We start from the raw sequence: 56,870 nt of genomic DNA, 5'->3' as shown, positions 1-56,870 counted from the left end.
GCACGCGAGCGCGCCCGCCATCCAGAACGCGCATGCCACGAAGGTGCCCTCCTCCTCCGGCATGCCGGAGTAGCGGTACAGCAGCGGCCCGCGGCCGAGCTCGGAGCGCAGCGCGTCGAGGGTGCGGGACATGCGCTCGCCGCGGTCGAAGCCGGAGACGGCGTGCAGCAGGATGCTCGCGTCGAGCCGCTGGCTGCCCGGGTGCATCACGTAGGCGCCGCGCCCCTCGTCCCAGCACTCCTCCTCGACCCAGGTGCGGATCCGGTCGCGCTCGGCCCGCCACCGGTCCGGCACGCCGGGGATCTGGCCCAGCTCCGCGAGCTCGACGGCGCAGTCGAGCGCCTGCCAGCAGCCGAGCTTCGAGGTCGTGTAGTGCTGCTCGTCCTCGAGCTCCCACATGCCGGCGTCGCGCTTCTGCCACATGTCGCAGGTGCGGTCGGCGAACGTCGCGAGGAGCCGGCCGGTGTCGGCGTCGAGCACGTTGCCGTCGCGGACGTAGGTGCGCACCACGTCGAACAGGTCGCCGAAGACGCCCAGCTGCAGCTGCGACTGCGCGTCGTTGCCGTCGACGACGGGCCCGACGCCGCGCCAGCCCGGCACCTCGGGGTTCGAGCTGCCCTGGGGCACGCCGCCCTCGAGGGAGTAGAAGACGTGGAGGTCCGGGCCGTTGTCGCGGATCGTGCGGAGCATCCACGACACCGCCGCGTGCGTCTCCTCGCGCAGGCCGAACCGCACGAGCGCGTTCACCGTGTACGCGAGGTCGCGCACCCAGGCGAAGCGGTAGTCCCAGTTCTTGCCGCCGTCCATCCGCTCGGGCAGCGAGGTCGTCGCGGCCGCGGCGATGGATCCGGTGGGCGCGTGCACGAGCAGCTTCAGCGCGAGGGCGCTGCGCTGCACGGCCTCGGCCCACTCGCCCTCGTACCGGAACTCGGCGCTCCAGTACTCCCAGTTGCGGATGGTGCGGTCGATGCCCTCGTCCACGATCTCCGGGTTCGGGATCCGCACGGGCTCCCGCTCGGTGCCCACCATCGTGATGACGTGGCGCGACCCCTCCCTCGTCGTGAACGCGCCGGACAGCGACTGCGTCCCGGGCTCGGCGGGACCGTGGTCGAGGCCGACGACCGCGAGGGTGACGCCGTCCACGCGGATGACGTGCCCGTTGTGCGTCGACTGCACCCACGGCGACGACGTGCCCAGCGCGGTGCCGGGCGCGACGAGCCAGCTCATCGCGACCGCGCCCGCGAGCCCCTCGACCCGACGCCCGAGCTCCGACCACGGCAGGCGACCGGCGACGCCCGTGACGAGCGCGTCGGTCACGCGCACCGTGCCGGACGCCGTGGTGAAGGTGGTGGTGAGCACGTTGGTGCCGGGCACGTAGGCCCGCGTCACCTCGAAGTCCTCGTCGGGCCGCAGCGTGATCCGGCCGCCGTGCGGGGCGTCGAGCATCGCGGCGAACGCGGGCGCCGTGTGCAGGTTCGGCAGCGGCAGCCAGTCGATGTCGCCGTCCTCCGCGATGAGCGCGACGGTGCGCCCGTCCCCGATGGCGGCGTAGCTGCGGAGGGCGACGTAGCCGTCGGTGCGCTCGGGGGCGGGGCGGGATGCGGGCTTGGCCATGGGACTCCTGTCGACGCCGGCAGGAGGTCACCGACCCCTCCAGTATCCCCGCGTCGCCTCCGCACGACCGGGCCGCCGGCCGGTCGCGGTCATGACGGCCCGCCGGGAGCGCCCCGTCGGGGACGCGCACGGCGGGCCGCCCAATCCGTTCTTCCCCGGGTTCCGAATAATCCCGATGTGCCCGGAGCCCACCCGAACGGTTCCGGTCGCCGCCCGTCGGACAGCGTCGTCCGCGCGGGTCTCCCTCCCCGTGCCGATCCGGGCCAGGCTGGATCCATGACCGAGCTCGAGGCCGTGCGCGGCGACATCACCCGGCAGGACCTCGACGCGATCGTGAACGCGGCGAACTCGTCGCTCCTCGGCGGCGGGGGAGTGGACGGCGCGATCCACCGCGCGGCCGGCCCCGAGCTGCTCGCCGCCTGCCGCCGCATCCGCGCGGAGCGGCTGCCCGACGGCCTGCCCGCGGGCGACGCGGTCGCGACGCCCGGCTTCCGCCTCGCGGCGCGCCACGTGATCCACACGGTCGGTCCCGTCTGGTCGGCGTCCGACGACCGCACCCCGGTCCTCGCGAGCGCCTACCGCCGGTCGATCGAGGAGGCCGCGGCCCTCGGGATCCGCAGCGTCGCCTTCCCCGCGGTCTCGGCCGGCGTCTACGGCTGGCCGGTCGACGACGCGGCGCGCGTGGCGGTCGCGTCGGCGCGCGAGGCGATCGCGGACGGCGCGGCGGACGGGATCGAGCTGGTGCGCTTCGTCCTGTTCTCGGACGCGGTGCTGGCGGCCTTCGCGGCGGCGCTCGCGTCCGGCGCCTGAGGCGGGCCGCCGGTAACGGGCCGAGAAGAAGGACTCCGGCCCTGCCGTCGAGGACGGGGACCGGCGAGATGGTGCCTGGACGCGGCGTCGATCCGCGGACCTTTCGATTTTCAGTCGAACGCTCTACCAACTGAGCTACCCAGGCGAGCGGGCGGCTTGCGAGAAGACGCCCACATCGGACAGAAGCCCTCTCGTGAGAGAGGGCTCGCCGTCCGTGGCGACCCTGACGGGACTTGAACCCGCGACCTCCGCCGTGACAGGGCGGCACGCTAACCAGCTGCGCTACAGGGCCTTGCTTGTCGGTCATTGCCTGGTGACCCCAACGGGATTCGAACCCGTGTTAACGCCGTGAAAGGGCGCCGTCCTAGGCCACTAAACGATAGGGCCGCTCGTCCTGGTCTCCCAGATCTCGCAGCAACCGACACGTCAGCATAACCGCACTCCGGGCGAGGACTCAAATCGACCCTCCTCGAGAGGGCGACCGCCCCGCCATCATGCGGATCGGACGGCGTGTCGGCTCCGCGCGCACGGGCTCCGCGCGCGGATCGGCAGGGTCCTCCACCGCCTCCTGCCAGGTTCGCGACACGGCCAGCGCGCTGCTGCGGCGGCACCCTGCCGCGGGGTTAGCCTTCGGTCGACCCTCCCGGGGAGGGATCCCCAGCGTGGATCCCCGCATCGGCGCGCTGTGCGCCGCGCACCCCCGTTGCTACTGTGAGAGCCGGTGAAGGCGTGACGGATGTGATCCGCGCTCCCCGCCGGCCCTGCAGGGAGGCACAGCCGGCCAGCCGGGCGACACGATGATCGGGATCACCATGCACCAGGACCTCCTCCGGAGACCGCGCAGCCAGGGCGCCACGCGGTCGCGCCCGCGCGGACGCCGCAGCCTCCAGGCCATCGTCGCGATCGCGGCCGTCCTCCTCACCGGGTCGATCGCCGCCCCCGCCCACGCCGAGACCTTCGCCTCGTGGGACGACGTGCAGAAGGCGCGCGGCGACGAGCAGGCGCAGCAGGCGCTCGTGCAGCGGATCAACGACGAGATCGCGTCCCTCCAGCAGAAGGTCACCGACGCGCAGGACCTCGTGACGAAGCGCGGCGAGGAGCACGACGCGGCGCAGCAGGCGGCCGACGACAAGTACGAGGACACCGTCCAGCTGCAGCAGAAGGTCGACGCGGCCGACGCCAAGGCCACGAAGTCGCAGGAGCAGGCCGCCGGCCTCGCCAAGCAGCTGATGCGCTCCGGCGGACAGAACCTCTCCGGCACCCTCCTCCTCAGCGAGGGCGACGGCACCGACGACCTCCTCGACAAGCTCGGCACCATGAGCAAGGTCGCCGAGAAGTCCGACCAGATCTACGCGATCGCCCTGCAGGACCGCAACGCCGCGAAGTCCCTCAGCGACCAGGCGCAGGTCGCCCTCACGGAGCTCGACGCGCTCAAGGCGAAGGCCGAGCAGCTGCTGGCCGACGCCGCGCAGGCGCAGGCCGACCTCGAGCAGGCGCTCGAGGACCAGAACGCGCAGAAGGCCGACGCCGACGCGAAGCTCGCGGTCATGGCGGAGGACCGCGAGGCCACCGAGGACGACTACCAGGCCGGCGTCCGCAAGCGCCAGGCCGACGCCGACGCCCTGGCCGCCAGCCAGGGCCGCGCGGGCGGCGACGTCTCGCCCGGCGCGATCAGCGCATCCGGCTGGACCGCGCCGCTTCCCGGCGCGAACACGAGCGGCTACTACGGCCCCCGCTTCCACCCCATCCAGCACCGCATGATCTTCCACGCCGGCGAGGACCTCGTGCGCGGCTACAGCTGCGGCGAGACGCAGTACGCCGTGCACGCCGGCACCGTCGTGTTCGCGGGTTGGAACGGCGGCTACGGCAACTACATCCGCATCGACCACGGCGGCGGCGTCTCCTCCGCCTACGGGCACATCGCCAACGGCGGCACGCTCGTGCGCAACGGGCAGCAGGTCGTCGCGGGCCAGCCCATCGCGATCACCGGCACCACCGGCGGCTCGACCGGCTGCCACTCCCACTTCGAGATACGCCTCAACGGGAACCCCACCGATCCGGTGGCGTTCATGCACGGCCAGGGCGTCTCCATCACCAGCACGCACTGACATGAGGAACGACATGAGCCACCTCCGCCCGACCACGGTCGTCATCTCCACGATCGCCGTGGGGGTGATCGCGGTGTCCAGCGGCGTCGCCGCCCAGACCGCGTTCGCCGCGACCGACTACCCCTCGTGGGCCGACGTGCAGGCGGCGAAGGCGAACCAGGCCGACACGCAGGCGGCCATCGACCGCGTGACCGAGCTCGTGACGGGCCTCCAGGAGTCGGCGGACCAGTCGAACAAGGCCGCCCTGATCGCCGGCGAGAAGTACGCCGAGGCGCAGGCCGCGCGCGACGCGAAGGCCGACGAGCTCGCGCGCCTGCAGAAGAAGGCGGACGAGGCGCAGGCCACGGCCCTCACCAGCCGGATGCGGGCGGGGCTCCTCGCGAGCCACCTCGCCCGGGCGGGCGGGCAGGACATCACCGCGAGCCTCTTCGCGTCCGACGGCGACGACGCGGAGGAGCTGCTGCGCTCGCTCGGCACCATGACGAAGCTGTCCGAGAGCACGCAGTCCGTGTACCAGCAGGCGCTCGCGGACCGCAACAGCGCCGCGTCGCTGAGCGACCAGGCGCAGGTCGCGAAGGACGAGCTCGCCCGGCTCGCGGACGAGGCGCAGCAGGCGCTCGACGACGCGAACTCCGCCGCCGCGACCGCGCAGGCCGCGGTCACCGAGCAGACGCGCAACAGCGACCAGCTCATCGCGCAGCTGGCGCTCCTCAAGGACTCCACCGCGGAGATCGAGGCGCAGTACATCCAGAGCATCACGCAGCCGCCGATCCCCGCGGCGGCCTCGGCGGCAGCGCCGTCCAGCGGAACCGGTGGCGGCTCCTCCTCCGGCGGCGGATCGTCGTCCGGCGGCGGCGGATCCTCCTCCGGCGGCGGCGGCTCGTCGTCCGGTGGCGGCGGATCCTCGTCCGGCGGCGGGTCGAGCGCCCCCGCTCCCGCGCCGCAGCAGCCGGCCCCGCAGCAGCCGTCGCGTCCGGCGCCCGCGCCGGCGCCCGCTCCCGCGCCGGCTCCCGCCCCGTCCGGCAACGCCGCCCAGGTCGCCATCGCGTTCGCGAAGGCCCAGCTCGGCGAGCCCTACGTCCTCGGCGGCGCGGGCCCGAACCAGTGGGACTGCTCGGGCCTCGTGATGATGGCGTACCGCGCGGCGGGGATCGACGTCGGCAGCCACTCGGTCAGCAGCCAGTACGCCAAGATGCAGGCGCAGGGACGCCTCGTCCCGTTCTCGCAGCGCCAGGCGGGCGACATCATCTTCTGGAACAGCGGCGGCGGCTTCTACCACGACGCCATCTCGCTCGGCGGGAACACGATCATCGCGGCGCCGAAGCCCGGCGACGTGGTGAAGATCCAGGGACTCTGGGGCGGCAGCGACCTCATGCCCTACGTCGGCCGCCCGGGCTGATCCCCGACCCGTCACACGACGACGCCCGCCTCACCGCATCAGCTGCGGGGGCGGGCGTCGTCGTGTCCGGCGCGCGGACTCAGGCGGTGACGCGGATCAGGCGTCCTCCTCCGGCTCCCCGCCGTGGCCGTCGCCCTCGGCCTGGAGCTTCTCGAAGCCGGCCTGCACGATGCGCTCGGCCTCGGCCGCGTCGCCCCAGCCCTCGGTCTTGACCCACTTGCCGGGCTCGAGGTCCTTGTAGTGCTCGAAGAAGTGCTCGATCTCGTTGCGCGTCTGCTGCGGCACGTCGTCGATGTCCTGGATGTGGGCCCAGCGCGGGTCCTTCGCGGGGACGCCGACGACCTTGGAGTCGATGCCGGCCTCGTCGCTCATGTTGAACACGCCCACGGGGCGGATGGAGACGCCGACGCCCGGGAAGACGGGGTACTCGAGGAGCACGAGCACGTCGACGGGGTCGCCGTCGAGGCCGAGCGTGTTCTCGAAGAAGCCGTAGTCGGTGGGGTAGACGAACGACGTGAAGAGCACGCGGTCGAGGTACACGCGGCCCGTCTCGTGGTCGACCTCGTACTTGTTGCGGGACCCCTTGGGGATTTCGACGACGACGTCGTAGCTGGCCATGCGCGTGCTCCTCGTGGTTCTGACGTGGGCGGGATGCTGCCATAACGTTAGTGGATGCCCTCCGAGCGCCCCCGTCTGACCCCCGCCGTCGCGGACCTCCGGCGGGCGGTCCGCGAGGCGCTCGCGGCGATCCCCGGGAGCCCGGCCGGCCCCGCCCTCGTCGCCCTCTCCGGCGGCGCCGACTCGCTCGCGCTGGCCGCGGCGGCCGCCTTCGAGGGCCCGCGCGCGGGCGTCGCCGTGGGCGCCGTCGTCGTCGACCACGGGCTGCAGGACGGGTCCGCCGGCGTCGCCGCCCGGGCAGCGGACGCCGCGCGCGCCCTCGGCCTCGCGCCGGTCGTCGTGACGCGCGTGCGGGTGGATCCGGGCGCGTCCGGTCCCGAGGCCGCCGCCCGCGCCGCGCGGTACGCGGCGTTCGACGCGGCCCTCCGGGAGACCGGATCCCGCGCGCTGCTCCTCGCCCACACCCTCGACGACCAGGCCGAGACCGTGCTGCTCGGGCTCGCACGGGGATCCGGCGCGACGAGCCTGCACGGCATGGCCCGCTCCGCGCCCGCCCGCGACGCCGACGCCGTGTACCTGCGGCCGCTGCTCGGGATCCGCGCGGCCGTCACCCGCGCCGCGTGCGCCGACCAGGGCCTCGACGCATGGCAGGACCCGCACAACGCGGATCCCGCCTACGCCCGCGTCCGCGTCCGCCACGACGTGCTCCCCGTGCTCGAGCGGGAGCTCGGCCCCGGCATCGCCGAGGCGCTCGCCCGCACGGCCGACCAGCTGCGCGAGGACGACGACGCGCTCGAGCACTTCGCCGCCGAGATGGTCGAGGAGATCGCCGACCACGCCGAGGCGGGCATCTCCCTGGAGGTCGCCTCGCTGCTCGCCGCGCCGCCGGCGCTGCGGCACCGGCTGATCCGGCTCGCCGCGCGCGAGGAGTTCGCGGCCCACCTCTCGCGCACGCACGTCCTGGAGGTCGCGCGGCTGGTCACCGACTGGCACGGGCAGGGGCCGGTCGACCTGCCGGGCGTTAGGGTCGTACGCAAGGACGAGCTCATCGTCCTCAGCGCCAGGACGACGGAAGAGTGACATGAGATCCACCGACATCGCCGACGACCTGACCGAGGTCCTCCACACCGAGGACGAGATCCACGGCCGCATCGCCGGCATGTGCCGCGAGATCGAGCGCGACTACGCGGGGGAGGAGCTGCTCCTCGTCGGCGTCCTCAAGGGCGCGGTCATGGTCATGGCCGACCTCGCGCGCGAGCTCGCGCTGCCGATCCACATGGACTGGATGGCGGTCAGCTCCTACGGCTCCGGCACCAAGTCGAGCGGCGTCGTCCGCATCCTCAAGGACCTCGACGCCGACCTCACCGGCCGGCGCGTGCTCATCGTCGAGGACATCATCGACTCCGGCCTCACGCTCTCCTGGCTGCTGGCGAACCTGCGCTCGCGCGGCGCCGCGAGCGTGGAGGTGTGCGCCCTGCTGCGCAAGCCCGAGGCCGCGAAGATCGCGGTCGACGTCAAGTACGTGGGCTTCGAGATCCCGGACGACTTCGTGGTCGGCTACGGCCTCGACTACGCGGAGCGGTACCGCAACCTCCGCGACGTGGCGGTCCTCGCGCCGCACGTCTACAGCTGACGCGTCCCGCTCCTCTTACCCGCCTCCATGCCGGCGCACGTTCGGCTGGCGGCGAACACCGCGGCCACGCCCAGACGGCCGCTTGTATCCTCGAGACATCTCGTCGCCGTACGGCGCGGCACGGGCAGAAAGGTGTCGGGCCCGCGCCCCTACGCTCATGAACTTCAAGAAACTCCTCCGCAGCCCGATCCTGATCGTCGTCCTCGCCATCGTCGTGGTGTCGGTGGGCTTCAGCCTCATCACCGGGTCCGGCTACAAGACCATCACCACGCAGCACGGCCTCGAGCTGATCCAGGACGGCAAGGTCGCCTCCGCCAAGATCATCGACGGCGAGCAGCGCGTGGACCTCACGCTCGCGAGCGCCGACGGCGACAACGGCACCATGGTGCAGTTCAACTACGTCGCGCAGCGCGGCGGCGAGATCGTCTCCGCCATCACGACCGCGAACCCCGCCGAGGGCTTCGACGACCAGGTGCCGCAGCCGAGCTGGCTCCTGTCGGCGTTCAGCATCCTGCTGCCGCTCCTGCTCATCGGCTTCTTCATCTGGATCATGTTCTCCGGCATGCAGGGCGGCGGGAACCGCGTCATGCAGTTCGGCAAGTCGAAGGCGAAGCTCGCCTCGAAGGACTCCCCGAAGGTGACGTTCGCCGACGTCGCCGGGTCGGACGAGGCCATCGAGGAGCTCGAGGAGATCAAGGACTTCCTCAAGGAGCCCGCCAAGTTCCAGGCCGTCGGCGCCCGCATCCCCAAGGGCGTGCTGCTCTACGGCCCTCCCGGCACCGGCAAGACCCTGCTCGCGCGCGCCGTCGCGGGCGAGGCGGGCGTGCCCTTCTACTCGATCTCCGGATCCGACTTCGTCGAGATGTTCGTGGGCGTCGGCGCGAGCCGCGTGCGTGACCTGTTCGAGCAGGCCAAGCAGAACGCGCCGGCCATCATCTTCGTCGACGAGATCGACGCGGTCGGCCGCCACCGCGGTGCCGGCGTCGGCGGCGGCAACGACGAGCGCGAGCAGACCCTCAACCAGCTCCTGGTGGAGATGGACGGCTTCGACGTCAAGACCAACGTGATCCTCATCGCGGCCACCAACCGGCCGGACGTGCTCGACCCCGCGCTCCTCCGTCCCGGCCGCTTCGACCGCCAGATCGGCGTCGACGCCCCCGACCTGCAGGGCCGCAAGCAGATCCTCGAGGTGCACGGGCGCGGCAAGCCGCTCGCCGCGGGCGTCGACCTCGAGGTCCTCGCGCGGAAGACGCCCGGCTTCACGGGCGCCGACCTCGCCAACGTCCTCAACGAGGCCGCGCTCCTGACGGCGCGCTCCAACGCGCAGCTCATCGACGACCGCGCGCTCGACGAGGCCGTCGACCGCGTCATGGCCGGGCCCCAGCGCCGCAGCCGCATCATGCGCGACCACGAGAAGCTCATCACCGCGTACCACGAGGGCGGCCACGCGCTCGCGGCGGCGGCGATGAACAACACGGACCCCGTCACCAAGGTCACGATCCTGCCGCGCGGCCGCGCCCTCGGCTACACGATGGTGCTGCCGCTGGAGGACAAGTACTCCGTCACCCGCAACGAGCTGCTCGACCAGCTCACGTACGCCATGGGCGGCCGCGTCGCGGAGGAGATCGTGTTCCACGACCCCACCACGGGCGCGTCGAACGACATCGAGAAGGCCACGTCGACCGCGCGTCGCATGGTCACCGAGTACGGCATGAGCGCCAAGGTCGGATCCGTGAAGCTCGGCTCCAGCTCGGGCGAGCCCTTCCTCGGGCGCGAGCTCGGCGGCGGCCGCGACTACTCGGAGGACATGGCCCTGACGGTCGACGCCGAGGTGCGCGCGCTCCTCGACGGCGCGCACGACGAGGCGTGGCAGGTCATCAACGACAACCGCGACGTGCTCGACCACCTGGCCACCGAGCTCCTCGAGAAGGAGACGCTCGACCACGACCAGCTCGCGGCGATCTTCGCGGACGTCAAGAAGCTGCCCCCGCGCCCGCAGTGGCTCTCGAGCGACAAGCGCCCGCTGTCCGACCTGCCCCCCGTGGCCATGCCGCAGAAGGCGCCCATCGACCAGGGCGTCGTCGACGGCGCGGTCGACTCGGAGCCGCCGGCCGGCAAGCCGAAGCGCTCGCCCTTCCCGCGCCCCGCGACGGCCTGAGCCGGTGGGCGTCGACCGGGCGCGCATCGAGGCGGCCGTGGCCGAGCTGATCCTGGCCATCGGCGAGGACCCGCACCGGGAGGGCCTCGCGACCACCCCGGCGCGGGTCGCCGAAGCGTACGGCGAGTTCTTCGCGGGCGTCGGCGCGGATCCGCTCCGGCACCTGCGCGAGACATTCCCGCTCCCGAAGACGGACGCCGCGCCGCAGCCCGTGATCGTGACGGGCATCGCGTTCCGCTCCATCTGCGAGCACCACCTGCTGCCGTTCACGGGCGTCGCGCACCTGGCCTACGTGCCGGGGGAGCGGATCGTGGGCCTCGGCCGCCTGCCGCGGGTCGTCGACGACCTCGCGTCGCGGCCGCAGATGCAGGAGCGGCTGGGCGAGCAGATCGCCGATGCGCTCGAGCGGGGGCTCGGCGCGCGCGGCGTGGCCGTGATCCTCGACGCGACCCACGGCTGCGTCACCGCGCGCGGCACCCGCCAGGCCGGCAGCACGACCATCACCATCGCGGCGCGCGGATCGCTCGCCGAGCCCGCGGCGCGCGCCGAGGTGCTCGCTCTGCTGCCCGCGGCGGGCTCCCGGGGCCGGCCGTGACCACGCCGTCGTCGCCCGCCGGGCAGACGCTCGTGATGGGGATCCTCAACGCGACGCCCGACTCCTTCAGCGACGGCGGCCACCACCTCGCCCTCGACGACGCGCTCGCGCACGCCCGGCGGATGGTCGCCGCGGGCGCGGATCTCGTGGACGTGGGCGGCGAGTCCACCCGCCCGGGCGCGCTCCGCGTCGACGCCGACGAGGAGCTCCGGCGCGTGCTGCCCGTGGTCCGGGAGCTCGCCGCGGAGGGGATCGCCGTGAGCGTCGACACCATGCGCGCCGCGACCGCCGAGGCGTGCGTCGCCGCGGGGGCGCTGGTCGTCAACGACGTGTCGGGGGGCCTCGCGGATCCGCGGATGGCCGCGGTCGTCGCGGGCGCCGACGTCGACTACGTGGCCATGCACTGGCGCGGGCACAGCGACGCCATGGCGGCACGCGCGAGGTACGCGGACACGGTGGGCGAGGTGCGGGACGAGCTGCGCGCCCGCGTCGACGCGCTCGTCGCCGCGGGGCTCGATCCCGCCCGGATCGCCGTCGACCCCGGCCTCGGCTTCGCGAAGGAGGCCGCGCACGACTGGCAGCTGCTCGGATCCCTCGACGCGTTCGTCGGCCTCGGCCACCGCGTGCTCGTGGGCGCCTCCCGCAAGCGCTTCCTCGGGCGGCTGCTGCCGGAGGGCGCGGGCGTCGAGGAGCGCGACGTGCCGACCGCGGTCGTCAGCGCCCTCTCCGCGCGCGCCGGGGCGTGGGCCGTCCGCGTGCACGACGTCGCCTCCACCCGGGCCGCGCTCGCGGTCGAGGAGGCGTGGTCGCGCGGGCGTGCCGAGGCCCTCGCCGCCGCATCCGCCGGGCCGTCGGCCGTCGCCGGTCTGTCAGAGTAGGAGCATGAGCGCCGTGAGCCAGGACCGTGTCGTCGTCTCCCCGCAGGCGGTGCTCGTGCGCATCGCGATCGCCGCGCTCATCGCGTCCGTGATCCTCGGCGTCGGCCTGACCTTCCCCGCCGACCTCGCCGCCGGCGCGGGAGCGGCCGTCGTGGTCGCGAAGGTCGTCGCGGTCGTGCTCGGGCTCCTCGGATCCCTCGGCGCCGCCTACGCGTCCGTCGTGCTGCTGTCGCCCGTCCTCACCACCGTGGGCGCCGCGCTGTGGCCGGCCGCGGTCGTGCTGCTCGGCACCGCGCTCGGGATCGTGGGGGCTCTGCCGTTCTCGTCCGCCGCGGTCGAGGGCGACGCGTCGCACGCCGTCCTCGGGCTCGTCGCCGCCGTGCTCGCCGTCCTCGGGATCGCCGCCGCCGTCGCGTGGGCCGTCGTCCAGCGCCGCGTCGCGCGCCTCGCGGCCACCGCCCGCCGCGTCACCGAGACCGGCCGCCGCACCTCGGCGATCGTCACGGCCGTGCAGCGCCTCGACGGATCCGGCGAGGCGGTGCGCGCGCGCCTCACGGTGGCCTTCACCGACGGCGACGGGCGCGACCACCACGTCACGCGCACCGTGACGACCGCCGACCGGCTGCTCCCCGCCGTCGGCGGCAAGCTGCCGCTCTGGTACGACCCGGCCGACCCTGCCGACCTCCCCTCCATCGTCGTGGGCCGCTCATGGTGACGCCCCTCCCCGCCGACCGCATCCTCCTCACCGGCCTCCGCGTGCACGCCCACCACGGCGTGTTCGCGGAGGAACGCCGCGACGGCCAGCCGTTCGTGATCGACCTCGAGGTCGCGCTCGACCTGGCGCCCGCCGGCGGCACCGACGAGCTGGCGCGCACGCTGCACTACGGCGAGCTCGCCGAGGAGGTCGCCGCGGCGGCCGAGCGGGATCCCGTCGACCTCATCGAGACGCTCGCCGAGCGCGTCGCGGGCGTCGTGCTCGCGCATCCCGTCGCCCGGTCGGTGCGCGTCACCGTGCACAAGCCGGACGCGCCCATCTCTGTCCCCTTCGACGACGTGGCCGTCGTGATCGAGCGCGCGTCCGCCCTGCCGGCGCCGGGGGAGACCGTGCGCGCGGTCGTGGCCGTGGGATCCAACCTCGGCGACCGGCGCGCGGCCGTCGAGCGCGCGCTGGCCCGCATAGACGCGGTGCCCGGCCTCCGCGTCGTGCGGTCCTCCGACCTCGTGGAGTCCGTCGCCGTGACCGCCGACGGGGAGGACCCGACGAAGCCCGGCTACCTCAACGGCGTCGCGCTGGTGGACTCCGGCCTCGGGCCGCACGCGCTGCTGGACGCGCTGGCCGCGATCGAGCGCGACCTCGGCCGCGTGCGCGCGGAGCGCTGGGGCGACCGCACGATCGACCTCGACGTGGTCGCGTACGGCGACGCGCGGATCCACGACGACCGCCTCACGGTCCCGCACCCGCGCGCCGCCGAGCGCGCCTTCGTGCTCGGGCCCTGGCTGCAGGCGGATCCCGACGCCGAGCTGCCCGGCCGAGGCCGCGTCGCCGCGCTGCTCGCCGCCCTCGAGCCGGCCGCCGGACCCACCGCCGACGCCGACCCCGCGGAGGCGACCCGATGACCCGCACGCGCTCCACCACCCTCATCGCCCTGCTCATCGCGGGCGCGGCCGTCGGCTGGTTCGCCGAGAACGCGCTCCTCATGAGCGGGCGCGCGCTCCTCATCCCGCCGCTCACTCTCGGCGCGACGCTCCTCATCGTCGGGATCGTGCTGCTCGCGCTCGCCCGCCCCATCCGCCGCTCGACGCTCGGCCGCACGCCCGGCCGCGTCGACCCGTTCCGCGCCACGCGCGTGGTGCTGCTCGCGAAGGCGTCGGCGCTCGCGGGCGCGCTGCTCACCGGGATCACCGGGGGAGTGCTGGCCTTCGTGCTGGCCCGGCCGGTGCTGCCCGGCGCGTCCTCCGTCGGGCTGGCGGTGGCCGGTACGGTGGGAGCCGTCGTCCTCCTCGTCGCCGGGCTGGTCGCCGAGCACTGGTGCACGGTCCCGCCCGACGACCGGGACGACTCGCGCCCCGGGGACCCGGCGCGCGAGCTCTCGTAGGACCCCGCAGCGCCACCGCTCGCATGCCCCACCGCACCCCGCTCAGAGGCTCCGCGGCACCACCGCTCGCGGGCCCGACCGCACCACCGAGGAGCACCGTGACCCCGAACGTCGACCCGCACGGCGTCTCGTGGCGCCGCGTCTCCCCCCGCCTCGTCGGCGTCGAGCTGGTGGGCGGCGTGATCACCGCCCTCGTGCTCGGCGGCATCGCCGTGTTCCTGTCCGTCGTCGGCGCGCCGGGCTGGCTCCGCATCGTCCTCGGCGCCGCCGCGGTGATCGAGCTGGTCGTGACGCTCGTGATCGTCCCGCGTCGCGTGCGGGCGATGGGCTACCAGCTGCGCGAGGACGACCTCGTCTTCCGCCGCGGCATCATGTGGACGCGCGTCGTCGCCGTGCCGTACGGCCGGATGCAGCTCGTCGACATCACGCGCGGCCCCGTCGGCCGCGTGCTCGGCCTCGCCGACCTCAAGCTCGTCACGGCGGCGGCCGCGGCGGCCATCCAGATCCCGGGGCTCACGAACGCGGACGCCGAGGAGCTGCGCGACCGGCTGGTCGCCCTGGCCGAGACGCGCCGGGCCGGGCTGTGAGCGACCGGACGCCCGAGGATCCGGCGCCCGGCGCGTCCGCGGAGCCGGCCGACGCGGCGCCCGCGCCCGCGGTCGCCCCCGCGATCCCCGCCGCCGAGGCCCGCATCGCCGAGGAGCTCACCGACGGCGGCTGGCACCGCCTCCACCCCGCCACCCCCGTCCTGCGCGGCGGGCTCGTGTTCATCGTCGCGATCGGCTTCCTGCTCTCGTCCCTGCGCGAGCAGATCGTCGAGCGCTTCGTCCCCGGCCAGGACCAGGGCGGCGAGGGCGACCTCATCCCGATGCTCGTCGAGACCGGCGCCCTGATCTGGGTGCTCCTCGCCCTCCTCGCCTTCACGCTGCTCGCGGTCGGCGTCTCCTACCTCTCGTGGCGGATGCACACGTTCCGCGTCACCGAGGAGACCGTGGAGGTGCGCAGCGGCATCCTCTCGCGGACCAACCGGCGCGCCCGGCTCGACCGGATCCAGGGCGTCAACATCGTGCGCCCGCTCGTCGCGCGGCTGATCGGCGCGGCCAAGCTCGAGATCCAGGTCGCGGGCAACGACGCGAACCTGCCGCTGCAGTACCTCCGCTCCCGCGACGCCGACGCGTTCCGCCTGCGCGTGCTGCGGCTCGCGTCGGGCGCCCGGGCCGAGGCGGCCGGATCCGCTCCCGCCGCCCCCGGCGCTCCCGCCCGCGGCTTCGTCGGCTCCCGCGTCGACGACTTCCTCGCCCCCGAGCTCGACCCGGACGCCGCGCCGCCGCAGTCGGTCGTGCGCATCCCGATCCCGCGCCTCGTCGGCGCCGTGCTCCTCTCCGCGCCCACGGTCGTGCTCGTGCTGTTCGTGGTGGTGGGGATCCCGCTCATCGTCCGGTTCGAGGCCTGGTACCTGCTCGTGCCGCTGCTGCCGACGCTGCTGGGATCCGCCGGCTTCTTCGTCCGGCGCATCACGCGCTCCCTCCGCTACAGCGTCGCCGGCACGCCCGACGGCGTCCGGGTCGGCTTCGGCCTGCTGTCGACGAGCAACGACACCATCCCGCCCGGCCGGATCCACGCGGTCGAGGTCGTGCAGCCGCTGCTCTGGCGCGCGGCCGGCTGGTGGGAGATCCGCATCACGCGCGCCTCGCACTCCTCGTCGCCCGGCGCGGCCGGCCAGCAGAACACGTCGATCCTCCCGGTGGGCGACCGCCGCGACGTCGACCGCGTGCTCGGCCTCGTGCTGCCGGACCTCGTGGGCGAGCAGGCGCTCGCGCTCGTCGCCGTGGGCATGACCGGCCGCGGCGGCGTCGACGACGGCTTCACGACGTCGCCGCGCCGCGCGTGGATCCTCAAGCCGTTCTCCTGGCGCCGCACCGGCTTCGCGGTCGACGCGTCGGCGTTCCTCGTCCGTCGCGGCATGATCTGGCGCCGCCTCGTCATCGTGCCGCACGCCCGGACGCAGGGCGTGGACCTCACGCAGGGCCCGATCGACCGCCGCCTCGATCTCGTCTCGGTGCGCGCCGCCACCGTCGCGGGACCCGTCGACACGCGGCTCGGCGCCATCGACCGCGCCACGGGGATGGAGCTGTCGACGCGGCTCGTCGCGGCCGCCGTCGCCTCCGCCCGGTCGGACACGTCCGCGCGCTGGGGCGCCGAGGCCGCGAGCTGGCCGGCGCCGGGATCCGCGGCCGCGTCCGCGACGGCCGAGCCCTCGGAGGCCGCGCCGCCCGCGCCGGCCGAGCCCTCGGAGGCCGCGCCGTCCGCGCCGGCCGCCGCGTCCGCGCCGTCCGCGCCCGGTGCGGCTCCGACCCCCGCGTCCGACGTCCCGGCCGATCCCGCTGACTGGCCGCCCCCGCCGCCGACCCCGCCCGCCCCGCGCCACCGCTCCACCCCCGAGGACCCCGCATGACCGCCCCGTCCCAGCGCTCCGGCCGCCTCGGCGTGGGCATCGTCGGCGCGGGTCGCGTCGGCCCCGTCCTCGGCGCCGCGCTCGCGGGCGCCGGCCACGCGATCACCGGCATCTCGGCGGTCTCCGCCGCCAGCCGCGAGCGCGCCGAGGCCATGCTGCCGGGCGTCCCGGTCCTCGAGATCCCCGACCTCGTCGAGCGGAGCGAGCTCGTGATCCTCGCCGTCCCCGACGCCGAGCTGCCCGGGCTCGTCGCGGGCCTCGCCGCCACGGGCGCGTGGCAGGCCGGCCAGCTCGTCGTGCACACGTCGGCGGCGCACGGGATCCAGGTCCTCGCCCCCGCCTTCGCGTCCGGCATCATCCCGCTCGCCATCCACCCGGCGATGTCGTTCACCGGCACGAGCATGGACTTGAGCCGGATGGCCGACAGCTGGTTCGCCGTCACCGCGCCCGCGCCCGTGCTCCCCATCGCGCAGGTGCTCGTCGTGGAGATGGGCGGCGAGCCCGTCGTCGTGGAGGAGCGCGACCGCCCGGCGTACGCCGAGGCGATCTCCACCGCGACCACGTTCTCCACCGCCATCGTCGACCAGGCGGCGGGCCTCCTCGCGGGCATCGGCGTCGAGGAGCCGGGCCGCGTGCTCGGCCCGCTGATCCGCTCGGCCGTCGACGACGCGCTCCGCCGCTCCTCCCCGGCCGGAGGCGCGCGCCTCACGACGGGCGACGTGCCGCTGCCGACGGACGAGGGCCCCGCGCCGCACTAACCTGGTGCGTCCGCGTCCCGAGCACCCGAGGAGCACCACGGCATGACGATCCCCACGCCCACCGTCGTCACCGGCATCGCCGAGCTGCGCGCCCGCGTCCGCGACCACCGGGCCGCGCGCACCGCCGCGGGGGAGGCGCCCGTCGTCGTCCTCGTCCCCACCATGGGCGCGCTGCACGAGGGCCACCTGGCGCACGCCCGCCGCGCCCGCCAGCTCGGATCCCTCGTGGTCGTGTCGATCTTCGTCAACCCGCTGCAGTTCGGCGCGGGCGAGGACCTCGACGCCTACCCGCGCACGCTCGACGCCGACGTCGCCGCGCTCGCGGAGACCGGCGTCGACCTCGTCTTCGCGCCCTCCGCGGCCGAGATGTACCCGGACGGCCCCGCGCGCGTCCGCGTCACCGGCGGATCCGTCGCCCTCACGCTCGAGGGCCGCTCCCGCCCCGGCCACTTCGACGGCATGCTCACCGTGGTGGCGAAGCTCCTCCACATCGTCGCGCCCGACGTCGCCACCTTCGGCCGCAAGGACGCCCAGCAGCTGCACCTCGTCCGCCGCATGGTGCGCGACCTCGACCTGCCCGTCCGCATCGAGGACCTCGAGACGGTGCGCGAGCCCGACGGACTCGCCCTCTCCAGCCGCAACCGCTACCTCGACGACCGCGAGCGCCGCGCCGCGCGCGTCATCCCCGCCGCCCTCGAGGCCGCCCAGAGCGCCGGGTCCCGCGGCATCGACGCCGTCATCGCCGCGGCCCAGTCCGTGGTGATGGGCGAGCCCGCCGTGTCCCTCGACTACTTCCATGTGGTGGATCCGACCACGTTCGAGTCCGTGGACGACGGCTTCACGGGCGTCGCGCTCGCCGTGGTCGCGGCCCGTGTCGGAAGCACGCGCCTCATCGACAACGAGACCGTCGTCATCGCCTGACCCGGCCGCGAGTCGGTCGGCGTGCCCCGGCCCCGCCCGCACCTGCGAGAATCGACGGGAGGCCGCTCGGCCGATGAGAACCCCACGACCCGCGAGGATCCGCCCGCACATGACCGACAGCCCCGGAACGCCCGCGACGCCCGAGACCGCCCCCGCTCCCGCCGTGGAGGGATCCGCGGAGGACGTCGCCGAGCAGAAGGCCGTGCGCCTCGCCAAGCGCGCCCGCCTCAACGCCGAGGGCGGTCCGGGCGAGGGCGCGTACCCGGTGCAGGTGCCCGTCACGACCACGATCCCCGCGGTCCGCGCGGGGTTCGGCCACCTCGAGCCCGGCGAGGAGACCGACCACGTCGTCGGCATCGCGGGCCGCGTCGTCCACTTCCGCAACACCGGCAAGCTCTGCTTCGCCACGCTCCAGGCCGGCGACGGCACGCGCATCCAGGCCATGATCTCGCTGGCCGAGGTCGGCGAGGAGGCCCTCGCCGCGTGGAAGGAGCTCGTCGACCTGGGCGACCACGTCTTCGTCGCGGGTCGCGTCATCGCGAGCCGCAAGGGCGAGCTGTCGATCATGGCGAGCGAGTGGCGCATCGCCTCGAAGGCCCTGCTGCCCCTGCCGAACCTCCACTCCGAGCTCTCGGACGAGACCCGCGTCCGCAGCCGCTACCTCGACCTCATCGTGCGCGACCAGGCGCGCAAGAACGTCCTCGACCGCGCGAAGGTCAACGCCTCCATGCGCGAGACGTTCCGCCAGCGCGGCTACGTCGAGGTCGAGACGCCCATGCTGCAGGTGATGCACGGCGGCGCGTCCGCCCGCCCGTTCGTCACGCACTCGAACGCGTTCGACACGGAGATGTACCTCCGGATCGCGCCCGAGCTGTACCTCAAGCGCGCGGTCGTCGGCGGCATCGACCGCGTCTTCGAGATCAACCGCAACTTCCGCAACGAGGGCGCCGACTCGACGCACAGCCCCGAGTTCGCGATGCTCGAGGCGTACGAGGCCTACGGCGACTACACCTCCATCGCCGAGCTCACCCAGACGCTCGTGCAGGACGCGGCCATGGCCGTCGCCGGGAGCCACGTCGTCACGTGGGCCGACGGCACGGAGTACGACCTCGGCGGCGAGTGGGACCGGATCTCCATGTACGGCTCGCTGAGCGAGGCCGCGGGCGTCGAGGTCACGCCCGCCACGACGGTCGACGAGCTCCAGGCCATCGCCGACCGCGAGGGCGTCGTCGTGCCGCTGAGCACGCACGGCAAGCTCGTCGAGGAGCTCTGGGAGCACTTCGTGAAGGGCGGCCTCGAGCGCCCCACCTTCGTGCTCGACTTCCCCGTCGAGACCTCCCCGCTCACGCGCGCGCACCGCTCCGTCGAGGGCGTCGTCGAGAAGTGGGACCTCTACATCCGCGGCTTCGAGCTGGCCACCGGCTACTCCGAGCTCGTGGACCCCGTCGTGCAGCGCGAGCGCTTCGTCGACCAGGCGCGCCAGTCGGCGCGCGGCGACGACGAGGCCATGCCGCTCGACGAGGAGTTCCTCCGTGCCCTCGAGCACGGCATGCCGCCCTCGGGCGGCATGGGCATGGGGGTCGACCGACTCCTCATGGCCATCACCGGTCTCGGCATCCGCGAGACCATCCTGTTCCCCCTAGTGAAGTAGGCGACCATGCCATTAGGCCCCGACGGCTCGAACCCGAAGAAGCCCACCACCGCGCGCTACGCCCTCTGGATCATCGTGGGCGGCATCGCCGTCGTCATGATCGGCCAGGGCGTCTACGGCATCCTCACCTAGAGCGCGGCGTATCCTTCTCGCATGGATGACTTCTGGGCGAGCGCGATCTGGTCGATCCTCCCCACGCTCGGCGTGGGCCTGATCTTCTGGTTCATCATGCGAGCCGTCATCCAGGCGGACAAGCAGGAGCGCAAGGCGTACGCCGCCATCGAGGCGAAGGAGCGCGCCCGCATGGGCGTGCCCGCGCCCGAGGCCGACCGCTAGCGCGGAGCGCCTTCCCCGGCCGCTCCCGGCCCGGATCCGCCGTTCGCCGCATCGCGTCACGCCCACGGCGAACAGGGGCATGCACTCCTCGGACCCGTCGTTACTCTCTACATATCGGCGCCGGCCCCCTGCCCCGGTGCCCAGGGAGATACAGATGTTCGAGAGATTCACCGACCGCGCTCGTCGCGTCGTCGTCCTGGCCCAAGAAGAGGCCAAGATGCTCAACCACAACTACATCGGGACCGAGCACATCCTGCTCGGCCTCATCCACGAGGGCGAAGGCGTGGCCGCCAAGGCCCTGGAGTCGCTCGGCATCTCCCTCGATGCCGTCCGCGAACAGGTCCAGGACATCATCGGCCAGGGCCAGCAGCAGCCCACAGGGCACATCCCGTTCACGCCGCGCGCCAAGAAGGTCCTGGAGCTGTCGCTCCGCGAGGCCCTCCAGCTCGGCCACAACTACATCGGCACCGAGCACATCCTCCTCGGCCTGATCCGCGAGGGCGAGGGCGTCGCCGCCCAGGTGCTCGTCAAGCTCGGCGCCGACCTCAACCGCGTGCGCCAGCAGGTCATCCAGCTCCTGTCCGGCTACCAGGGCAAGGAGGCGGTCGCCGTCGGCGGCGAGGCGCAGCAGAGCCAGCAGGCGGGCTCCACGGTCCTCGACCAGTTCGGGCGCAACCTCACGCAGGCCGCGCGCGACGGCAAGCTCGACCCCGTCATCGGGCGCGAGAAGGAGATCGAGCGCGTGATGCAGATCCTGTCGCGCCGCTCCAAGAACAACCCCGTCCTCATCGGCGAGCCCGGCGTCGGCAAGACCGCCGTCGTCGAGGGCCTGGCGCAGGCCATCGTCAAGGGCGACGTCCCGGAGACGCTGAAGGACAAGCAGCTCTACACGCTCGACCTCGGCTCGCTGATCGCCGGGTCCCGCTACCGCGGCGACTTCGAGGAGCGCCTGAAGAAGGTCACCAAGGAGATCCGCACGCGCGGCGACATCATCACCTTCATCGACGAGATCCACACGCTCGTCGGCGCGGGTGCCGCCGAGGGCGCGATCGACGCGGCCAGCATCCTCAAGCCGCTCCTCGCGCGCGGCGAGCTGCAGACCATCGGCGCCACCACGCTCGACGAGTACCGCAAGCACTTCGAGAAGGACGCGGCCCTCGAGCGCCGCTTCCAGCCCATCCAGGTGCAGGAGCCCTCGCTGCCCCACACCATCAACATCCTCAAGGGCCTGCGTGACCGGTACGAGGCGTTCCACAAGGTGTCCATCACCGACGGCGCCATCGTGTCCGCGGCGAACCTCGCGGACCGCTACATCGCCGACCGGTTCCTCCCGGACAAGGCCATCGACCTGATCGACGAGGCCGGCGCGCGCCTGCGCCTCTCGATCCTGTCCGCGCCGCCGGAGCTGCGCGAGTTCGACGAGCGCATCTCCACGGTCCGCGTGGCCAAGGAGACCGCCATCGAGGACCAGGACTTCGAGAAGGCCGCGAGCCTGCGCGACGAGGAGAAGAACCTCCTCGGCGAGCGCCTCCGCCTCGAGAAGCAGTGGCGCTCGGGCGACGTCCGCACCACCGCCGAGGTCGACGAGGGCCTGATCGCCGAGGTGCTGGCGCAGGCCACGGGCATCCCGGTCTTCAAGCTCACGGAGGAGGAGTCCTCGCGCCTCGTCTTCATGGAGAAGGCCCTGCACCAGCGGGTCATCGGCCAGGAGGAGGCCATCTCGGCCCTGTCCAAGACCATCCGCCGCACGCGCGCCGGGCTCAAGGACCCGCGCCGTCCCTCGGGATCGTTCATCTTCGCCGGCCCCACGGGCGTCGGCAAGACGGAGCTCGCGAAGGCCCTGGCGGAGTTCCTGTTCGACGACGAGGACGCCCTCATCTCGCTCGACATGAGCGAGTACGGCGAGAAGCACACCGTGAGCCGCCTCTTCGGCGCCCCTCCCGGATTCGTCGGCTTCGAGGAGGGCGGCCAGCTCACCGAGAAGGTCCGCCGCAAGCCGTTCTCCGTGGTGCTCTTCGACGAGATCGAGAAGGCCCACCCGGATATCTTCAACTCGCTCCTCCAGATCCTGGAGGAGGGACGCCTGACGGATGGCCAGGGCCGCGTGGTCGACTTCAAGAACACGGTCATCATCATGACCACCAACCTCGGCACCAAGGACATCACGGGTGCCCCGGTCGGGTTCCAGGTCGAGAACAACGCCGCGAACTCCTACGAGCGCATGAAGGGCAAGGTCAGCGAGGAGCTGAAGAAGAACTTCAAGCCCGAGTTCCTCAACCGCGTGGACGACACCATCGTCTTCCCGCAGCTGTCGAAGCCCGAGCTGCTCCAGATCGTCGACCTGTTCGTGAAGCGCCTGTCGGACCGCATGATGGACCGCGACCTCACGATCACGCTCGAGACCGCTGCGAAGGAGCGCCTCATCGAGGTCGGCTTCGACCCGTCGCTCGGCGCCCGGCCCCTCCGCCGCGCGGTGCAGCACGAGATCGAGGACCGCCTGTCGGAGCGCATCCTGCAGGGCGACCTCAACGCGGGCGACCACGTGCACGTCGACTACGTGGACGGCCGGTTCACGTTCGTCACGACGCAGCGCGAGGGCATCTCGGTCGCGGCCGGCATCGGCACCGGGACCGGCACGCCGGACCTCGCCATCACGAGCGAGTAGCGCAGCCCGCACCACCACGACGGCCCGTCGTCCCCGAGAGGGGGCGGCGGGCCGTCGTCGTGCGCGCGGGCTGCGGGTCCGCCGGGTGCCGCTGTCACCCCTCCCGGCCGCGGGCCAGGATGGACGAGGGGCGGAACCGCCCCACGAAGGAGATGCTCGCTGATGAGAATTGCCGTCACCGGAGGCTCGGGGAAGCTCGGCCGCCACGTCGTGGCCGACCTGCGCGCCCACGGACACGAAGTCACCAACATCGACCAGGTGGGGGAGCGCGGATCCGGCTACGTCCGCGTCGACACCACCGACTACGGGCAGGTGGTCGACGCGCTGTTCGGCGTCCAGGACCTGCACGACGGGTTCGACGCGATCGTGCACCTCGCCGCGATCCCGGCCCCCGCGATCCTGAGCGACGTGGCCACGTTCCACAACAACATGCTCACGAGCTTCAACGTCTTCCAGGCCGCGCGCCGGGCGGGGATCACGAAGATCGTCTACGCCTCGAGCGAGACCGTGCTCGGCCTGCCGTTCGACGTGCCGCCGCCCTACATCCCGGTCGACGAGGAGTACCCCGCGCAGCCGAACAGCACCTACTCGCTCGTGAAGCACCTCGAGGAGCAGATGGCGATCGAGCTGTGCCGCTGGGATCCCGAGCTGCAGGTCACCGCGCTCCGCTTCTCCAACGTCATGGACGTGGACGACTACGAGGGATTCCCGGGCTTCGACGACGACGCGCTCGCGCGCAAGTGGAACCTGTGGGGCTACATCGACGGCCGCGACGGCGCGCAGGCCGTCCGCAAGGCGCTCGAGCACGACGGGCGCGGCTTCGACCGCTTCATCGTCGCGAACGCCGACACCGTGATGAGCCGCTCGTCGGCCGAGCTCGCCGCCGAGGTGTTCCCCGGCGTCGAGGTCACCAAGGAGCTGGGCGAGCACGAGACGCTGCTGTCCATCGACAAGGCGCGCCGGATCCTCGGCTACGAGCCCGAGCACACCTGGCGCGACCACGCCCCGGCCACCACGGGCGACGACCCGGTCGCGGGGCACCCGTCATGAGGTACGTCCGCCTGGGCAGCACGGGCACCGAGGTCTCGGCCATCGCCCTCGGCTGCATGAGCTACGGCGAGCCGACGCGCGGCAACCACGCGTGGACGCTCTCCGAGGAGGACTCGATCCCGCTGATCCGCCGCGCGGTCGAGCTCGGGATCACGTTCTTCGACACCGCGAACGTGTACTCCGACGGGTCGAGCGAGGAGATCACGGGCCGCGCCCTCAAGGCGATGACGACGCGCGAGGAGGTGGTCATCGCCACCAAGGTGCACGGCGCCATGGGAGAGGGGCCGAACTCGCGCGGGCTGTCGCGGAAGCACATCATGTGGCAGATCGACGAGAGCCTCCGCCGGCTCGGGACCGACTACGTGGACCTGTACCAGATCCACCGCTTCGACCCGGCGACGCCGCTCGAGGAGACGCTCGAGGCGCTGCACGACCTCGTGAAGGCCGGCAAGGTGCGCTACCTCGGCGCCTCGTCGATGGACGCCTGGCGGTTCTCGAAGGCGCTGCACCTGCAGCGCGCGAACGGCTGGGCGCCGTTCGTCACCATGCAGGACCACTACAACCTCGTCAACCGCGAGGAGGAGCGCGAGATGCTGCCCCTCTGCGCCGACGCGGGCGTGGGATCCCTGCCGTGGAGCCCGCTCGCCCGCGGCCGCCTCACGCGCGACTGGGACGCGTCGACCGCCCGCAGCGAGACCGACGAGTTCGGGAAGACGCTCTACGCCGCGCAGGAGGACTCCGACCGCCGGGTCGCCGCCGCGGTCGCCGAGGTGGCCGAGGCGCGCGGGGTGCCGCGCGCGCAGGTCGCGCTGGCGTGGGTGTCGCGGAACCCGGTCGTGACGGCTCCCATCGTGGGCGGCACGAAGGCGTCGCACATCGAGGACGCCGTCGCGTCGCTGGATCTCGAGCTCACGGACGGCGAGGTCGCGCGGCTCGAGGAGCACTACGTGCCGCACGCGGTCGTCGGCTACTGACCGCTCCGGGGATCGCCCGCGCCGCCCGACTTGCGCGGGCGATCCCCGTCCCCTACTCTGAACGGAGCCACAGACCGCTGGTCGTCGGCGTGCCTCCGCGAGGGGATGCGCCGGACGAAGGTTCACTCAGGTGAAGGCCCGCGCAGGTGATCGAAGCACGATGCAGCGCATGCCCTGAGGGCCTGCGCGACACTCCCGCTCCGGCCTCCTGTGCCGGAGCGTTTCTCATGTGTGCAGCCGGGGGCTGCCAGCACCTCGCACCGCTTCCGCGGTGTCGGGGAACCACGTGATAAGGAGTGCCATGGCGAACAAGGAAGCCTCGGTCGCCGAGCTCGCGGAGAAGTTCCGCAGCTCGAACGCCGTACTGCTCACCGAGTACCGCGGTCTCACCGTTGCCCAGCTCAAGCAGCTGCGGAAGAGCATCAGTGCAGACGCGACCTACGCCGTGGTGAAGAACACGCTGACCAAGATCGCGGCGAACCAGGCGGGGATCTCGTCGTTCGACGACGAGCTCGTCGGCCCGTCCGCGATCGCGTTCGTGCACGGCGACACCGTCGCCGTCGCGAAGGCGCTGCGCACCTTCACCAAGGCCAACCCTCTTCTCGTCGTGAAGGGCGGTTACTTCGACGGCAACCCCCTGACGGCGGACGAGGTGAACAAGCTCGCCGACCTCGAGTCGCGGGAGGTGCTGCTGGGCAAGCTCGCCGGCGCCTTCAAGGCCTCGCTCTTCGGCGCGGCGTACCTGTTCAACGCACCGCTCTCGCAGGCCGTACGCACCGTCGAGGCGCTGCGCGAGAAGCAGGAATCGGCTCAGTAGCACCCCTCGGGTCCCATCCCCGGGGCGCGATGCACTGATCCCAAGAGACACCACACCAACCCAAGGAGATACATCATGGCAAAGCTCTCTAACGACGAGCTCATCGAGGCCTTCAAGGAGCTCACGCTCATCGAGCTCAGCGACTTCGTCAAGAAGTTCGAGGAGGTCTTCGAGGTCACCGCCGCGGCGCCCGTCGCCGCTGCCGCCGCCCCCGGCTCGGCCGCCCCCGCGGAGGAGGTCGAGGAGAAGACGTCCTTCGACGTCATCCTCGAGGCCGCCGGCGACAAGAAGATCCAGGTCATCAAGGAGGTGCGCGCCCTCACGAGCCTCGGTCTCGGTGAGGCGAAGGCCCTCGTCGACGGAGCCCCCAAGGCCGTCCTGGAGGGCGCCAACAAGGAGGCCGCCGACAAGGCGAAGGCCCAGCTCGAGGCCGCGGGCGCGACGGTCACCGTCAAGTAGCTCGCACCACCGCACAGCGCTCAGGGCGCCGATCCCCTCAGGGGGTCGGCGCCCTGCGTCGTCCCCGGGCGGGCTCCCCGCGGGGACGGCCGGCGCGGCTCAGCCGGTGGACCCGGGACGGAGGTCGTGGCCGAGCGCGCGGGCCCGGTCGACCGCCTCGGCGCGGGTCGACGCGTCGAGCTTGCGGTAGACGCTCCGCACGTGCGACTTCACGGTGTTCGGCGAGATGAAGAGGCGGCCCGCGATGCTCGCCACGGTCAACCCGTCCGCCAGCAGCGCGACGATGACGCGCTCGCGCTCGGTCAGCGGGTCCACGGGCACCGACGCGGCCTCTCCGCGGTCGGCGCGCATCCCCTCGAGCATCCGCCGCACCTCCGGCGGCTGATCGCGCCCCAGGGCCCGGTCGAGCAGCGTCGACGAGGCGGCCGCCGGGAACACCGCGAACGGCCGCAGGATCCCGGTCGAGGTCGCGTACCGCGCCGCCCGGTCGTAGGCGTGGTCGCTCCGCGCCCGGTCGCCCAGCCCGCCGTGCGCGGCGGCGACGACGAGGAGCACGTCGGCGAACGTGCGACCGGAGTGGGCGTCGCCGAGGGCCAGGCAGTCGGCCATCTCCGCCAGCGCACCCGCGTGGTCGTCCGCGAGGACCCGCAGGCGGCCGGCGACGGTGGCCGGGCAGGTGGAGTGGTGCTCGGTCGGCGCGAGCGTGCGGACGAGCTCCCACGCCGCCGCCGTCTGGCCCAGGTGCGTGAGGAGCGACGCCCGGAGGGTGTCGCGCATGATCGGCACGGGGCCGTGCTCCTGCCACGCCGTCCCGAGGTTGTGAAGGCGTCGCAGGTGGTCGAGCGCGTCGAACCGGAGGCCCTGGATCGCCGCGACCATCGCCTCCGCGTACAGCCCGAGCAGCTCCCAGTCGGTGCCCGAGCACGCCGGTCGGAGATCCTCGAGGAGGGCGCGGGCGTCGTCCCGTCGGGTCGCGTCCACCGCGAGGAACGCGGCCGCGATCTCCGCCGGCGCGCGGAAGCCGCTCCGCGCGAGCTCCGGACCGGATCCCTCGCCCGACAGCAGCTCGCGCGCGCGCTCGACGAGCTCCCGCGCCTCCTCGACCTCGCCCAGGCAGTAGGCCACGTACGCGAGGGCGCCGCGGCACTCGAGCCGGTCGGTCAGCACGAGGTGGCGCTCGGCGAGCGCCTCGGCCGTGCGCAGCTCGTCCCGCGCGGCCGTGAACGCGCCCAGGTGCGTGAGGACCAGCCCGCTCTGGAGCGCGACCGCGGCCTGGAGGCTGATCCGCACGGCGAGCGGCATGCCGCGCTCGGTGTCGAGGATCCGCCGCGCCTCGGCGAGGGAGGCGCGGGCCTCGGCGAGGCGGCCGACCCGGCGGTCGCCCGCGGCGCGGTGCACGAGGACGGCGGCGCGCACGATCGGGGCGGGCGCCGGATCCGCGGTCAGCAGCAGGTCGACGGCCGAGCGGTAGGGGAGCGACGCGCGCCGGTCGGACTCCGAGGTGCCGCGGTAGGTCGCCGCCAGCCCGGAGACGAGCCACGCGTCGTGCTCCCACGCCACGGGGGAGATGCGGTCGTAGAGGTCGCGGACGCGGCGCGGGTGGAGGTCCACGTGGTGCGGCCAGGTGACGGCGATCGCGTGCGCGGCGGCGGTCGCGTCGCCGCGGTCGAGCGCCTCGTCGACGGCGCGCTCCAGGGCGTCGACGGTGGGGACGTCGGCCATCGCACCTCCTGCGCGCGCGACCGGCCGGGATCGGGCCGGGTTGGGTCCACGCTAGGACGTGCGGGGCCCGGCGTCCCCGTGGATCGGAGCCGGGTGTCCGTCGACGTCCCCCCAGCTCGGGGGTGCCCAGCCCCGCTCGACATATCCATAGCTCAGCTATATGATAGGTCCATGACCTCGACCGTCCCGGACCTCCGCGCCGTCCTCGGCGACCTGGTGACCGCCGGGCACCGCCTCACGCGCCTCGCTGCGCACGAGGTCGGCAGCACCAGCTCGCCCGCCATCTGGCGGACCCTGTCGGTGCTCGTGACCTGGCCCGGCGGGATGCGCCTCGGCGCGCTCGCCGAGCACAGCCGCGTCTCGCAGCCCACGACCACCAAGATCGTGCGCTCGCTCGTCGGCCAGGGCTGGATCGCGCAGGTGACGGACCCGTCCGACGCCCGCGCGACCCTGCTCGAGATCACGCCGGCCGGCCGCGCCGCGCTCGACGACTGGCGCGACCGCCTCGCCACCGCGCTCGTGCCGCGCTTCGCCGACCTCCCGGCCGACGACGTGGCCGTGCTCGCGCGGGCCGTCGAGGTCGTCATGTCGCGCATCGACGGCGCCCCCGCGGGCGCCTGACCGCGCCGCGCCACCCATCCGCACCATCCCACCCGCACCGATCCCAGGAGGCGACACCGCACCCGTGTCCACCCAGCAGCACGCGTCGTTCCGCGACATCTTCCGCCAGCCCCGCTCCGTCTTCGCCGTCGCCTTCGCGTGCGTCATCGCGTTCATGGGCATCGGGCTCGTCGACCCGATCCTCCCCGCCATCGCGGACAGCCTCGACGCGACCGCCACGGAGACCGAGCTCCTGTTCACGAGCTACCTGCTCGTCACCGGGCTCGCGATGCTCATCACCAGCTGGATCTCCAGCCGCATCGGCGCCAAGCGCACCCTCCTCATCGGCCTCGCGATCATCGTGGTCTTCGCGGCCGCCGCCGGCCTCTCGCAGGACGTGGAGCAGGTCATCGGCTTCCGCGCTGGCTGGGGCCTCGGCAACGCGCTCTTCATCTCCACGGCGCTCGCCACGATCGTCGGATCCGCGTCCGGCGGCACGGCGTCCGCGATCATGCTCTACGAGGCGGCGCTCGGCCTCGGGATCGCGGTCGGCCCGCTGCTCGGCGGCCTCCTCGGCAGCTGGAGCTGGCGCGGCCCGTTCTTCGGCACCGCGACGCTCATGGCGGTCGGCTTCGTCGCGATCCTCGCCCTCCTCGGCAAGGACACCGCGCCCCGCGCGCCCATGCGCCTGTCCGCCCCGCTCCGCGCGCTGCGCACCCCCGCGCTCGCGGTCCTCGCGGCCGCCGCGCTCTTCTACAACATCGGCTTCTTCGTGCTGCTCGCCTACACGCCGTTCCCGCTGGGCTTCGACGCGATCGGCCTCGGCCTCACCTTCTTCGGCTGGGGCGTCGGGCTCGCGATCACGTCGGTGCTCGTGGCGCCGCTGCTCACGAGGCGGATGGCGCGCACCTCGGTCCTCCGGCTCGTGCTCCCGCTCCTCGCCGTGGACCTCGCCGCGGCCGGCCTGGTCGTCCGCTCCTCCGCGGGGCTCGTGGTGTGCGTGATCGTCGGCGGGCTCCTCCTCGGGGTCCTCAACACCGTGCTCACCGAGTGCGTGATGGAGGCGACGGACCACCCGCGCAGCGTCGCCTCGTCCGCCTACTCGTCCGTCCGCTTCCTCGGCGGCGCCATCGCCCCGCCCGCGGCGACCGAGCTCGCGGGCCTGTTCTCCGACGCGACGCCCTACTACGCCGCCGCCGGATCCGTGCTCCTCGCCCTCGTCATCGTCGTCGCCGGGCACCGCTGGCTGCGCCGCGTCGACGCCGAGCCGGTCGACGCCCTCGACGAGGCGCAGGCCGTCACCGCGGGCGACGCCTGACGTCGGCCCCGCGCACGACCGTGCCCCCGGTCCCGCCCGCCCTCACGGCGCAGGCGGGGCCGGGGGCGCCGTCGTGCTCGTGCGCGCCGTGAAGTCGACGGGCAGCGTCACCGTGCGCTCCGCCGCGCCCGCCGGCGCGAGCCCCTCGAGCACCATGCCCACGGCGGTCCGCCCCTGCAGCCGCGGGTGCTGCTGCACCGTCGTCAGCCCGAACAGCGGCGCGAGCGCGTGCCCGTCGATCCCGGCGACCGAGAGCTCGGCGGGCACCGCGATGCCCAGCTGCCTGGCCGCGAGGATCGTCCCGATGGCGATCTCGTCGGAGGCCGCGAAGATCGCGGTCGGCCGGGTCCGCGGGTCGGCGAGCAGCGCCATGGCGGAGCGGAAGCCGCCGTCGATCGTGAACTCCGCCGTGGCGAAGCGGGGCTCGAGCCCGCGGGGATCCGCGTCCATCGCCGCCCGGTAGCCCGCGAGCCGCTTCGCGTGCACGAAGAACGCCATCTGCGCGTGCAGGTCGCCGCCCAGGTGCACGACGCGCGCGTGCCCGAGGCTCAGGAGGTGCTCGGTGGCCAGGCGCGCCGCGGCCTCGTCGTCGATGCTCAGCGTGCTCATGCCCTCGACCGGCCCGCCGATCCCGACGAGCGGCTTGCCGAGCGCCCGCAGCCGCACGACCTCCGCGGGCGTGAGGGCGACGCTCACCGCGATGACGGCGTCCACGCGCTTGCGCACGAGGAAGTACTCGAACACCTTCCGGCGCTGCTCGGAATCCGCGGTGAGGCGGTACAGCGTGAGGTCGTAGTCGGCCTCGATGAGCGCCTCCTCGATCCCCTCGAGCAGCTCCGCGAAGAACCAGCGGTTGATGAAGGGCAGGACGACGCCCACGTTCTTCGACTGGCCGGTCACGAGGCTCGACGCGCTCGAGGAGACGACGTACCCGATCTCGGCGGCGGCCGCGGAGACGCGGGCGCGCGTGGCGGGGGAGACGTAGCCCCGGCCGCTGAGCGCGCGCGACGCGGTGGCCTTCGAGACCCCGGCGAGCCGGGCGACGTCCGCGATGGCGCTCATCGCGCTCCCTCCATCGGGACCCGCGGCGCCCCGTCGCGCCGGACGCGCACGCACTGGAAGCGGTTCCAGGATGCGTGGGGGCCGACTCCGATGATGGACCATCCGCGCCAGTCGCGCCCCCGTCGGCGCCGAGAAGTAGACCGTTTCGTTACCTGAGCCACCTTGCCGCGACCTGCGAGTACCCCTACATTGACCTGTGGAACCGGTTCCCTATCGCGGGGAGATCCGGTCAGGCGACGGCGCCTCACCCGCCGTCGCCCGCATGACAGGACGGCGGGGCGGACCCGCATCCACTCGATGAAGAGGAGACGCACATGGGCCACGCCCTATTCCGACGTCGCTTCGCGGCACCCCTCGCAGCGGTCGGCATCGCCGGCCTCGCGCTCACGGGCTGCACGGGCGACATCGCGGCCGAGGACGCCGCGGACACCGACTGCTCGCCGTACTCGTCGTACGGCACGTTCGAGGGCAGCCCCGAGGTCAGCATCGGCGGCACGATCCAGGACGACGAGGCCGACCGCCTCGTGGAGTCCTGGAAGGACTTCCAGACCTGCACGGGCATCACCGTGAACTACCAGGGCACCAAGGAGTTCGAGGCGCAGATCGCGGTCCTCGCGGAGGGCGACTCGGCTCCCGACATCGGCATCATCCCGCAGCCCGGCCTCTTCAACGTGCTCGCGTCGAAGGGCTACCTGCAGGCCGCGCCCGCCGCGGTCGAGGAGAACGTCGACGCGAACTGGTCCACCGACTGGAAGGGCTACGGCACCGTCGACGGCACCTTCTACGGCGCGCCGCTGATGGCGAGCGTCAAGGGCTACGTCTGGTACTCGCCGGCGGAGTTCGAGGAGAAGGGCTACGAGGTCCCGAAGTCCACCGCCGAGCTCATGGACCTCACGAAGAAGATCGCGGCCGAGGGCGACCACAAGCCCTGGTGCGTCGGCATCGGCTCCGGCGACGCCACGGGCTGGCCGGGCACCGACTGGATCGAGGACTACGTCCTCCGCGAGGCGGGTCCGGAGACCTACGACAAGTGGGTGTCGCACGAGATCCCGTTCAACGACCCGGCCATCTCGGCCGCCTTCGACGGCGTGGGCGAGATCATCAAGAACCCCGACTACGTCAACGGCGGCCTGGGCGACGTCTCGTCGATCATCTCCACGGAGTTCGGCGACGCCGGCCTCCCGATCCTCGACGGCGAGTGCTCGCTGCACCACCAGGCCTCGTTCTACGAGGGCTTCTGGAAGAAGGCCGACGGCACCGACGCGAAGGTCTCGCCCGACGGCGACGTCTACGCGTTCCTCCTGCCGCCCACGGACGAGGGCGACGCCACGGCCGTCACCGGCGGCGGCGAGCTCGTCGGCGCGTTCAAGACGAGCGACGAGATCACCGCGGTGCTCTCCTACCTCTCGAGCGACACCTGGGCGAACAACCGCGTGAAGCTGGGCGGCGTCATCAGCGCGAACAAGGGGCTGGACCCCGCGAACGCGTCGAGCGACATCCTCAAGCAGAGCATCGAGATCCTGCAGGACCCGAACGCCACGTTCCGGTTCGACGGCTCGGACCTCATGCCCGGCGCGGTCGGCACCGACTCCTTCTGGAAGGGCATCGTCGGCTGGCTGAGCGGCGACTCGACCCAGAAGACGGTCGACGCCATCGAGTCGAGCTGGCCCGCGTCCTGATCCACCGCCGGCCCTGACCGGGCCGGCACCGGGGCCGTCGTCCACGCCGGTCCCTGCGGGGCCGCCGCGCACGCGCGGCGGCCCCGCTCCCACATCCCCTCCCCACCCCGACCCGAAGGGCGAGACGTCCATGACGACCGCTGATCTGATCGGCAAGATCCTCCAGGTGGTGGCCGCGCTGGCCGTCTTCGCCGTGGTGATCGGGCTGATCCTCTTCCTCATCGACAAGGCGCCGAAGCGCGGCAAGGACTGGGTGCAGCTCGGCGCCTTCGTGCTCCCCGCGCTGATCCTGCTGGCCGTCGGCCTCGTCTACCCGGCGTTCCGCACGACCCTCCTCGCGTTCCGCGACAACACGGGCGAGTGGGCCGGCTTCGACAACTTCGTCTGGATGTTCACCCAGCCGTCCGCGCTCCGCACGCTGCTCAACACGGTCATCTGGGTGGTCTTCGTGCCGCTGCTGTCGACGGCCATCGGCCTCGCCTACGCGGTCTTCATCGACAAGTCGCGCGGCGAGAAGTACTTCAAGGCCCTCGTCTTCATGCCGATGGCCATCTCGTTCGTCGGCGCCGGCATCATCTGGCGCTTCGTCTACGACTACAAGTCGGGCGACAACGCGCAGATCGGCCTGCTCAACCAGATCCTCGTCTGGACGGGCCAGGAGCCCGTGCAGTGGCTGCAGACCTCGCCCATCAACACGGCGCTGCTCATCATCGTGATGATCTGGATCCAGACCGGCTTCGCCATGGTCGTGCTCTCCGCGAGCATCAAGGGCGTGCCGACCGAGCAGATCGAGGCCGCCCAGCTCGACGGCACCAACGCGTGGGAGCGCTTCCTCAACGTGACGCTCCCCGGGATCCGCGGCTCGCTCGTCGTGGTGGTCACGACCATCTCCATCGCGACGCTCAAGGTGTTCGACATCGTCCGCACCATGACCGCGGGCAACTTCGACACGAGCGTCATCGCCAACGAGATGTACACGCAGGCGTTCCGCGCCGGCGAGCAGGGCCGCGGCTCCGCGCTCGCGATCGTGCTGTTCCTCATGGTGCTGCCGATCGTCATCTACAACGTCCGCGTCATGAGCAAGCAGAGGGAGATCCGATGAGCGTCGCACCCGCCGACCTGCCCGTCGCGGACCGCGGGACCCGTCGCGGCACCATCGAGCAGGCGGCCACCGTCGGGGCGAAGAGCCGCCGCGTCAAGAACCGGCTCACGTCGCGTCGCGCCACGGTCGCCGCGCTGATCATCGCGGTGCTCTGGACGCTGCCGACCTTCGGCCTGTTCGTCTCGTCGTTCCGCCCGGCCGGCCTCATCCAGACCACGGGCTGGTGGACGATCTTCCAGAACCCGGGCTTCACGCTCGACAACTACCAGGACGTGCTGCTCTCCACCTCGCAGTCGTCGCCGCAGCTGGGCTCGTACTTCGTGAACTCGCTCGCCATCGCGATCCCGGCGACGCTGTTCCCGCTCGTCATCGCGTCGATGGCCGCGTACGCGTTCGCGTGGATCAAGTTCAAGGGCTCGAACTTCCTGTTCGTGCTGATCTTCGCGCTGCAGATCGTGCCGCTGCAGATGGCGCTCATCCCGCTGCTGCAGATGTTCACGCGCACGCTCCGCCCGCTGCAGGAGGCCGTGCACGCGGTGGTCCCGATCATCCCCGACCAGGGCTACCTGCCGGTGTGGGTGGCGCACACGATCTTCGCGCTGCCGCTCGCGATCTTCCTGCTGCACAACTTCATCTCGGAGATCCCGGGCGAGGTCATCGAGGCGGCGCGGGTCGACGGCGCGAGCCACGGCCAGGTGTTCTTCCGCATCGTGCTGCCGCTCGCGCTCCCGGCCATCGCCTCGTTCGCGATCTTCCAGTTCCTCTGGGTCTGGAACGACCTCCTGGTGGCGCTGATCTTCTCGGGCGGCACGGCCGACGTCGCGCCGCTCACGCAGCGCCTCGCGGAGCTCACGGGCACGCGCGGGCAGGACTGGCAGCGGCTCACGGCGGCCGCGTTCGTCTCGCTCGTCGTCCCGCTGATCGTGTTCTTCAGCCTCCAGCGGTACTTCGTGCGGGGCCTGCTGGCGGGATCCACGAAGGGCTGATCCGACCTCCCTCCGACCCGGCCCGGTCGTCCGCTCGCGCGGGCGGCCGGGCCGTCGTCGTGCCGGGCTCCGGCGTGGTCGGGAGCGATCCCCCACGGGCGTAAAATCGCCGGAATGACGAGGATGGGCGACATCGCCGCTGGCGGCGGGATGCGCGGAGGCGGCGGACGCCGCGGGCGGGTGAGCGCGGCCGACGCCGAGGCCCAGCGCAGGGCCAACGCCGAGGCGCCGCGCGTCGAGAACCTGCTGGGCCGGATCGCGGAGCTGTTCCGCCCCCACCGCCGGGCGCTGGTCCTCACGATCGCGCTCGTGCTGGTCGGCGCGGGCCTCACGGTGGTGCCGCCGCTGCTCACGCAGCAGGCCTTCGACCGCGGGCTCTTCCCGCCGACCGGCGGCCCCGACATCCCCGTGCTGGTCGAGCTCGTCGGGATCATGATCGCCATCTGGGTCGCGGGCGCGGGCCTCGGCGTCTGGCAGACGTACCTCACCGCGACGGTCGGCAACCGGGTCATGGGATCCATGCGCGTCGACCTGTTCCGCCACCTGCAGAGCATGGAGCTCGGCTTCTTCACGCGCACGAAGACGGGCGTGATCCAGTCCCGCCTGCAGAACGACGTGGGCGGCGTCGCGGCCGTCCTCACCAACACGGTGTCGAGCGTGCTCGGCAACACCGTGACCGTGATCGCGGCCCTCGTCGCGATGCTCGTGCTCAACTGGCAGCTCACGCTCGTGGCCGTCGTCCTCATGCCCGTGCTCGTGATCGCGCAGCGGCGCGTGGGCCAGGTGCGGGCGCGGATCGCGTCGAGGACCCAGGAGTCGCTGTCGGACATGACGGCGATCACGCAGGAGACGCTCTCCGTCTCGGGCATCCTCCTGTCGAAGAGCTTCAACCGGCAGGCCGCGGAGACCGAGCGCTACGAGGCCGAGAACCGCACGCAGATCCGGCTGCAGGTCAGCCAGCAGATGAGCGGGCAGTGGTTCTTCGCGCTCGTGCAGATCTTCCTGTCGATCATCCCGGCCATCGTCTACGTGGTCGCGGGCTTCCTCATCACGGGCGGCGTCAGCGTCACGGCGGGCACCATCGTCGCCTTCACGACCGTGCAGGCGCGCCTCATGTGGCCGCTCATCGGCCTCATGCGCGTGGCGCTCGACCTCCAGACCTCGGGCGCGCTGTTCGCCCGCATCTTCGAGTACCTCGACCTCGAGCCCGCGATCCGCGACCGGCACGACGCGCGCCAGGTGGCGGCGGGCCCGGCGCTCGGCCGCGTCGCGTTCGAGGACGTCCGCTTCTCCTACCCCGACACGCGGCACGGCGAGCGGCCGACGCTCGACGGCATGTCGTTCGCCATCGAGCCCGGCCAGTTCGCCGCGTTCGTCGGCCCGTCGGGCGCGGGCAAGACGACGGTCTCGTACCTCATCCCGCGCTTCCACGACGTCACCGGCGGCCGCGTGCTCTTCTCGGGCGAGGACGTGCGCGACCTCGAGCAGGAGTCGCTGCTGGAGAACATCGGCATCGTGAGCCAGGAGACGTACCTCTTCCACGCCACCATCGGCGAGAACCTCCGCTACGCGCGGCCCGGCGCCACGCAGGAGCAGATCGAGCAGGCGGCGCGGGCCGCGAACATCCACCAGACCATCGAGTCGTTCCCCGACGGCTACGAGACGCTCGTGGGGGAGCGCGGCTACCGCCTCTCCGGCGGCGAGAAGCAGCGCATCGCCATCGCGCGCGTGCTGCTCAAGGACCCGGCCGTGCTGATCCTCGACGAGGCCACGAGCGCGCTCGACGCGATCTCGGAGCGCGTCGTGCAGCAGGCGCTCGACACGGCCTCGCGCGGCCGCACCACCATCGCGATCGCGCACCGGCTCTCGACCGTGGTCGACGCCGACGTGATCTTCGTGGTCGTCGCCGGCCGCATCGTCGAGCAGGGCACGCACGTCGAGCTGCTCGCCCGCGGCGGCGAGTACGCGCGCCTCTACAGCGACCAGCGCACCGCGGCGGCTTGAGCCGCGGATCCGGCACCGTCCGCCGGTCCGACCCGCCGCCGGACGACGCACCGCCCGCCCGCGAGGCGGACGGGCGGTGCGGGGGAGCGGCTCAGGACCGGGCGTCGAGGAGCTGCTGCATGTAGAGGATCTCCTTGTCCTGGACCATCACCATGCCGGTCGCCAGGTCCGTGACCAGCGGGTTCCGCGAGCGGTCGAGGAGCGCCTGCGCCATCTCGACGCCGCCGCGGTGGTGGGCGATCATCAGCGTGAGGAACTTCCGCTCCGCCGCGACGCCCGAGAGACCCTGCAGCTCGTCGAGGTCCGCCTGCGACGCGAGACCCGGCATCGTCGCGCCCGGCGTCATGTCCATCGAGGAGTGGTCGGTCTTCCCGTCGAGCGTCGGCAGCGTCATCCACGTCATCCGGGGCTGCGACGGCGCCTGGTCGAGACCCCACGAGGTGAGGAAGGCGTACATCTGGCCCGCCTGCTGGGACTGCGCCTGCGCGATGTCCTGCGCGATGAGCTTGACCTCGGGGTCGTCCGTGCGGTCGATGATCATGAGCGACATCTGCACGGCCTGCTCATGGTGCACCTGCATGTCGCGGGAGAACCCGGCCTCCGCGCTGTTCGTGCTGGGCGTGAGCGCCGACACGGGAGCGGTGACCCGGCCCACCAGGAGCCCGGCGACCACGAGGGCCACCGCGACGATGCCCGCGGCGAGGCCGATGCGGAGCCGGCGCCCGCGGGCGCGCGCCTCCTCGCCGTGCGCGACGAGGCCCTCGAGCTCCTCCTCGCGGATGTCGTCGTCCGGGACGTGGTCCACGACGACGTCGCCCTCCTGCGGGCGGTCGGATCCGTCGGTGCCGCGGTCGGTCACGGTCAGCCGACCCGGCCCTCGCCCTCGAGGGCGCCCGTGCAGGCGGCGCCGGCCTCGGGGGCGTTCGGGCTCTTCCAGTACTTGGCCATGAAGTCCTTGATGCGCTGGTCGTCGACCGAGTCGACCTTCACCTGCGCGCCCCAGGCGGACAGCGCGATGGCGGAGTCGAGGCCCTCGTACGGCGACATGGTGACGTAGCCGCCGAAGGACTCCGCGTACTTCTGAAGGTTCGCCAGGTCGTCGCCCGTGACCTTCGCGGCGTCGTAGGTGATCCACACGGCGCCGTGCTCGAGGTCGTGCACCGCGTTCTCGTTCGGCTGCGGCTGGTCGTAGACGCCGCAGTTGAGCCACATGGCGTTGTGCTCGCCGCCGGCGGGCGGGCTCATCCCGTCGTACTTGGCGGCGTAGTCGACCGTGCCCTGCACATGCGTGCTGGGGAGGGAGTCCCACGTCTGCAGCCCCTGGATCGAGATGTCGTCCGGGTCCTGCTTCGGGGTGCCGCTCGAGACGACCACGCCGATCACGATCGGGACCACCGCGACGGCGGCCACGGATCCCGTGATGATGCCGATGAGCCGGTTGCGGCGCGCCCGGTCCTGCTGCTTCTTGAGGGCCGCCACCTTCTCGGCGCGGCGGGCCTCGCGCTGCTGCTTGACCGTGAGGTCCTTCTGGGCCTGCTTGGCGGTCGGCGGGACGGGCCGTCCGCTCTCGTCGCCGGAGGGCGTGGTGTCGTCGCGTCGCGCCACGGAGGGTCCTTCTCTGCTGGGGGAATGTGCGACCAGGGTATCGGCCCGTCCTGGGCGGACCCTGCTCACGGCCGCGCCGACGCCCCGCAACACGGCGGAGGCGCGCGCCTACACTGGACGAGCGGGGCCCGCCGGACCGCACACCTGATACCGGGAGCGCCACCTCACGTGAAGTACGCCGACACGATCCTCGACCTGATCGGGAACACCCCGCTCGTGAAGCTCAACAAGGTGGTCGAGGGGATCTCGGCCACCGTGCTCGTGAAGGTCGAGTACCTGAACCCGGGCGGCAGCGCCAAGGACCGCATCGCGACGCGCATCATCGACGCCGCCGAGCGCGAGGGCAAGCTGAAGCCGGGCGGCACCATCGTCGAGCCCACCTCGGGCAACACGGGCGTCGGGCTCGCGCTCGTCGCGCAGCAGCGCGGCTACCGCTGCGTCTTCGTGCTGCCGGACAAGGTCGGCGAGGACAAGCGCAACGTGCTGACGGCGTACGGCGCGGAGATCGTCGTCACGCCCACCTCCGTGGCGCCCGACCACCCCGACTCCTACTACTCGGTGAGCGACCGGCTCGCACGCGAGATCCCCGGCGCCTTCAAGCCCGACCAGTACTCCAACCCCAACGGGCCGCTCAGCCACTACGAGACCACGGGTCCCGAGATCTGGCGGGACACCGAGGGGGAGATCACCCACTTCGTCGCGGGCGTCGGCACCGGCGGCACCATCAGCGGCGTCGGCCGCTACCTCAAGGAGGTGTCGGAGGGGCGCGTGCGCATCGTCGGCGCCGACCCCGAGGGGTCCGTCTACTCCGGCGGCACCGGCCGCCCCTACCTCGTCGAGGGCGTGGGCGAGGACTTCTGGCCGGCGGCCTACGACCCCGACGTCGTCGACGAGGTCATCGCCTCGAGCGACCAGGAGTCGTTCGACATGACGCTGCGGCTCGCGCGCGAGGAGGGCCTGCTCGTCGGCGGATCCAGCGGCATGGCCGTCGTCTCCGCGCTCAAGGCCGCGAAGCGCCTCGGCCCCGACGACGTGATGGTGATCCTGCTGCCGGACGGCGGCCGCGGCTACCTCGGCAAGATCTTCAACGAGAGGTGGATGCAGTCGTACGGCTTCGCCCGCGTCAACGGCCAGCGCACGGTCGCCGACGTGATGAGCGCCAAGACCGGCAGCCTCCCCGACCTGGTGCACGCGCACCCGAACGACACCATCCGCGACGCGATCCGGATCATGACCGAGTACGACGTGTCGCAGCTGCCCGTCCTCTCGGCCGAGCCGCCGGTCGTCATGGGCGAGGTCGCGGGCGCCGTCGACGAGCGCAGCCTGCTCGAGCTCGTCTTCAGCGGTCGCGCGCAGCTCTCCGACCAGGTGGGGCCGTTCACGGGCGCGGCCTTCGACCTCATCGGCGTGAACGAGACCGTGCCCGAGGCGTGGAGCGCGCTCGGATCCGCCGACGCCCTCATGGTGAGCGACGGCGGCAAGCCCGTCGGCGTGCTCACGCGGCACGACCTCCTCACCTACCTGACCGACTGACCCGCCGGCGCCGACGCCCGCACCCCTCCCGACCCACAGAGACGAGCACCGTGAGCGACAAGCACGACTTCGACACCCGCGCGATCCACGCCGGCCAGGACCCGGATCCCACCACGGGCGCCGTCATCCCGCCGCTGTACCTCACGAGCACCTTCGTGCAGGACGGCATCGGCGGCCTCCGGGAGGGCTACGAGTACGCGCGGAGCGCCAACCCGACGCGCACGGGGCTGCAGGAGCTGCTCGCGTCGCTCGAGAGGGGGAAGCACGCGTTCTCGTTCGCCTCGGGGCTCGCCGCCGAGGACACGCTGCTGCGCGCGATCACCCGCCCCGGCGACCGCATCGTGCTGAGCGACGACGTGTACGGCGGCACCTACCGCCTCCTCACGCGCGTGCTCGGCGACTGGGGCATCGTCGTCGAGACCGTCGACATGAGCGACCTCGCCGCGGTCGAGCGGGTCCTCGGGTCCGGTCCCGCGAAGGTCCTCTGGGTCGAGACCCCGAGCAACCCGCTGATGAAGATCAGCGACATCCGCGCGCTCGCCGACCTCGGCCACGCGGCCGGCGCCGTGGTCGTCGTCGACAACACGTTCGCCTCGCCGTACCTCCAGCAGCCGCTGACGCTCGGCGCCGACGTGGTCGTGCACTCGACCACCAAGTACCTCGGCGGGCACTCCGACGTGCTCGGCGGCGCCGTGATCCTCGTCGACGACGCGCTCGCTGAGAAGGTCGGCTTCCTCCAGTTCGCGATCGGCGCCGTCTCCGGCCCGATGGACGCCTGGCTCACCACCCGCGGGATCAAGACCCTCGCCGTCCGCGTCGAGCGCCACTCCGCGAACGCCGAGGAGATCGCCGCCTTCCTGCAGCAGCACCCCGACGTCACGGCCGTGCACTACCCGGGCCTCCCGGAGCACCCGGGCCACGACATCGCCAAGTCCCAGATGACGGGCTTCGGCGGCATGATCTCGTTCCAGGTGCGCGGGGGAGCGAAGGCCGCGCGCCGCGTGGTCGAGGGCACGCGCGTGTTCCAGCTCGCGGAGTCGCTCGGCGGCGTCGAGTCGCTCATCAGCTACCCGTCCGAGATGACGCACGCGTCCGTCAAGGGCACGCCGCTCGAGGTGCCGGACGACCTCGTGCGCCTCTCCGTCGGCATCGAGGCCGTGGAGGACCTCGTGGTCGACCTCGAGCGCGCGCTCGGCAAGGCCCTCAAGCAGGGCAAGCACTAGGCGCGACCGGCCCGCCGCCTCGACGGGCGGCGGGCCGCGCAGCCCTCAGGGCAGGAGCTCGCGCACGGCCTCGTCCACGCTCACCCCGCGCTCGCGCGCGTGGGCGGTGAGGCGGGCCATCGTGTCGCGGTCCAGCGCGATGGTGAGGGTCGTGTCGCCGGGCTCGGGCGCGATCTCCTCGTCGAACGCGTCGAAGTCGAACAGGCCGGGCTGCACGGGGACCTCGGCCTCCATCTCCTCCGCCGCGGCGGTCACGGGGTCGGCCGCGCGTTCGGCGTCGGCCTCGACCGCGGCGGACTCCGTCGCGTCGTCGGGGGAGGCGGTGCCGGTCGCGTCGTCGGCGTCGTGGCCCGCCCAGCCCGGCCCCTCGGGGATCGGGCGCCGGCCCTGGAACGCGGTGGCCACCGCGCGGGCGCGGTCGTCCGCGGCCTCGTTGAGCGGGTGGTCCGCGTGCCCCTTGACCCACTCGAAGCGGTAGCGGCGGCCCTGGATCTCGGCGTCGATCTCCTTGAGCAGCTCGACGTTGAGCACCGGCTTGCCGTCGCCCTTCCGCCAGCCCTTGCGCTTCCACCCGGGCATCCACTTGGTGACCGAGTTGATGACGTACTGGCTGTCGCACAGCACGAGCAGCTCGTCGTCGAGGTGCGCGGTGGCGCGGAAGAGCTCGAGCACCGCCTTGAGCTCGCCCTGGTTGTTGGTCGCATGCGGCCATCCGCCCGCGGCCCAGTGCTCGTCGTCGACGTACCAGGCCCAGCCGGCGGGTCCGGGGTTGCCGAGCGCGGATCCGTCTGCCGCGGCGGTGATCGTCACAGGTGGTGCCTCTCGTCGGGTGGATGACCAGTCTGCCGCAGGCGTCCGACCGCGGGCGCGCGCCCTCCCGGCCGCGATCCCTCCGCTCCCGTGCGCCATGTGACAGTCACATGTGACAATGTGACACCTGCGCCACAGGGCGCGGTCGGGCGCACGCCCGCACGGAGACGGGGTCGATGATGACGACGGAGACGCCGCGCGGCAGGGCGCCGAGCATCCGCGACGTCGCGCGCCTCGCCGGGGTCTCGCACCAGACGGTCTCGCGCGTGCTCAACGACTCGCCCTCGCTCCGCGCGGAGACGCGCCAGCGCGTGCTCGACGTGATGGAGCAGCTCCAGTACCGGCCCAACCGCGCGGCCCGTGCGCTCGTCACCAGCCGGTCGCGGACCATCGGCGTGCTCACGTCGCAGAGCTCCCAGTACGGCCCCGCCTCCTCCATCGCGGCGATCGAGGCCGCCGCCCGCGAGGCCGGCTACCTGGTCACCACCTGCAACCTGGCGTCGTCCGACGAGGCCGCGATCAAGGACGCGCTCGGCCACCTCGTCGACCAGGCCGTCGAGGGGCTCGTGGTCGTCGCCCCGCAGGTGCGCGTGCGCGACGTCATCGCGAGCATGTCGCTCGACGTGCCGTACGTCACGATGCAGACCGCCGGCCGCGACACGGCGCCCGACCTCTCGGTCGACCAGATCGCGGGCGCGCGCCTGGCCACGCGCCACCTGCTCGACCTGGGCCACCGGGACATCTACCACCTCGCGGGACCCCAGGACTGGATGGAGGCGGAGGCCCGCATGCGCGGCTTCCTCGACGCCATGTCCGCCGCGGAGGTGCCCACCACCGCGCCGATCCTCGGCGACTGGACCGCGGAGTTCGGCTTCTACGCCGGTCGCGAGATGCTGCGCCTCCGCGACTTCACGGCGATCTTCTCCAGCAACGACCAGATGGCCCTCGGCCTCATCCACGCCGTGCGCGACGCCGGCCTCGACGTCCCGCGCGACGTCAGCATCGTCGGGTTCGACGACATCCCGGAGGCCGCGCACTTCTGGCCGCCGCTCACGACCGTCCGCCAGGACTTCGCCGAGGTCGGCCGCCGCTGCGTCGCGCTGCTGCTCGACGGCATGGGGGGATCGGGCGAGCGGTACAGCGGCACGATCATGCCCGAGCTCGTCGTCCGCGCGTCCTCCGGACCGCCCTCGACGTGACATCCCGGTCCCTCGGATGGACGTTGACACCCCACTTCGAGGGGGTGGGGGCGTCTGGGTTGACAGAGCGGCCATCTCGAGTCGTAGACTCACCTTCGCCGATGTGACCGTTCACATCGCACGCGGCCTTCCCGGACCGCGATGCATCAGACGAAGGAGTCGATCCCGTGCCCAGCGCCCCCGTGAGCACCGCAGCCGAGGCCCAGCCCGGCGTGGAGACCGAGAGCTACGTCATCGGGGTCGACTACGGCACCCTCTCCGGCCGCGCGGTCGTGGTCCGTGTCTCGGACGGCGTCGAGCTCGGCTCCGGCGTCCTCGACTACCCGCACGCGGTGATGGACGACACGCTCGCCGCCACGGGCGCGCAGCTGCCGCCCGAGTGGGCCCTGCAGGTCCCGAGCGACTACGTCGACGTGCTCAAGCAGGCCGTCCCCGCCGCCATCCGCGAGGCCGGCATCGACCCCGCGCGGGTCATCGGCATCGGCACCGACTTCACGGCATGCACCATGGTCCCCACCCTCGCCGACGGCACGCCGCTCAACGAGGTCGAGGGGTACGCCGACCGCCCGCACGCCTACGTCAAGCTCTGGAAGCACCACGCCGCGCAGTCGCACGCCGACCGCATCAACGCGCTGGCCGAGGAGCGGGGCGAGGAGTGGCTGGCCCGCTACGGCGGGCTCATCTCCAGCGAGTGGGAGTTCGCCAAGGGCCTCCAGCTGCTCGAGGAGGACCCGGAGCTGTACGGCCTCATGGAGCACTGGGTCGAGGCGGCCGACTGGATCGTCTGGCAGCTCACCGGCAGCTACGTCCGCAACGCCTGCACCGCCGGCTACAAGGGCATCCTCCAGGACGGCGAGTACCCGACCCGCGAGTTCCTCGGCGCGCTCAACCCCGACTTCGCGTCCTTCGCGGAGGACAAGGTCGCGCACGAGATCGGCCAGCTCGGATCCGCCGCCGGCACGCTCTCCGCCGAAGCCGCCGCCTGGACGGGCCTGCCCGAGGGCATCGCGGTCGCGGTCGGCAACGTCGACGCGCACGTCACGGCCCCCGTCGCCCGCGCCGTCGAGCCCGGCCAGATGGTCGCGATCATGGGCACGAGCACGTGCCACGTCATGAACAGCGACGTGCTCACCGAGGTCCCCGGCATGTGCGGCGTCGTCGACGGCGGCATCGTCTCGGGGCTCTACGGCTACGAGGCCGGCCAGTCCGGCGTCGGCGACATCTTCGCGTGGTACGTGAAGAACCAGGTGCCCCCGCGCTACGCCGAGGAGGCCGCGGCCGCCGGCAAGAGCGTCCACCAGCACCTCACCGACCTCGCGGCCGACCAGCCCGTCGGCGGCCACGGCCTCGTCGCGCTCGACTGGCACTCCGGCAACCGCTCGGTGCTCGTCGACCACGAGCTCTCCGGCCTCGTCGTCGGCACGACGCTCACGACGCGCACCGAGGAGGTCTACCGGGCGCTGCTCGAGGCCACCGCGTTCGGCACGCGCAAGATCGTCGAGACCTTCGCCGCGTCCGGCGTCCCCGTCACCGAGTTCATCGTCGCGGGCGGCCTGCTGAAGAACGCGTTCCTCATGCAGGCGTACAGCGACATCCTGCGCCTGCCCATCTCGGTCATCACGAGCGAGCAGGGCCCGGCGCTCGGATCCGCCATCCACGCCGCCGTCGCCGCGGGCGCCTACCCGGACGTGCGCGTCGCGGGCGACGCCATGGGCAAGGTCGAGCGCGGCAGGTACCAGCCGAGCGAGGAGCGCGCGCTCGCCTACGACCGCCTCTACGAGGAGTACTCGACGCTGCACGACTACTTCGGCCGCGGCGCCAACGACGTCATGAAGCGCCTCAAGTCGCTGAAGAGGGAGGCCCGCGCGTGAGCACCTACGCCCCCGAGATCGAGGTCGCGGTCGCCCGCGTCCGCTCCGAGGTCTCCCGGCTGCACGCCGAGCTCGTGCGCTACGGGCTCGTGGTCTGGACCGGCGGCAACGTCTCCGGCCGCGTCCCCGGCGCCGACCTCTTCGTCATCAAGCCGTCGGGCGTCTCCTACGACGACCTCAGCCCCGAGAACATGATCCTCTGCGACCTCGACGGGAACGTGATCCCGGACACCCCCGGCTCGCGCAACGCCCCCTCGAGCGACACCGCGGCGCACGCGTACGTCTACCGCAACATGCCCGAGGTGGGCGGCGTGGTCCACACGCACTCCACCTACGCGGTGGCGTGGGCGGCGCGGCGCGAGCCCATCCCGTGCGTCATCACCGCGATGGCGGACGAGTTCGGCGGCGAGATCCCCGTCGGCCCGTTCGCGATCATCGGCGACGACTCGATCGGCCGCGGCATCGTCGAGACGCTCACCGGGCACCGCTCGCGCGCCGTCCTGATGGCGGGCCACGGCCCCTTCACCATCGGCAAGGACGCGAAGGACGCCGTGAAGGCGGCCGTCATGGTCGAGGACGTGGCGCGCACCGTGCACATCTCCCGCCAGCTCGGCACGCCTGCGCCCCTCCCCGCCGAGGCCGTCGACTCCCTGTTCGACCGCTACCAGAACGTCTACGGACAAGCACCCCAAGGAGCCCTGAAGTGAGCCGCATCACCCCCGCCCTCGACCACTACGAGGTCTGGTTCCTGACCGGCAGCCAGAACCTCTACGGCGAGGAGACGCTCCAGCAGGTCGCCGAGCAGTCGCAGGAGATCGCCCGGCAGCTGGAGGAGGCGTCGGACATCCCCGTCCGCGTCGTGTGGAAGCCCGTCCTCAAGGACTCCGACAGCATCCGCCGCATGGCCCTCGAGGCCAACGCGAGCGACCGGACCATCGGCCTCATCGCGTGGATGCACACGTTCAGCCCCGCGAAGATGTGGATCCAGGGCCTCGACGCCCTGCAGAAGCCCTTCCTGCACCTGCACACGCAGGCCAACGTCGCGCTGCCGTGGAGCAGCATCGACATGGACTTCATGAACCTCAACCAGGCCGCGCACGGCGACCGGGAGTTCGGCTACATCCAGTCGCGCCTCGGCGTCGTCCGCAAGACGGTCGTCGGCCACGTGAGCACCGAGTCCGTGCGGCAGAGCATCGGCACGTGGATGCGCGCCGCCGCCGGCTGGGCCGCCGTGCACGAGCTCAAGGTCGCGCGCTTCGGCGACAACATGCGCAACGTCGCGGTCACCGAGGGCGACAAGACGGAGGCTGAGCTCAAGTTCGGCGTCAGCGTGAACACGTGGGGCGTCAACGACCTCGTCGAGCGCGTGGACGCGGCGACCGACGCCGAGATCGACGCGCTGGTCGACGAGTACGAGCGCCTCTACGACATCCAGCCCGAACTGCAGCGCGGCGGGGAGCGCCACGAGTCGCTCCGCTACGGCGCGGCCATCGAGGTCGGGCTCCGCTCGTTCCTCGAGGAGGGCGGCTTCGGCGCGTTCACCACGAGCTTCGAGGACCTCGGCGGCCTCCGCCAGCTCCCCGGCCTCGCCGTCCAGCGCCTCATGGCGGAGGGCTACGGCTTCGGCGCCGAGGGCGACTGGAAGACGGCGGTGCTGATCCGCGCGGCGAAGGTCATGGGCGCGGGTCTCCCCGGTGGCGCGAGCCTCATGGAGGACTACACGTACCACCTCGTCCCCGGCGAGGAGAAGATCCTGGGCGCGCACATGCTCGAGATCTGCCCCACGCTCACGACGGGCCGACCGAGCCTCGAGATCCACCCGCTCGGCATCGGCGGCCGCGAGGACCCGGTGCGCCTCGTCTTCGACACCGACCCCGGCCCCGCGGTCGTCGTCGCCATGTCGGACATGCGCGACCGCTTCCGCATCGTCGCGAACGTCGTGGAGGTCGTCCCGCTCGACGAGCCGCTCCCGAACCTGCCCGTCGCCCGCGCCGTGTGGAAGCCCGCACCGGACCTCGCGACGAGCGCCGCGGCCTGGCTCACCGCCGGGGCCGCCCACCACACGGTCATGAGCACGCAGGTCGGCGTCGAGGTCTTCGAGGACTTCGCCGAGATCGCGCGCACCGAGCTCCTCGTCATCGACGAGGACACGACCCTCAAGGGTTTCACCAAGGAAGTCCGCTGGAACCAGGCGTACCACCGCCTGGCCCAGGGCCTGTAACACCCACACCAGGGGTGCGGATCCGGCGCAGATGCCGGATGCGCGCCTCACAGCAGCAGTACGAAAGGACACGATCGTGAAGATGAAGAAGGTCCTCGTCGGCATCGCCGCCACGAGCATCGCCCTCTCCCTCGCCGCCTGCTCCGGCGGCTCCGGCGGAGGCCGCGGCGGCAGCGCCGGCGGCACCGAGGACAACAAGGGCGCCCTCGTCGGCGTCGCCATGCCCACCAAGACGAGCGAGCGCTGGGTCGACGACGGCAACAACGTCAACGACCAGCTCACCAAGCTCGGCTACAAGGTCGACCTGCAGTACGCGAACGACAAGGTGCAGGACCAGATCTCGCAGATCGAGACGATGCTCAACAAGGGCGCCAAGGCGCTCATCGTCGCGTCGATCGACGGCACCGCGCTGACCCAGGTCCTCAAGACCGCGGCCGACGACGGCGTCAAGGTCATCGCGTACGACCGACTGATCAACGGCACCGAGGACGTCGACTACTACACGACGTTCGACAACGAGCAGGTCGGCGTGCTCCAGGGCAACTCCCTCCTGCAGGGCCTCGGCCTCGTGGACGCCGACGGCAAGGCCACCGGCAGCACCGAGAAGAAGACGATCGAGATCTTCGCCGGCAGCCCGGACGACAACAACGCGCAGTTCTTCTACGACGGCGCGATGGGCGTCCTGAAGCCGTTCCTCGACTCCGGCCAGGTCACGATCGGCTCCGGCCAGTCGGACTTCAGCCAGGTCGCGATCCAGCAGTGGAAGCAGGAGGGCGCCCAGGCCCGCATGGAGAACCTGCTCTCCGGCTCGTACCCCGGCGGCGCCAAGCCGGACGGCGTCCTGTCGCCCTACGACGGCCTGTCGCGCGGCATCATCCAGGCCCTGACCTCGGCCGGCGTCGCCAGCGACGCCATGCCGATCATCACCGGCCAGGACGGCGAGAAGGCGTCCGACAAGCTCATCCTCGACGGCGTCCAGTACTCGACGATCTTCAAGGACACGCGCCTGCTCGGCAAGGAGGCCGTCACGATGGTCGACACCCTGCTCACCGGCGGCACGCCGGACGCGCCCGACACCTACAACAACAAGGTGAAGGACGTCCCCACGAAGCAGTTCGCCCCGGTCGTCGTGACCAAGGACAACCTCGTCGAGGTCATCGTGGACAGCGGCTACTACACGCAGGACGAGATCGACAAGGGCGAGTAGCCCTCACCCGCACCGCCTCCGGCGGCGCACCGGCCGGTCGACGCTCGCGTCGACCGGCCTCCACCGGGTCGGGCCGGCCGTGCACCACGGCCGGCCCGTCCCCGGACGGCGGTCACCCGCCGCCCGCAGCACCACCGCCGGGAACCCGGCACCACCATCCACACAAGTGAGGCAGGCCATGGCCAACCACATTCTCGAGATGCGCGGCATCACCAAGACGTTCCCCGGCGTCAAGGCGCTGCAGGACGTCACTCTCGAGGTCACGCGCGGCACGTGCCACGCGATCTGCGGCGAGAACGGCGCGGGCAAGTCGACCCTGATGAAGGTCCTGTCCGGCGTGTACCCGGCCGGCTCCTACGACGGCGACATCGTCCTCGAGGACGAGGTCGTCAAGTTCTCCAGCATCCGCGACAGCGAGAAGTCGGGCGTGGTGATCATCCACCAGGAGCTCGCGCTGAGCCCCTTCCTCTCCATCGCGGAGAACATCTTCCTCGGCAACGAGATCTCCAAGGGCGGCTTCATCGACTGGAACGCCACCAACGTGGAGGCGTCGAAGCTCCTCGCCCGCGTCGGGCTGAGCGACAACCCGGCCACCAAGATCGCCGACATCGGCGTGGGCAAGCAGCAGCTCGTGGAGATCGCGAAGGCCCTCTCCAAGGAGGTGAAGCTCCTCATCCTCGACGAGCCCACCGCGGCGCTCAACGACGAGGACTCCGCCCACCTGCTCGACCTGATCAAGCACCTCAAGGGCCAGGGCATCACTAGCATCATCATCAGCCACAAGCTGAACGAGATCAAGGCGATCGCCGACGCGGTGACGATCATCCGCGACGGCAAGACGATCGAGACCCTCGACCTCGGGCGGGACTCCATCAGCGAGGAGCGCATCATCAAGGGCATGGTCGGCCGCGACCTCCAGAGCCGCTACCCCGACCGCACGCCGGACATCGGCGAGGAGATCCTGCGCATCGAGGACTGGACGGTCCATCACCCCCAGGAGCACTCGCGCGTCATCGTCGACCACGCCAACCTCAACGTCCGCGCGGGCGAGGTCGTCGGCATCGCCGGCCTCATGGGCGCGGGCCGCACCGAGCTCGCGATGAGCGTCTTCGGCCGCTCCTACGGCGCGAACATCTCCGGCAAGCTCTACAAGCGCGGCAAGGAGATCCAGGCCAAGACGGTCGGCGAGGCCATCAAGCACGGCCTGGCCTACGCCACCGAGGACCGCAAGCACTACGGCCTCAACCTCATCGACGACATCAAGCGCAACGTCTCCGGCGCCGCGCTCGAGAAGCTCGCGAAGGCGGGCTGGGTCGACGCGAACCAGGAGTACGTGGTGGCCGACGGCTACCGGAAGTCGATGAACATCAAGGCCCCGAGCGTGGGCGCCATCACGGGGAAGCTCTCCGGCGGCAACCAGCAGAAGGTCGTCCTCTCCAAGTGGATGTTCTCCGACCCGGACGTGCTGATCCTCGACGAGCCCACCCGCGGCATCGACGTCGGCGCCAAGTACGAGATCTACACGATCATCAACGCGCTCGCCGCGCAGGGGAAGGCCGTCATCGTCATCTCCAGCGAGCTGCCCGAGCTGCTCGGCATCTGCGACCGGATCTACGCCCTCTCCGCCGGGCGCATCACGGGACAGCTGCCGATCGCCGAGGCGACCCCCGAGAGCCTCATGACCTACATGACCAAGGAAAAGGAATAGTCACCATGTCCAGTCTCAGCAGTGTGGCGGGTTTCCTCGTCAGTCGCCTCAGGCAGATCGGCATCTTCATCGCGCTGATCGCGATCGTGGTGCTGTTCCAGATCCTCACCGACGGCACGCTCCTCGAGCCGCGCAACGTCACGAGCATCGTCGTCCAGAACGCGTACATCCTGATCCTCGCCATCGGCATGGTCATGATCATCATCGCCGGCCACATCGACCTGTCGGTCGGATCCGTGGTGGCCCTCATCGGCGCCGTCTCCGGCGTGTTCGCCGTGAACTGGGGCTGGCCCTGGTGGGCGTCCATCCTCGCGAGCCTCGTGATCGGCGGCCTCATCGGCGCCTGGCAGGGCTTCTGGGTGGCGTACGTCGGGATCCCCGCGTTCATCGTGACCCTCGCCGGCATGCTCACCTTCCGCGGCCTCGCGCAGATCGTCCTGGAGAACCGCCCCATCACGCCGTTCCCGGACGAGTACGTCTCGGTCGGCGCCGGCTTCCTGCCCGACCCCTCGGGCGGCACCTCCTACCTCGAGTGGGTCACCGTCACGCTGGGCGTGCTGGCCGCGGTCTTCCTGGTCGCGCAGCAGCTCCGCGAGCGTCGCGCCCGCGTCAAGCTCAACCTCGAGGACGAGCCCTTCGCCTGGTTCATCACGAAGCTCGCCACCATCGCGATCCTCGTGCTCGGCATCACGTACCTGCTCGCCAGCTACCAGGGCACGCCGATCGTCCTGGTCATCCTCGCGGTCCTCGTCCTCGTCTACACGGCGGTCATGGGGCGCAGCATCTTCGGTCGCCACATCTACGCCCGAGGCGGCAACCTCAACGCGGCGCAGCTGTCCGGCATCAATACGAAGCGCGTCGACTTCCTGCTCTTCGTGAACATGGGCTTCCTGGCCGCGCTCGCGGGCATCGCCTTCACCGCCCGCAGCAACTCGGCGCTCCCCGGCGCCGGCAACGGCTTCGAGCTCGACGCGATCGCCGCGGTGTTCATCGGCGGCGCGGCCGTCACCGGCGGCATCGGCACCGTGACCGGCGCCATGATCGGTGGTCTGATCATGGGCGTGCTCAACAACGGCATGTCGCTGCTCGGCCTCGGCACGGAGTACCAGCAGCTCATCAAGGGCCTCGTGCTCCTGCTGGCCGTCGCGTTCGACGTGTTCAACAAGAGCCGCGGATCCAAGTCCGCGACCTGATCCACCCGCGCTGACACCGGAGGGCCCGGCATCCACTCGGATGCCGGGCCCTTCCGCGTGCCCGGCGCGACCGTCGGGCGATCCCGCAGAGCCGTCGCGGGGACGACGGAGGGCCCGGCACCCACGTGGATGCCGGGCCCTCCGGTGCTGCGGGGGAGCGCTAGGAGCGCGCGCCCATCAGGTGCTCGAGCGCCAGCTGGTTGAGGCGCACGAAGCCGAAGCCCTTGGCGTCGAAGTACGACGGGGCGTCGAAGTCCTCGTACGAGGAGCGGTCGGCGAGGATGTCGTCGTAGGACTCGCCCTCGTTCAGCGTCGGCGTGTAGATCTCCTGGACCTTGGCGGCGGCGAGCGCCTCCTGGACCTCGGGGTCGGCGCGGAACGCCTGCGCGCGCTCCTTGAGGAGCAGGTACATGCGCATGTTCGCGGCGGCCGAGTCCCACACGCCCGTGATGTCCTCGGTGCGGCTGGGCTTGTAGTCGAAGTGACGGGGGCCGTCGTAGGAGCGGCCGCCGCCCACGCCGCCGTTCTCCAGCAGGTCGACGAGCGAGAACGCGTTCTGCAGGTCGCCGTGGCCGAAGACGAGGTCCTGGTCGTACTTGATGCCGCGCTGGCCGTTGAGGTCGATGTGGAAGAGCTTGCCCTGGTACAGCGCCTGCATGATGCCGGCGGTGAAGTTGAGGCCCGCCATCTGCTCGTGGCCGACCTCGGGGTTCACGCCGACGAGCTCGGGGCGCTCGAGGGTCTCGATGAAGGCGAGCGCGTGGCCGAGGGTCGGCAGCAGGATGTCGCCGCGGGGCTCGTTGGGCTTCGGCTCGATCGCGAAGCGGATGTCGTAGCCCTTGTCGGTGACGTAGTCGCCGAGGAGGTTGACGGCCTCGCGGTAGCGCTCGAGCGCGCCGCGGACGTCCTTGGCGGAGTCGTACTCGGCGCCCTCGCGGCCGCCCCACATCACGAACGTCTGCGCGCCGAGCTCGGCGGCGAGGTCGATGTTGCGGAGCACCTTGCGGATCGCGAACCGGCGGACGGCGCGGTCGTTGCTGGTGAAGCCGCCGTCCTTGAAGACGGGCGCGGAGAAGAGGTTGGTGGTCACCATCGGGACGACGATGCCGGTGTCGCTGAGCGCGCCCTTGAGGCGGTCGATCTGCGTCTGGCGCTCGGCGTCGGTGGATCCGAAGGCGAAGAGGTCGTCGTCGTGGAAGGTGAGGCCGTAGGCGCCCAGCTCCGAGATGCGCTCCACGCCCTCGACCACGTCGAGGTCGGAGCGGGTGGGGCCGCCGAAGGGGTCGGCCCCCGTGTATCCGATGGTCCAGAGTCCGAACGAGAACTTGTCCTCGCGGGTGGGGGTGAGCGCCATGGTGTCTCCTGTCAACGTCGTCGGTGATTTGTTGCTAGCTACAACCTAACCGGAGCGCGGCCGGGGCACAACGTCGACACGGCCGCGCGGACGGCCGGCTGGACGCGTCGCCGGGGCCCGGGCAGGATGGCGGGAGGCCATGTCCGACCGGGCGCGCGAGCGCGGGTCGCGCGGCCGCCCACCCCGACGGAGAGGTCCCCGAACGCCATGACCGACGCATCGCACGCCGCAGCCGGGACCACCGGGGATCCCACGGATGATAAGGGCGAGGGGCTCGCGTTCCCGCCCGGCTTCCTGTTCGGATCCGCCACCGCCGCCTACCAGATCGAGGGCGCGGTCGACGAGGGCGGGCGCGGCCCCTCCATCTGGGACACCTTCAGCCGGGCGCCGGGGAAGGTCCTCGGCGGGGACACGGGCGACATCGCCGACGACCACTACCACCGGCTCGAGTCCGACCTCGACCTGATGCAGGCGCTCGGCCTCGAGGCGTACCGCTTCTCGATCGCGTGGCCGCGCATCCAGCCGACCGGGCGCGGCCCCGCGAACGCCGACGGCCTGGCGTTCTACGGGCGGCTGGTGGACGGGCTCGTCGCGCGGGGGATCACGCCCATCGCGACGCTCTACCACTGGGACCTCCCGCAGGCGCTCGAGGACGAGGGCGGCTGGACGAACCGCGAGACCGCGTACGCGTTCGCCGACTACGCGCGGATCATGGGCGAGGCGCTCGGCGACCGCATCGGCACCTGGACCACGCTCAACGAGCCGTGGTGCTCGGCGTACCTCGGCTACGCGGCCGGCGTGCACGCACCCGGTCGCGCGGACGCGGAGGACTCGTTCCGCGCGGTGCACCACCTCAACCTCGCGCACGGGCTCGCGGTCCGGGCGCTCCGGGAGGTCGTGCCGGCGGACGCGCGCTTCTCCATCACGCTGAACCTGCACGTGATCCGCGGCGAGGGCGACACGGGCCCCGAGGCCGTGCGCCGCGTCGACGGCGTGGGCAACCGGGTGTTCCTCGACCCGCTGCTGCACGGCGAGTACCCGGCCGACGTGATCGCGGACACCGCCCGGATCACCGACTGGTCGTTCGTGCTCCCGGGGGACGGCGAGCTCATCCGCCAGCCGCTGCACCTGCTGGGCGTCAACTACTACAACACCAGCCGGGTCCGCATGCGGGACGGCTCGTCGGCGGGCGGCGGCACCGCCATCCACGGCGACGTCGCCGCGACCCCGTTCCCCGGCACCGACGACGTCGAGTTCCTCGAGCAGCCCGGCCCGTATACGGCGATGGGCTGGAACATCGAGCCCCAGGGCCTCGAGGACCTGCTCGTGTCGCTGCACGAGGAGTTCCCCGACCTGCCGCTCATGGTGACGGAGAACGGCGCCGCGTTCGACGACGAGGTGACCGTGGGCGACGACGGAGCGCGGGCGGTGCACGACCCCGCGCGGATCGACTACCTGTCGCGGCACTTCGCCGCCGCGCACCGCGCGATCGAGCGCGGCGTGGACCTCCGCGGATACCAGGTGTGGTCGCTGCTCGACAACTTCGAGTGGGCCTTCGGGTACTCGAAGCGGTTCGGCATCGTGCACGTCGACTACGACACGCAGGAGCGGACGCCGAAGGACAGCGCGCTCTGGTACGCGCGGCTCATCGCCGACCGCGCCATCCCCGCGGCGGACGCGCGACCCGAGCGCCACGTGCGCCCCGGGGCGTGAGCGGGCCGCCGCCCGGCACGGACGAGCGCGCGCTGCTCGCCGACGGCGTCGTGATGCGGCCCGCGCGGATCACCGACGCGGCCGCGCTCGCCGCCGCCTACCGCGCCAACCGGGAGCACCTCCGCCCGTTCGAGCCCGCGCGCACGGACGCCTTCTTCACGTCGGCGGGGCAGCGGGCGCAGCTCGCGGGCCGCGTCGCCGAGCGCGCGGCCGGATCCGGCCTGCCGTACCTCATCCTCGAGGGCGACCGCGTAATCGGCCGCTGCGACCTGTTCGCGGTGAAGCGCGGCGCCGCGCAGAGCGCGAGCCTCGGCTACTGGATCGACCGGGAGCGGCAGGGCGCTGGCCTCGCGACCGCCGCGGCGCGCGAGGCCGTCCGCATCGCGCGCGCCGCCGGGCTGCACCGGCTGGAGGCGTCGACGCTGGTGGGGAACGGCGGATCCGAGCAGGTGCTCACGCGCGCCGGGTTCGACCCCATCGGGATCGCGCCGGCGTACCTCAGGATCGACGGCGCGTGGAGCGACCACACGCTCTGGCAGCGCGTGGTCGACGGGGCGCGCTGACCCGGGCCGCCGCGGCGCTCAGGCGTCGAGGAGCAGCTCGGTCATGCTGCGCAGGCGCGCCTGCGCGTTCGAGTCGGTGCCGCTGCGGTGGACGACGTCCTCGTGGACCTGCTCGGCGACCCGCAGGAGGTCCGGCAGGATGCGCCGCCCGCGATCGGTGAGGGCGATGAGGAGGCGGCGCTCGTCGGCCTGGTCGCGCTGGCGCGTGATGTAGCCGAGGAGCTCGAGGCGCTTGAAGAGCGGGGAGAGCGTGCCCGGCGTGAGCTGCACGGCGTCGCTCAGGTCGCCGGCCCTACGCGGGTCCTCGTCGTGCAGGGCGAGCATGACGAGGTACTGCGGGTGCGTGAGGTGGTAGGGCTTCAACAGCGGCCTGTAGAGCGAGATCACCGCTCGGGACGCGGCGGCGAGCAGCAGTCCCATGTCGCGGTCGAGCAGCGCTCCAGCGTGGTCCGTCATGTGTCCTCCTGGCCGTCTGCGAGACGCGTCCCCCGACGGCCTGATCCCTTCGGACGCTACTCCCGAGATCTAGCGGCGGCGCGACCGGGGGCCGCACGCACAGCCCGCACGGAGGCCCGCGTCATCACTCCGTGCCGGGCGGCATCCAGCCCTGCTCCATCTGGTGGCGGCGCACCTGCGCGACGGCCCGGTCGGCGTCGACCGGCACGGCCGCCCAGATGATGCCGGTGCCGTCGAGCCAGCCCAGCGCGACCATGGCGTCGGCCAGGTCCTCCACGAACATGGCCACCGTCGTGCCGTGCGAGCGGATGACGTCGCCGTGCAGGCTCCAGCCGAAGTAGGCGGACAGGTACCTGGCCTGCTCCGAGTGGCTGCGCTGCAGGTGGCGGTTCAGCCGCTCGGTGGATCCGCCCGAGGCCTGGACCTCGTCCTGGAGCTCGTCGCGGTGCTCGTCCGACATGCGCTCTCGTTCCTCCGCGTCAGGGAGCCCGCGGCGGACCCGCGGGCAGACCCCTCAGACATTACGGAGCACCTCCGACAATCCGCCGGGGACGGGTCGCGCGCCGGCCGCGGGCGGGCCGATCGCGCTCATGTCCGACGGAGCTCCCAGTCGCCCACGCGCAGCCGCGCGAGCGCCTGGACGGCGGCGTGCACTGCGGGCGACGCGGATCCGCCCGGCGCCGTCACGACGTGGACGACGCGCTCGCCCACGCCGGAGACGCGGCGCCGGACGACGCCGCGGGGGAGGGGCGCGGTCGCGAGCGCCAGGGACGGCAGGAGCGCGACCCCGAGCCCGGCCTGCACCATGCCGACGGCCGCCGCCGCGTTGTCCGTCTCGAAGGACGTCGCCGGCGCGAAGCCGCTGCGGGCGCACGCGCTCACGAGGTGGCGGCGGCAGCGGACGCAGCCGGCGATCCACCTGTCGTCGGCGAGGTCATGGAGCGCGAGCGGGCCGCGGTGCCGCAGCGCCCGCGCCTCCGGCAGCACGGCCCACAGCGTCTCGCGCCAGAGCGGCCGGGACTCCAGGCCGTCGAGGGAGCGCGCGGCGGGATCGTCGGGGTCGTCGGGGTAGGCGAAGGTCACGGCGACGTCGGCCTCGCGCGCGCGGACCGCCGCGACGGCCTCGGGCGGCTCGGCCTCGAGGTACCCGAACCCCAGGCCCGGATGCGCCGCCGCGAGGCCGCCGAGCAGCCGCGGCACGACCGTGGAGGACGCCGACGGGAACGCCGCCACGCGGACGGTGCCGGCGCGGAGGCCGCGCAGGTCGTCGAGCTCGTCGGCGGCCCGGTCGATGGCGTGCACCACGGTCTCGGCGTGCCGGGCGAGGACGCGGCCGGCCTCCGTGAGGACGACGCCCCGGCCGGCGCGCGCGGTGACGGGCACGCCGATGCGCGCCTCGAGGCGCCTGAGGGTCTGCGACAGGGCCGGCTGGCTGATGCCGAGCGCCGCCGCGGCCGCGGTGATCGAGCCGCGGACGGCCAGGGCGTGCACCGCGGCGAGCGCGGTCGAGTCGAGGTCGCGCGCGGTCGGGGGAGCGTCCGTCATGCGCGGAGCATAACGCGGGCTTATGGGACGCATGCCGGGAGGGGTCTTGCTCGATGGATCCGCCCTCGACACGCTGGACGCATGACGACCGCGCCGCTGCCCGCCGACCTGCGCGACCTGTTCGAGGCGGGGCCCGGGTACCTCTCCGCCTGCACCATGGGCCTGCCCACGCGCGCGACGGTCGAGCGCCTGCGGGCCGAC

At 72.4% G+C, this 56,870-nt stretch carries 52 protein-coding genes and 3 tRNA genes (2 of these 55 cut by a window edge); 41 read left to right on the top strand and 14 right to left on the bottom strand.

All coding sequences use genetic code 11. The features are described from left to right. Positions 1-1,614 carry the 5' portion of a glycoside hydrolase family 15 protein gene (locus tag FGI33_RS09205; protein ID WP_119435354.1) on the bottom strand. 222 nt of this gene lie to the left of the window's left edge, so the window shows 1,614 of its 1,836 coding nt (coding positions 1-1,614); its start codon is at positions 1,612-1,614; the stop codon falls past the left edge of the window. Between the two features lie 276 nt (positions 1,615-1,890). Between FGI33_RS09205 and FGI33_RS09200 the strand changes: the two genes are divergently transcribed. After that, a complete protein-coding gene (locus FGI33_RS09200; protein WP_237581719.1) occupies positions 1,891-2,424 on the top strand; it encodes an O-acetyl-ADP-ribose deacetylase in 534 nt (177 codons plus the stop codon). 69 nt (positions 2,425-2,493) lie between these two features. Here FGI33_RS09200 and FGI33_RS09195 read toward each other — a convergent pair. The 3 genes from FGI33_RS09195 to FGI33_RS09185 form a co-directional block, all read right to left on the bottom strand. Further along, positions 2,494-2,569, bottom strand: a tRNA-Phe gene (locus FGI33_RS09195). 70 nt (positions 2,570-2,639) lie between these two features. Further along, positions 2,640-2,716: transfer RNA gene (locus FGI33_RS09190), tRNA-Asp, on the bottom strand. Positions 2,717-2,735: 19 nt separating this feature from the next. After that, positions 2,736-2,811: transfer RNA gene (locus FGI33_RS09185), tRNA-Glu, on the bottom strand. 425 nt (positions 2,812-3,236) lie between these two features. On the opposite strand from FGI33_RS09185, the gene FGI33_RS09180 reads away from it, so the two are divergent. Both FGI33_RS09180 and FGI33_RS09175 read left to right on the top strand, forming a co-directional pair. Next, positions 3,237-4,532, top strand: a complete 1,296-nt coding sequence (locus FGI33_RS09180) for a M23 family metallopeptidase (protein WP_119435280.1) — start codon at positions 3,237-3,239, stop codon at positions 4,530-4,532. 13 nt (positions 4,533-4,545) lie between these two features. Next, positions 4,546-5,931, top strand: coding sequence for a C40 family peptidase (locus tag FGI33_RS09175; protein ID WP_237581717.1), 1,386 nt, complete (start codon positions 4,546-4,548; stop codon positions 5,929-5,931). Between the two features lie 96 nt (positions 5,932-6,027). Here FGI33_RS09175 and FGI33_RS09170 read toward each other — a convergent pair whose 3' ends face one another. After that, positions 6,028-6,549: an inorganic diphosphatase gene (locus tag FGI33_RS09170; RefSeq protein ID WP_119435694.1), complete on the bottom strand. Its 522-nt coding sequence runs from the start codon at positions 6,547-6,549 to the stop codon at positions 6,028-6,030. A 54-nt stretch (positions 6,550-6,603) separates the two neighbouring features. Between FGI33_RS09170 and tilS the strand changes: the two genes are divergently transcribed. From tilS to rplL, 20 genes are all read left to right on the top strand, one after another. Further along, the gene (gene tilS, locus FGI33_RS09165; RefSeq protein ID WP_237581715.1) at positions 6,604-7,629 is read left to right on the top strand and encodes a tRNA lysidine(34) synthetase TilS; all 1,026 of its coding nucleotides are present in this window, start codon (positions 6,604-6,606) and stop codon (positions 7,627-7,629) included. A 1-nt stretch (position 7,630) separates the two neighbouring features. After that, the gene (gene hpt, locus FGI33_RS09160) at positions 7,631-8,182 is read left to right on the top strand and encodes a hypoxanthine phosphoribosyltransferase (protein WP_119435098.1); all 552 of its coding nucleotides are present in this window, start codon (positions 7,631-7,633) and stop codon (positions 8,180-8,182) included. 157 nt (positions 8,183-8,339) lie between these two features. Beyond that, complete coding sequence (gene ftsH, locus FGI33_RS09155; RefSeq protein WP_119435097.1) at positions 8,340-10,340, top strand: ATP-dependent zinc metalloprotease FtsH; 2,001 nt, start codon at positions 8,340-8,342, stop codon at positions 10,338-10,340. 4 nt (positions 10,341-10,344) lie between these two features. After that, positions 10,345-10,935 carry a GTP cyclohydrolase I gene (gene folE / locus FGI33_RS09150; RefSeq protein ID WP_119456860.1) on the top strand — a complete coding sequence of 197 codons (591 nt, stop codon included), beginning with the start codon at positions 10,345-10,347 and terminating at the stop codon, positions 10,933-10,935. 35 nt (positions 10,936-10,970) lie between these two features. Further along, the gene (gene folP, locus FGI33_RS09145) at positions 10,971-11,813 is read left to right on the top strand and encodes a dihydropteroate synthase (protein WP_237582469.1); all 843 of its coding nucleotides are present in this window, start codon (positions 10,971-10,973) and stop codon (positions 11,811-11,813) included. Positions 11,814-11,817: 4 nt separating this feature from the next. Next, positions 11,818-12,528, top strand: coding sequence for a DUF3592 domain-containing protein (locus tag FGI33_RS09140; protein ID WP_119435622.1), 711 nt, complete (start codon positions 11,818-11,820; stop codon positions 12,526-12,528). Continuing rightward, the gene (gene folK / locus FGI33_RS09135) at positions 12,522-13,430 is read left to right on the top strand and encodes a 2-amino-4-hydroxy-6-hydroxymethyldihydropteridine diphosphokinase (protein ID WP_237581713.1); all 909 of its coding nucleotides are present in this window, start codon (positions 12,522-12,524) and stop codon (positions 13,428-13,430) included. The genes FGI33_RS09140 and folK overlap by 7 nt, the downstream gene beginning before the upstream one ends. Further along, complete coding sequence (locus FGI33_RS09130; RefSeq protein WP_119403089.1) at positions 13,427-13,909, top strand: DUF3180 domain-containing protein; 483 nt, start codon at positions 13,427-13,429, stop codon at positions 13,907-13,909. The genes folK and FGI33_RS09130 overlap by 4 nt, the downstream gene beginning before the upstream one ends. A gap of 98 nt (positions 13,910-14,007) precedes the next feature. Then, positions 14,008-14,496 (top strand): PH domain-containing protein, encoded by a 489-nt coding sequence (locus FGI33_RS09125; protein ID WP_119435703.1) that lies wholly within the window; start codon positions 14,008-14,010, stop codon positions 14,494-14,496. Continuing rightward, on the top strand, positions 14,493-16,364 hold the full coding sequence (locus tag FGI33_RS09120; RefSeq protein ID WP_237581711.1) for a PH domain-containing protein: 1,872 nt from the start codon (positions 14,493-14,495) through the stop codon (positions 16,362-16,364). The genes FGI33_RS09125 and FGI33_RS09120 overlap by 4 nt, the downstream gene beginning before the upstream one ends. Continuing rightward, a complete protein-coding gene (locus FGI33_RS09115) occupies positions 16,361-17,122 on the top strand; it encodes a Rossmann-like and DUF2520 domain-containing protein (RefSeq protein WP_119434183.1) in 762 nt (253 codons plus the stop codon). Before FGI33_RS09120 ends, FGI33_RS09115 begins: the two co-directional genes overlap by 4 nt. 42 nt (positions 17,123-17,164) lie before the next feature. After that, positions 17,165-18,043, top strand: coding sequence for a pantoate--beta-alanine ligase (gene panC / locus FGI33_RS09110; RefSeq protein ID WP_119434184.1), 879 nt, complete (start codon positions 17,165-17,167; stop codon positions 18,041-18,043). Between the two features lie 109 nt (positions 18,044-18,152). Further along, positions 18,153-19,694 carry a lysine--tRNA ligase gene (gene lysS / locus FGI33_RS09105; RefSeq protein ID WP_119434185.1) on the top strand — a complete coding sequence of 514 codons (1,542 nt, stop codon included), beginning with the start codon at positions 18,153-18,155 and terminating at the stop codon, positions 19,692-19,694. Between the two features lie 6 nt (positions 19,695-19,700). After that, entirely contained in the window at positions 19,701-19,826 is a 126-nt protein-coding gene (locus FGI33_RS15480; protein WP_012037540.1) for a hypothetical protein, read from the top strand. 21 nt (positions 19,827-19,847) lie between these two features. Further along, positions 19,848-20,030 carry a hypothetical protein gene (locus FGI33_RS09100; protein ID WP_063071959.1) on the top strand — a complete coding sequence of 61 codons (183 nt, stop codon included), beginning with the start codon at positions 19,848-19,850 and terminating at the stop codon, positions 20,028-20,030. A gap of 154 nt (positions 20,031-20,184) precedes the next feature. Further along, positions 20,185-22,695, top strand: a complete 2,511-nt coding sequence (locus tag FGI33_RS09095; protein ID WP_119434186.1) for an ATP-dependent Clp protease ATP-binding subunit — start codon at positions 20,185-20,187, stop codon at positions 22,693-22,695. Between the two features lie 162 nt (positions 22,696-22,857). Continuing rightward, positions 22,858-23,745 carry an NAD-dependent epimerase/dehydratase family protein gene (locus tag FGI33_RS09090; RefSeq protein ID WP_119401723.1) on the top strand — a complete coding sequence of 296 codons (888 nt, stop codon included), beginning with the start codon at positions 22,858-22,860 and terminating at the stop codon, positions 23,743-23,745. After that, on the top strand, positions 23,742-24,719 hold the full coding sequence (locus tag FGI33_RS09085; RefSeq protein ID WP_119434188.1) for an aldo/keto reductase: 978 nt from the start codon (positions 23,742-23,744) through the stop codon (positions 24,717-24,719). The genes FGI33_RS09090 and FGI33_RS09085 overlap by 4 nt, the downstream gene beginning before the upstream one ends. Positions 24,720-25,020: 301 nt before the next feature. Continuing rightward, positions 25,021-25,536 (top strand): 50S ribosomal protein L10, encoded by a 516-nt coding sequence (gene rplJ / locus FGI33_RS09080; protein ID WP_012037545.1) that lies wholly within the window; start codon positions 25,021-25,023, stop codon positions 25,534-25,536. Between the two features lie 75 nt (positions 25,537-25,611). Further along, positions 25,612-25,995, top strand: coding sequence for a 50S ribosomal protein L7/L12 (gene rplL / locus FGI33_RS09075; RefSeq protein ID WP_045529261.1), 384 nt, complete (start codon positions 25,612-25,614; stop codon positions 25,993-25,995). A 99-nt stretch (positions 25,996-26,094) separates the two neighbouring features. Here the strand turns inward: rplL and FGI33_RS09070 are convergent, their stop codons facing one another. Then, positions 26,095-27,717 (bottom strand): helix-turn-helix transcriptional regulator, encoded by a 1,623-nt coding sequence (locus tag FGI33_RS09070; protein ID WP_237581709.1) that lies wholly within the window; start codon positions 27,715-27,717, stop codon positions 26,095-26,097. 171 nt (positions 27,718-27,888) lie between these two features. Between FGI33_RS09070 and FGI33_RS09065 the strand changes: the two genes are divergently transcribed. Further along, entirely contained in the window at positions 27,889-28,338 is a 450-nt protein-coding gene (locus FGI33_RS09065; protein WP_119435495.1) for a MarR family winged helix-turn-helix transcriptional regulator, read from the top strand. Positions 28,339-28,402: 64 nt separating this feature from the next. Further along, positions 28,403-29,635 (top strand): MFS transporter, encoded by a 1,233-nt coding sequence (locus tag FGI33_RS09060; protein ID WP_119435496.1) that lies wholly within the window; start codon positions 28,403-28,405, stop codon positions 29,633-29,635. 42 nt (positions 29,636-29,677) lie between these two features. Here the strand turns inward: FGI33_RS09060 and FGI33_RS09055 are convergent, their stop codons facing one another. Continuing rightward, complete coding sequence (locus FGI33_RS09055) at positions 29,678-30,697, bottom strand: LacI family DNA-binding transcriptional regulator (protein ID WP_237581707.1); 1,020 nt, start codon at positions 30,695-30,697, stop codon at positions 29,678-29,680. Positions 30,698-31,011: 314 nt separating this feature from the next. On the opposite strand from FGI33_RS09055, the gene FGI33_RS09050 reads away from it, so the two are divergent. The 4 genes from FGI33_RS09050 (at position 31,012) to FGI33_RS09035 (ending at position 36,468) form a co-directional block, all read left to right on the top strand. Then, complete coding sequence (locus FGI33_RS09050) at positions 31,012-32,376, top strand: ABC transporter substrate-binding protein (RefSeq protein WP_119401284.1); 1,365 nt, start codon at positions 31,012-31,014, stop codon at positions 32,374-32,376. 130 nt (positions 32,377-32,506) lie between these two features. Beyond that, entirely contained in the window at positions 32,507-33,478 is a 972-nt protein-coding gene (locus tag FGI33_RS09045) for a carbohydrate ABC transporter permease (RefSeq protein ID WP_119401285.1), read from the top strand. After that, complete coding sequence (locus FGI33_RS09040) at positions 33,475-34,464, top strand: carbohydrate ABC transporter permease (protein ID WP_119401286.1); 990 nt, start codon at positions 33,475-33,477, stop codon at positions 34,462-34,464. The genes FGI33_RS09045 and FGI33_RS09040 overlap by 4 nt, the downstream gene beginning before the upstream one ends. Before the next feature lie 123 nt (positions 34,465-34,587). Next, on the top strand, positions 34,588-36,468 hold the full coding sequence (locus FGI33_RS09035; RefSeq protein ID WP_119434172.1) for an ABC transporter ATP-binding protein: 1,881 nt from the start codon (positions 34,588-34,590) through the stop codon (positions 36,466-36,468). Positions 36,469-36,559: 91 nt separating this feature from the next. Here FGI33_RS09035 and FGI33_RS09030 read toward each other — a convergent pair whose 3' ends face one another. Together FGI33_RS09030 and FGI33_RS09025 are read right to left on the bottom strand one after the other, a co-directional pair. Continuing rightward, positions 36,560-37,327 (bottom strand): DUF305 domain-containing protein, encoded by a 768-nt coding sequence (locus FGI33_RS09030; RefSeq protein WP_119434173.1) that lies wholly within the window; start codon positions 37,325-37,327, stop codon positions 36,560-36,562. Between the two features lie 2 nt (positions 37,328-37,329). Next, positions 37,330-38,073, bottom strand: coding sequence for a DUF3105 domain-containing protein (locus tag FGI33_RS09025; RefSeq protein ID WP_119434174.1), 744 nt, complete (start codon positions 38,071-38,073; stop codon positions 37,330-37,332). A 168-nt stretch (positions 38,074-38,241) separates the two neighbouring features. Here FGI33_RS09025 and FGI33_RS09020 point away from each other — a divergent pair, with 168 nt between their 5' ends. Continuing rightward, positions 38,242-39,606, top strand: a complete 1,365-nt coding sequence (locus tag FGI33_RS09020) for a cystathionine beta-synthase (RefSeq protein ID WP_119434175.1) — start codon at positions 38,242-38,244, stop codon at positions 39,604-39,606. Positions 39,607-39,656: 50 nt separating this feature from the next. Then, positions 39,657-40,829, top strand: a complete 1,173-nt coding sequence (locus tag FGI33_RS09015) for a cystathionine gamma-synthase (RefSeq protein ID WP_119434176.1) — start codon at positions 39,657-39,659, stop codon at positions 40,827-40,829. A 45-nt stretch (positions 40,830-40,874) separates the two neighbouring features. Here the strand turns inward: FGI33_RS09015 and FGI33_RS09010 are convergent, their stop codons facing one another. After that, positions 40,875-41,639 carry an RNase H family protein gene (locus FGI33_RS09010; protein WP_119456108.1) on the bottom strand — a complete coding sequence of 255 codons (765 nt, stop codon included), beginning with the start codon at positions 41,637-41,639 and terminating at the stop codon, positions 40,875-40,877. Positions 41,640-41,815: 176 nt separating this feature from the next. On the opposite strand from FGI33_RS09010, the gene FGI33_RS09005 reads away from it, so the two are divergent. From FGI33_RS09005 to mmsB, 7 genes are all read left to right on the top strand, one after another. Continuing rightward, positions 41,816-42,838 carry a LacI family DNA-binding transcriptional regulator gene (locus FGI33_RS09005; protein WP_119401292.1) on the top strand — a complete coding sequence of 341 codons (1,023 nt, stop codon included), beginning with the start codon at positions 41,816-41,818 and terminating at the stop codon, positions 42,836-42,838. A gap of 167 nt (positions 42,839-43,005) precedes the next feature. Then, positions 43,006-44,709, top strand: coding sequence for a ribulokinase (gene araB / locus FGI33_RS09000; protein ID WP_119434081.1), 1,704 nt, complete (start codon positions 43,006-43,008; stop codon positions 44,707-44,709). Then, a complete protein-coding gene (locus FGI33_RS08995; RefSeq protein ID WP_119434080.1) occupies positions 44,706-45,416 on the top strand; it encodes an L-ribulose-5-phosphate 4-epimerase in 711 nt (236 codons plus the stop codon). The genes araB and FGI33_RS08995 overlap by 4 nt, the downstream gene beginning before the upstream one ends. Then, positions 45,413-46,930: an L-arabinose isomerase gene (gene araA / locus FGI33_RS08990; RefSeq protein WP_119434079.1), complete on the top strand. Its 1,518-nt coding sequence runs from the start codon at positions 45,413-45,415 to the stop codon at positions 46,928-46,930. The genes FGI33_RS08995 and araA overlap by 4 nt, the downstream gene beginning before the upstream one ends. A gap of 76 nt (positions 46,931-47,006) precedes the next feature. Continuing rightward, positions 47,007-48,137, top strand: a complete 1,131-nt coding sequence (locus FGI33_RS08985) for a substrate-binding domain-containing protein (RefSeq protein WP_119401296.1) — start codon at positions 47,007-47,009, stop codon at positions 48,135-48,137. Between the two features lie 178 nt (positions 48,138-48,315). Beyond that, entirely contained in the window at positions 48,316-49,845 is a 1,530-nt protein-coding gene (gene mmsA / locus FGI33_RS08980; RefSeq protein WP_119434078.1) for a multiple monosaccharide ABC transporter ATP-binding protein, read from the top strand. A 5-nt stretch (positions 49,846-49,850) separates the two neighbouring features. Next, the gene (mmsB, locus tag FGI33_RS08975; RefSeq protein WP_119434077.1) at positions 49,851-51,038 is read left to right on the top strand and encodes a multiple monosaccharide ABC transporter permease; all 1,188 of its coding nucleotides are present in this window, start codon (positions 49,851-49,853) and stop codon (positions 51,036-51,038) included. 160 nt (positions 51,039-51,198) lie between these two features. On the opposite strand, the gene xylA is transcribed toward mmsB, so the two are convergent. Continuing rightward, complete coding sequence (gene xylA / locus FGI33_RS08970) at positions 51,199-52,392, bottom strand: xylose isomerase (protein ID WP_012037567.1); 1,194 nt, start codon at positions 52,390-52,392, stop codon at positions 51,199-51,201. Positions 52,393-52,599: 207 nt separating this feature from the next. Between xylA and FGI33_RS08965 the strand changes: the two genes are divergently transcribed. Further along, entirely contained in the window at positions 52,600-54,105 is a 1,506-nt protein-coding gene (locus FGI33_RS08965; protein ID WP_237581705.1) for a GH1 family beta-glucosidase, read from the top strand. Further along, positions 54,102-54,668 carry a GNAT family N-acetyltransferase gene (locus FGI33_RS08960; protein ID WP_237581703.1) on the top strand — a complete coding sequence of 189 codons (567 nt, stop codon included), beginning with the start codon at positions 54,102-54,104 and terminating at the stop codon, positions 54,666-54,668. The genes FGI33_RS08965 and FGI33_RS08960 overlap by 4 nt, the downstream gene beginning before the upstream one ends. 18 nt (positions 54,669-54,686) lie before the next feature. On the opposite strand, the gene FGI33_RS08955 is transcribed toward FGI33_RS08960, so the two are convergent. The 3 genes from FGI33_RS08955 to FGI33_RS08945 form a co-directional block, all read right to left on the bottom strand. Continuing rightward, positions 54,687-55,124, bottom strand: coding sequence for a MarR family winged helix-turn-helix transcriptional regulator (locus FGI33_RS08955; protein ID WP_119435618.1), 438 nt, complete (start codon positions 55,122-55,124; stop codon positions 54,687-54,689). Between the two features lie 124 nt (positions 55,125-55,248). Further along, positions 55,249-55,584 (bottom strand): hypothetical protein, encoded by a 336-nt coding sequence (locus FGI33_RS08950; RefSeq protein WP_119435619.1) that lies wholly within the window; start codon positions 55,582-55,584, stop codon positions 55,249-55,251. Between the two features lie 128 nt (positions 55,585-55,712). Then, positions 55,713-56,669 carry a LysR family transcriptional regulator gene (locus FGI33_RS08945; protein WP_237581701.1) on the bottom strand — a complete coding sequence of 319 codons (957 nt, stop codon included), beginning with the start codon at positions 56,667-56,669 and terminating at the stop codon, positions 55,713-55,715. 81 nt (positions 56,670-56,750) lie between these two features. On the opposite strand from FGI33_RS08945, the gene FGI33_RS08940 reads away from it, so the two are divergent. Next, on the top strand, positions 56,751-56,870 hold the start of the coding sequence (locus FGI33_RS08940; RefSeq protein ID WP_119435215.1) for an aminotransferase class V-fold PLP-dependent enzyme. 936 nt of this gene lie beyond the right edge of the window; only the first 120 of its 1,056 coding nucleotides appear in the window; the start codon lies at positions 56,751-56,753; the stop codon falls past the right edge of the window.

Origin of the sequence: Clavibacter phaseoli, assembly GCF_021922925.1 — a bacterium.
Lineage (GTDB): Bacteria > Actinomycetota > Actinomycetes > Actinomycetales > Microbacteriaceae > Clavibacter > Clavibacter phaseoli.
Note: the sequence above shows the minus strand (reverse complement) of the source record. Positions and strands in the feature narration are given on the sequence as shown.

Excerpts from the sequence above, each read along its gene's own strand:
- hpt (WP_119435098.1), top strand. The coding sequence starts at position 7,631 with ATGAGATCCACCGACATCGCCGACGACCTGACCGAGGTCCTCCACACC.
- FGI33_RS09140 (WP_119435622.1), top strand. The coding sequence starts at position 11,818 with ATGAGCGCCGTGAGCCAGGACCGTGTCGTCGTCTCCCCGCAGGCGGTG.
- FGI33_RS09085 (WP_119434188.1), top strand. The coding sequence starts at position 23,742 with ATGAGGTACGTCCGCCTGGGCAGCACGGGCACCGAGGTCTCGGCCATC.
- FGI33_RS09175 (WP_237581717.1), top strand. The coding sequence starts at position 4,546 with ATGAGCCACCTCCGCCCGACCACGGTCGTCATCTCCACGATCGCCGTG.
- FGI33_RS09055 (WP_237581707.1), bottom strand. The coding sequence starts at position 30,697 with ATGAGCGCCATCGCGGACGTCGCCCGGCTCGCCGGGGTCTCGAAGGCC.
- FGI33_RS09200 (WP_237581719.1), top strand. The coding sequence starts at position 1,891 with ATGACCGAGCTCGAGGCCGTGCGCGGCGACATCACCCGGCAGGACCTC.
- FGI33_RS09115 (WP_119434183.1), top strand. The coding sequence starts at position 16,361 with ATGACCGCCCCGTCCCAGCGCTCCGGCCGCCTCGGCGTGGGCATCGTC.
- lysS (WP_119434185.1), top strand. The coding sequence starts at position 18,153 with ATGACCGACAGCCCCGGAACGCCCGCGACGCCCGAGACCGCCCCCGCT.
- FGI33_RS08950 (WP_119435619.1), bottom strand. The coding sequence starts at position 55,584 with ATGTCGGACGAGCACCGCGACGAGCTCCAGGACGAGGTCCAGGCCTCG.
- FGI33_RS09065 (WP_119435495.1), top strand. The coding sequence starts at position 27,889 with ATGACCTCGACCGTCCCGGACCTCCGCGCCGTCCTCGGCGACCTGGTG.
- tilS (WP_237581715.1), top strand. The coding sequence starts at position 6,604 with ATGCCCTCCGAGCGCCCCCGTCTGACCCCCGCCGTCGCGGACCTCCGG.
- FGI33_RS09090 (WP_119401723.1), top strand. The coding sequence starts at position 22,858 with ATGAGAATTGCCGTCACCGGAGGCTCGGGGAAGCTCGGCCGCCACGTC.
- ftsH (WP_119435097.1), top strand. The coding sequence starts at position 8,340 with ATGAACTTCAAGAAACTCCTCCGCAGCCCGATCCTGATCGTCGTCCTC.
- FGI33_RS09045 (WP_119401285.1), top strand. The coding sequence starts at position 32,507 with ATGACGACCGCTGATCTGATCGGCAAGATCCTCCAGGTGGTGGCCGCG.
- folP (WP_237582469.1), top strand. The coding sequence starts at position 10,971 with ATGGGGATCCTCAACGCGACGCCCGACTCCTTCAGCGACGGCGGCCAC.
- FGI33_RS09130 (WP_119403089.1), top strand. The coding sequence starts at position 13,427 with ATGACCCGCACGCGCTCCACCACCCTCATCGCCCTGCTCATCGCGGGC.
- rplJ (WP_012037545.1), top strand. The coding sequence starts at position 25,021 with ATGGCGAACAAGGAAGCCTCGGTCGCCGAGCTCGCGGAGAAGTTCCGC.
- xylA (WP_012037567.1), bottom strand. The coding sequence starts at position 52,392 with ATGGCGCTCACCCCCACCCGCGAGGACAAGTTCTCGTTCGGACTCTGG.
- rplL (WP_045529261.1), top strand. The coding sequence starts at position 25,612 with ATGGCAAAGCTCTCTAACGACGAGCTCATCGAGGCCTTCAAGGAGCTC.
- FGI33_RS09040 (WP_119401286.1), top strand. The coding sequence starts at position 33,475 with ATGAGCGTCGCACCCGCCGACCTGCCCGTCGCGGACCGCGGGACCCGT.
- FGI33_RS09180 (WP_119435280.1), top strand. The coding sequence starts at position 3,237 with ATGCACCAGGACCTCCTCCGGAGACCGCGCAGCCAGGGCGCCACGCGG.
- FGI33_RS08955 (WP_119435618.1), bottom strand. The coding sequence starts at position 55,124 with ATGACGGACCACGCTGGAGCGCTGCTCGACCGCGACATGGGACTGCTG.
- FGI33_RS08945 (WP_237581701.1), bottom strand. The coding sequence starts at position 56,669 with ATGACGGACGCTCCCCCGACCGCGCGCGACCTCGACTCGACCGCGCTC.
- FGI33_RS09050 (WP_119401284.1), top strand. The coding sequence starts at position 31,012 with ATGGGCCACGCCCTATTCCGACGTCGCTTCGCGGCACCCCTCGCAGCG.
- FGI33_RS09170 (WP_119435694.1), bottom strand. The coding sequence starts at position 6,549 with ATGGCCAGCTACGACGTCGTCGTCGAAATCCCCAAGGGGTCCCGCAAC.
- FGI33_RS08965 (WP_237581705.1), top strand. The coding sequence starts at position 52,600 with ATGACCGACGCATCGCACGCCGCAGCCGGGACCACCGGGGATCCCACG.
- folK (WP_237581713.1), top strand. The coding sequence starts at position 12,522 with ATGGTGACGCCCCTCCCCGCCGACCGCATCCTCCTCACCGGCCTCCGC.
- FGI33_RS09070 (WP_237581709.1), bottom strand. The coding sequence starts at position 27,717 with ATGGCCGACGTCCCCACCGTCGACGCCCTGGAGCGCGCCGTCGACGAG.
- mmsA (WP_119434078.1), top strand. The coding sequence starts at position 48,316 with ATGGCCAACCACATTCTCGAGATGCGCGGCATCACCAAGACGTTCCCC.
- panC (WP_119434184.1), top strand. The coding sequence starts at position 17,165 with ATGACGATCCCCACGCCCACCGTCGTCACCGGCATCGCCGAGCTGCGC.
- mmsB (WP_119434077.1), top strand. The coding sequence starts at position 49,851 with ATGTCCAGTCTCAGCAGTGTGGCGGGTTTCCTCGTCAGTCGCCTCAGG.
- FGI33_RS09005 (WP_119401292.1), top strand. The coding sequence starts at position 41,816 with ATGATGACGACGGAGACGCCGCGCGGCAGGGCGCCGAGCATCCGCGAC.
- FGI33_RS09095 (WP_119434186.1), top strand. The coding sequence starts at position 20,185 with ATGTTCGAGAGATTCACCGACCGCGCTCGTCGCGTCGTCGTCCTGGCC.
- FGI33_RS09100 (WP_063071959.1), top strand. The coding sequence starts at position 19,848 with ATGGATGACTTCTGGGCGAGCGCGATCTGGTCGATCCTCCCCACGCTC.
- FGI33_RS09035 (WP_119434172.1), top strand. The coding sequence starts at position 34,588 with ATGGGCGACATCGCCGCTGGCGGCGGGATGCGCGGAGGCGGCGGACGC.
- FGI33_RS15480 (WP_012037540.1), top strand. The coding sequence starts at position 19,701 with ATGCCATTAGGCCCCGACGGCTCGAACCCGAAGAAGCCCACCACCGCG.